Raw genomic sequence first — 55,276 nt, forward strand, 5'->3', positions numbered from 1 at the left:
CCGTTGGTCGGCACGGGGTTGGATATCGATATCTGACAGATGTGCCGACCAACGGTCGGCACCCACCAACAGCCGCATGAAACTGTCAGGGGCGGGGCGGTGTGGGTGGGCAGGACCGCAGGCGCCATGGATGGCGCCTACGAGCCCCCATGGATGGGTTTACGGCGTGTCCTGACCACCCACACCGCCCCGCCATCCCACGGAATGCCGCTTTGGCTTTGGCTTTGGCCGTTGCATTGAGCAGGTGCAGGGCGCAGCCCTGCCGCCGCCTCCGGGAGGTAAACTAGCCGGATGGCTTCCCGTCCCGCGCACGAACTGCTCCAACGCGTCTTTGGTTACGACGATTTCCGTGGTCCCCAGCAGGACATCGTGGAGCACGTGGCTGCCGGTCATGACGCCCTGGTCCTCATGCCCACCGGCGGCGGCAAGTCGCTGTGCTACCAGGTCCCGGCCCTGCTGCGCGATGGCGTCGGCATCGTCATCTCCCCGCTCATCGCGCTCATGCAGGACCAGGTCGAAGCCCTGCGCCAGCTCGGCGTGCGCGCCGAATACCTGAACTCGACCCTGGATGGCGAAACCGCCGCCCGCGTCGAGCGCGAGCTGCTGGCCGGCGAACTGGACATGCTCTATGTCGCCCCCGAGCGCCTGCTGACCGGCCGCTTCCTGTCCCTGCTCTCGCGCAGCCACATCGCCCTGTTCGCCATCGACGAGGCGCACTGCGTGTCGCAGTGGGGCCACGATTTCCGCCCCGAGTACCGCCAGCTGACCGTCCTGCACGAGCGCTGGCCGGATATTCCGCGCATCGCCCTCACCGCCACCGCCGACCCGCCCACCCAGCGCGAGATCGCCGAGCGCCTGGACCTGGCCGAGGCACGGCACTTCGTCAGCTCCTTCGACCGCCCCAACATCCGCTACACCGTGGTGCAGAAGGACAACGCCCGCAAGCAGCTGACCGATTTCCTGCGCGGCCACCGCAGCGAGGCCGGCATCGTCTACTGCATGTCGCGGCGCAAGGTCGAGGAGACCGCCGAATTCCTCTGCAGCCAGGGTTTCAATGCCCTGCCCTACCACGCCGGCCTGCCGCCGGAGGTGCGGGCCAACAACCAGCGCCGCTTCCTGCGCGAAGACGGCATCGTCATGTGCGCCACCATCGCCTTCGGCATGGGCATCGACAAGCCGGACGTGCGCTTTGTGGCGCATACCGACCTGCCCAAGTCGATGGAAGGCTACTACCAGGAAACCGGCCGCGCCGGCCGCGATGGCGAGGCCGCCGAGGCCTGGCTGTGCTACGGCCTGGGCGATGTGGTGCTGCTCAAGCAGATGATCGAGCAGTCCGAGGCCAGCGAGGAACGCAAGCAGCTGGAGCGGTCCAAGCTGGACCACCTGCTGGGCTACTGCGAATCCATGCAGTGCCGCCGCCAGGTGCTGCTGGCCGGCTTCGGCGAAACCTACCCGCAGCCCTGCGGCAACTGCGACAACTGCCTGACCCCGCCGGCCGCCTGGGATGCCACCGTCCCCGCGCAGAAGGCACTGAGCTGTGTCTACCGCAGCGGCCAGCGCTTCGGCGTCGGCCACCTGATCGACATCCTGCGCGGCAGCGAGAACGAGAAGATCAAGCAGCAGGGCCACGACAAGCTGAGCACCTATGCCATCGGCCGCGACCTGGATGCGCGCACGTGGCGCAGCGTGTTCCGCCAGCTGGTGGCGGCCAGCATGCTGGAAGTGGACAGCGAGGGCCATGGCGGCCTGCGCCTGACCGACGCCAGCCGTGACGTGCTGACCGGCCGCCGCCAGATCAGCATGCGCCGCGATGCCGCCAGCACCAGCGGCGGCCGCGAGCGCAGCGCGCAGCGCACCGGCCTGTCGGTGCTGCCGCAGGACCTGGCCCTGTTCAACGCCCTGCGCAGCCTGCGGGGCGAGCTGGCGCGCGAACAGAACGTGCCGGCCTTCGTGATCTTCCACGACAGCACCCTGCGCAACATCGCCGAACAGCGGCCGACCAGCCTGGACGAACTGGCCCGGGTCGGCGGCATCGGCGGCACCAAGCTGAGCCGCTACGGCCCTCGCCTGGTGGAAATCGTGCGCGAGGAAGGGTGACCGTTCTGTCCGGCCGCGCTTCGCGCTGCGTCGCCTACCGTGTTGCATGCCTTTGTAGAGCCGAGCCCACGCTCGGCTGCCGTTGCCGCAGAAGCAGCCGAGCATGGGTTCGGCTCTACATTGGTGCTGCTCCAACCTTGAACGCGCCATTCAGCAAGAAGTGCATCGCGCGCCGCTTGCCGCTAGATTGACGCCCATGTCCCTCGCCTCGACCCTGCTCCGCGTCGTGCTCATGCTCAGCCTGTTGCTCAACGGGCTGAACGCGGCCATGGCCAGCGGGCACGAGCAGATGGGCCAGATGGCGCACGCCATGGCCGCCGCAGACGCGGCCGAGGGCGATTGCCATCACCACGCCGGCATGAAGGGCGAGCCCGCGCCCCAGGCCGAAGCTCCGGCCCACGATGCCCACTGCCAGATCAAGGACTGCGTGCGCAGCTGCGCCCAGCACCCGTTGCTGGCCGTGCAGCCGCAGCCGTTCCTGGCCGGCCCGGCCTTGTCGCTGGCCCCGCAGCCGATGCCCGGCGCTGGCCGCCCGGCACCGCCGCTGCCGCCCATCTCACGCCCTCCCATCGGCTGATTCCACGCGTACCGCTGCCGGCTTCCTGCCGGCGCCTTCCCGTGTCTGGAGTCACCCCATGAATACCCGCATTCCCCCCGGCCCGGGCGGCCTGCCCATGCCGTCGCGCCGCCTGTTCGTACAGGGCCTGGCCGCTGGTGGCGTAGTGGCCGGCGCCACCGCCATCGGCGTGCCGCAGCGAGCGCTTGCCGCGGCCAGCGCCACCCCGCGCCTGGCCGGCGCGCCCGCCGTGCTGACCGATACCCGCATCGAGCTGGCCATCGGCGAGTCGCTGGCCAACTTCACCGGCCGCACCCGCCCGGCCATCACCGTCAACGGCTCGCTGCCCGCGCCCATCCTGCGCTGGCGCGAAGGCCAAACCGTAGACCTGTTCGTGCGCAACACGCTCGACCGCCACCCCACCTCCATCCACTGGCACGGCATCCTGCTGCCGGCCAACATGGACGGCGTGCCCGGCCTCAGCTTCAACGGCATCGGCCCCGGCGAGACCTACCACTACCACTTCCAGCTGAGGCAGTCGGGCACCTACTGGTACCACAGCCATTCGATGTTCCAGGAGCAGGCCGGCCTGTACGGCGCGCTCATCATCGACCCGGCCGAACCGCCGCCCTACCACCACGACCGCGAGCACGTGATCCTGCTCTCGGACTGGACCGACATGGACCCGGGCGCGCTGTTCCGGCGCATGAAGAAGCTGGCCGAGCACGACAACTACTACAAGCGCACCCTGCCCGACTTCGTGCGCGACGTGCGCCGCGATGGCTGGTCGGCCGCCGTGGCAGACCGTGGCATGTGGGGCCGCATGCGGATGACGCCCACCGACATCTCCGACGTCAACGCGCACACCTACACCTACCTGATGAACGGCACGGCGCCGGCCGGCAACTGGACCGGGCTGTTCCGCAGCGGCGAGAAGGTGCTGCTGCGCTTCATCAACGGCGCCTCGATGACCTACTTCGACGTGCGCATCCCCGGCCTGAAGATGACCGTGGTCGCCGCCGACGGCCAGTACATCCACCCGGTCAGCATCGATGAATTCCGCATCGCCCCGGCCGAGACCTATGACGTGCTGGTGGAACCGACCGGGCAGGACGCCTTCACCATTTTCTGCCAGGACATGGGCCGCACCGGCTTCGCCGCAGGCACCCTGGCCGTGCGCCATGGCCTGCAGGCACCGGTGCCGCAGCGCGACCCGCGCCCGCTGCTGACGATGTCCGACATGGGCCATGACATGAGTGGCCACGGCGGCCACGACATGGCCGCCATGAAGGGCATGGAGGGCGGCTGCGGCGCCAGCATGGGCCACGGCGCGCATGGCGGCGACAGCACCAGCAAGGCACCGCAGCACCCGGCCAGCGAACGCAACAACCCGCTGGTGGACATGCAGAGCTCGGCCAGCGAACCCAAGCTGGATGACCCCGGCATCGGCCTGCGCGACAACGGCCGCCAGGTGCTCACCTACGGCGCCATGCACAGCCTGTTCGAAGACCCCGATGGCCGCGAGCCGAGCCGCGAGATCGAGCTGCACCTGACCGGGCACATGGAAAAATTCGCCTGGTCGTTCGACGGCATTCCCTTCGCCAGCGCCGAACCGCTGCGGTTGAACTACGGCGAGCGCATGCGCATCGTGCTGGTCAACGACACGATGATGCAGCACCCGATTCATCTGCACGGCGTGTGGAGCGACGTGGAAAACGCACAGGGTGAATTCCAGGTGCGCAAGCACACCGTGGACATGCCGCCGGGCACCCGCCGCAGCTACCGCGTGCGCGCCGATGCACTCGGCCGCTGGGCCTACCACTGCCACCTGCTGTACCACATGGAAGCAGGCATGATGCGCGAAGTGAGGATCGAAGAATGAGCCGTCACCTCTCCCGCAGCCTGCTGGCCCTGGGCCTGGCCGCTGCCCTGCCTGCGTTCGCGCAGTCGCATGACGCGCATGCCGGCCATGACATGACCACGCCCACATCGGCCCCAGTCGATCACTCGAAGATGGACCACTCGAAGATGGATCATTCGAGCATGGACCATGGCGCGATGGATCATTCGCAGATGGACCATTCGGCAATGGGTCACGACATGCCCATGCCCGCGCCCAGCGAACCCCGCGAGCCCATTCCGGTGCCCACCGATGCCGACCGCGCTGCCGCCTTCCCGCCCATCGACCACGGCGCCATGGAACACGCCCCGGACATCAACAGCCTGCTGCTGATCGATCGCCTGGAACACTGGGACGGCAGGAACGGTGATGGCCAGGCCTGGGAGGCCACCGGCTGGATCGGCGGCAACATCAACCGCCTGTGGCTGCGCAGCGAGGGTGAGCGCAGTGGCAGCCGCACCGAGTCCTCCTCGCTGGAAGCGCTGTACGGCCGCAGCGTGTCGCCGTGGTGGGACGTGCTGGTGGGCGTGCGCCAGGATTTCCGCCCGGCCGATTCGCGCACCTGGGCCGCCATCGGCATCCAGGGCCTGGCGCCGTACAAGTTCGAAAGCTCGGCCACGCTCTACCTGGGCTCCGGCGGGCAGGTGCTGGCCAAGGCCGAAGTGGAGTACGAGGTGCTGCTGACCAACCGGCTGATCCTGCAGCCGCTGGTGGAAGCCACGCTGGCAGCCAAGGACGAACCGGAACATGGCATCGGCCGCGGCCTGAACAAGGTCGAGACCGGCCTGCGCCTGCGCTACGAGTTCAGCCGCCGCTTCGCGCCCTACATCGGCATCAGCCACGAGCGCAGTTTCGGCGATGCTGCCGACCATGCCGGTGACCACGCGCGCGACACGCGCTGGGTGGCCGGTGTGCGCATGTGGTTCTGACCCACTGCACGGCCCCGGCAACTGCCGGGGCCAGCTACACTGCGCCGCGTTCCATTCCACACACCGCCATGTCCCTGCAGATCCGCCGCGCCACCCTGGCCGATGCCGAAGCGCTTTCGGCCATCGCCATTGCCACCTACACCGAAACCTGGGGTGATTCGTACCCGCCGCAGGAGCTGGACGTGTTCCTGCAGGACCACTACGGCATCGCGCCGCAGCGCGAGGAACTGTCCGACCCGCGCAGCGCGGTCTGGCTGCTGCTGGATGGCGAGCGTGTGGTCGGCTACCTGGCCGCCGGTGCCAACACCCTGCCGCATGCCGATGCACGCGAGGGCGACATCGAACTGAAGCGGCTGTACATCCTCGCCACCCACCAGAACGGCGGGCATGGCGCGCGCCTGATGGATGCGTTCATCGCCTGGCTGGACCAGCCCCGGCACCGCACCCTGTGGGTGGGCGTGTGGGAGGAGAACTTCGCCGCGCAGCGCTTCTACGCGCGCTACGGCTGCGAGAGGGCCGGCGAGTACGACTTCATCGTCGGCAGCACGCTGGACCGCGAGTTCATCCTGCGCCGCCCGTAGAGTCGAACTTGCTCGACTGCTGCCGGCAACAGCCAGTCGAGCACGGCTCGACTCTACAGACAGCGTCAGAAGTCGAACAGCTCCGACAGGAAGCTCTCTTTCTTCTTTTTCTTGTAACCGTGGCCGTACTGCCCACGGTGCTCATCCTGGCGCTGGCCAAGATGGCGGGTATCGCGATGCATCACCGGCGGCGGCGCAACCTGCGGCGCGGCCTGCACCGGGGCCGGCGGCGGCACTGCAGCGCCGGCACGCTCGATGATCTTGTCCAGCTCGCCACGATCCAGCCACACGCCACGGCAGCCCGGGCAATAGTCGATCTCGATGCCGTGGCGCTCGGCCATCTGCAGGGTCTGGGTGGTACACACGGGGCACTGCATGGGCGTCGCTCCTGTTGGTCAGCCTTCGACTGTACCTGTGGGTCGATGACTGTCCGGCAACATGACCGATGGCACAGGGACTAACGGCGCGTGCCCGCGCACGGCCGGCCGCACACACTGCGGCTTCATCCCGCAAGGAATGTGTCCATGTCCTCGTCCTCCCGCCTGCCTACCGCCGCTCGCGTGCTGCTGGTGCTTCTCTGCGTCGGCCTCGGCCTGAACCTGCGTGACCTCACTGCCGCCGTGGGCCTGCCCATCCCGGCGTTGCCCATGCCCTATGGCGGCAGCCTGCTCGATAACGCCTTGGCCGTACTGCTGGCAGTGCTGCTTGCCGCCCTGCTGCGCCCCCGTGGCGTGGGTCTGGCGGCAAGCCTCGGCCTGCGCTGGAACGGCGCCAGCGGACCGGTCTGGGTGCTGCTGGCCAGCCTGCCGTGCTGGCTGGGCCTGGCCATGCTGGGGTCGCCCAACACTGCACTGACCACGCTGGACGCCAGCATGCTGGCCGTCCTGTTCCCGTTGGCCGAGGAAGTCCTGTTCCGTGGCCTCGGCTTCGTGCTGCTGGTGAAGATCGTGCGCGGCCCGTGGCCCCTGCTGGCACTGCCGCAGGCGCTGCTGTTCGGCATGGTGCACTGGCTGGGCTTCGGCGGCTTCGAGGGCGGCGGCGTGGCCCTGTTCGTCGGCGCGGTCATCGCCCTGGGCGGATTCATCTTCGCCTGGCTCGACCATCTGGACGGCGACACTCTGTGGTGCGGCCTGGCCCTGCACGTGTCGATGAACCTGGCCTGGAACGTGTTCAGCCTCGACGATGCAGTCGCCCTGGGCTGGCAGGCCACCAGCCTGCGCATCGGCACGGCCGTGCTCGCCGTTGTCGTATTAGGCCAGCATGTACGTCGAAAGCGTGCTGTAACGCCGCCTTAGCCAACCCTGCACGCCGGGATCACCCCACGGTCGAGCATACTTGCGCGCCTTTTCACCAAACGCTGTCCGGAGTTGTCGCGTCATGTTGCTGTCCAAGCGCCACGTAGAGCCCCGCGTCCTGCTGATCGAGGACGCCGAGGAAACCCGCGAGCTGAGCCGCATGGCGCTGGAGAGCCAGGCGTGCCACGTGGTGGGCGTGAGCTCGGCCGAAGCGGCGCTGGGCCTGCTGGCCGCCGGCGAGCGCTTCGACTTGCTGTTCACCGACGTCAACCTTGGCCTGGTGAGCGGCATCGAGGCCGCCAATCACGTGCGTGGGCTGTACCCGCAGCTGCCGATCCTGGTCACCTCGGGCATGGACCAGCACGCCGTGCTGCCGCAGCTGCGCGATGGCATCCATTTCCTACCCAAGCCGTACAACATGAGCGAGCTGCTGGATGCCATCCGGCTGTGCTTCCGCCACGCCGATGCCGGCGTGTTGACCGGGCCGGACGCGCAGGCGGCGTAAGGCCCATTGATCCACGCGTGGCGTGGATCTACCGCAGCGCTTCCAGCAGGACCTCGGGGCGGAGTTCCAGGCCCGCCAGATCAGCATTGAAATTGACACCGGCCAGGGCACCGTCGCGCTGCATGCCCGGCAGCCAGCGCTGCATGAAGGCCTCCAGCGCAATGACGGTGGGCACGTAATCCGCCCACTCGTCCACCGCATGCCGTGCGGCATATGCACGGTCGGACCAGAACACCAGCACGTCCTCGTCACCGTCATTGGAGGGGCAGTACGCCCAGCCGCGCGCCTCGCTGCGCAGGCCCCACACCTCGCCATGCTCGCGCACGCGGCGGATGAAGCGCTCTTTCAGCAGTTCCATGTCGGCCGTCAGGTGCAGGCTCATGGCAGCCACGCGTCCATCATGTCGTACAGCGAGGGGAAGAGCATTTCCACCCCCCCCTCATCGTGCAGGTAAAGCATGATTTCACCTCGGGCAGATATCAGAACAGGATTACCGGCACCATCATCGGAAACAGCCAGCGCAGTGCGCAGGTGATCCGACACGTCGTCGCCGTAACGCTCACGGAACCCCAGGGTCAGCTCGGTCACGGTCTCACGCCCGATCAACGAACCGTTCGCGAACGCATGAATATCCACGCCGCCGAACGAACCGCCGAAGTGCTTGATGAAGGCCACGTACTGCGGCGCAAACACGGTACCGAGTATCTGCTGGGCCGCTTCGATCTCGGCGTCCGTTGCCGGTTGCCCGCGCAGGCTGGGATGCTCAGCCAGCAGGGCTTCCACCCTGGCAACCAGTTCGGGCGGCATTGGCTCGCACCCATGATCCTCAGCCACCGGTGTACGGCCCCTCACCCGGCATCACCTCCAGCAGCGCGCGGGTGATCACCCGCGGGTAGACCGTCAGGTGGTCCTCACCATCGATCACCACGTTGTCCACCTGCAGCTTGCGGCCACCACGCTGCAGCTGGGCAGTGAAGTCCGCGGCCTGCTGCAGCATGTCGTTGCCGGTGGAATAGCGCGGCCCCGGCTTGACCGTTTCGTAGCTGCCCACCGACAGCAGCACGCGGGTCGGCTGTGCCGGAACCACGGCGTTGTCCTGCATGCGCGGCAGCAGCAGTTCGTCGAACCACAGCGAAGGACTCGACAGGATGTAGGTGCTGAACAGGTCCGGCTGGGTGGTGAGCACATAAGCGCCAAACAACGCGCCATAGGAATGGCCGGCAAACGCACGTCGCGCCGGATCGGTGCGGTAGCGCGCGTCGATCATCGGCAGCACCTCTGCGGCCAGGAAGTCGCGGTAATGCTCGGCACCGCCGTAGGTGACGTCATCACTGTAGTAACCGTCAGCCCTCCGCACCGGATTGCTGGGCGTGTAATCACGCGAGCGGCTCTGCTTGGACGTCAGCCCTTCCTGCGGCGGCAGCCCGACCAGGATGAAGTTCTCGATGTTCACGCCCTGCTGCCCCACCAGGTTGCGCACGCTGCGCACCAGCGGAAAGCTGTACAGCGCATCGGTCACGTACAGCACCGGGTAGCGCTTTTCAGGGTGTGCGGCGTAGTCGGCCGGCAGCGCAACCCAGATCGGGTAGTCGCGGCCGACCGGGTCGTGCACGCGCAGCGCTTCGGTATCGGGCAGCACCACGCCAGGCGTAGCGGTGGCTGCTGCCGGATCCTGCTTCGCTGTGTCCTGCGCCGCCGGTGGTGTCACCGACATCGCGCACCCGGCCAGTGCCAGGCACATCAGCGCACTCCATCCACGTCCGTGCTTCATCCGCGTTTCTCCTGTGGCCATCGGCGCGATCAAGGCTGCGCCGGCGGGTGCGCCGGGAACAGCGTGCGCAGCGCCTGCAGCGCCGCCGGGTGGTAGATCGTGCCGTGGGTTTCCTGCGGGAACGGCTGATAGTCGACCTGCAGCGAGGGCGAGACGCCCTGCAACAGCGTCGTCAGTTGCAGCGCAGTCTGCGCCAACTCCGGCTGGCCACTGCTTGCAACGAATACGCGCGGCGTGGCCTTGGCCACCGCCGGCAGCAGCTTCGGTGCCGAGGCCAGCAACGCGCCCTTGTTCCACCACAGGCTCGGGTCCAGCGCGATATAGCTGTTGAACAGGGTCGGCTCCTGCAGCAGCGTTTCCACCACGAACAGGCCGGCCAGCGATTCGCCGATCAGGGCGCGCTCGTCGGTGGTCGGGTAACGCTGGCGCACCTGCGGCATCAGTTCGTCACGCAGGAAGGTGCGGTAGGCCGCCGAGCCGCCAATGCGCGGTGCGATCTTCCTGTCTTCCGGGTCGCTGCTGGGGCCGGTCATGTCGCGGCGGCGCTCGGTGTTCTCGATGCCCACCAGCAGGAACGGGCGCATGCTGTCGTTGCCGCTCAGCACCTGCACCAGGCCGGCCACGTGCAGGAAATCCTCACCGATGCCACCGTCGGGCATGTACAGCACCGGCAGCGGTGTCTTCGGGTCCAGGCCCCAGGGCTGCGGACGGTACACGTTGATGCGGCGGGTTTCGCCCAGCGCCTTCGATTCGAGGGTGAAGGTTTCACCAATCACCAGCGGCGTGGCCGGCGCTGCCTGTGCAGCCGGTGCCGGCTCGGCAGCCCACAGCGGCGTAGCAGCGACGGCGGACAACAGCAGCGACAGCATGATCAAGCGCATGGAACAACCCATCCTGGGAAAGATGCCGAGCATAACGCGCTCTTGGCGGCGATGGCGCTGTGCGATGCTACCCTGCATTGTTTCCTACAAGGAGTTGGAACATGGGTGGATTCAGCATCTGGCATTGGCTCATCCTTCTGGCGGTCATCCTGATCCCGCTCGGGATCGCCGGCGTGATCGCAGCGATTGTCCTCAACCGACGCAAGTAGATCCACGCCATGCGTGGATGCCTTGACCGACGCCAGTAGATCCACGCCATGCGTGGATGCCCCACCACGCGACATCCCCCGGTAGAGCCGAGCCCACGCTCGGCTGCCGTTGGCGCAGCAACAATCGCCGCACCCCTGTCGCATCTGCACTGAAAATCAGCCGCCAGACGCGCTCGCCCGACCGCCTTCGAAAGAAATATTGAAGCCAGCCATACACGAGCAGCTTCACACCGAATGGCCCGCACACTGCGATTTACGCCATTTCTCAGCGCGATCCGCCACGCGTCCCAGCAGATACGTCGCGTCCTGTCGTTTGCTGCGCCAAACGCGCCTGCGACAATACTTGTAAGCGCCTGCACTCGGCGGAGTTTCAGAAAACTCCGATTGAAATCCAGGCGCGGGCGTAACCAACATGCTGTGCCACCGACAACGGGTGGCACCGGGCCTGCAAGCCCGGGGAGACAAATCGCATGTTGTTTGCGCTCACCCGTCGGCACTGTCTCCGGACCGTGCCGGCGGGTGATCCGTCGGCCTTTATGGCGGGCGGTGCGTGGGGGTCTTTGGACCCGCCGGTAAATTGCGATTTGTCTTCCGGGCTTGCAGCCACGTACCGTCCGCCACCCGCACCCGCGCGGTGGCGTTTCCGCCCTAGTGCCGAGGAAAACGAGATGAACCCGCGTCCGCCCCAAGCGTCCCGCTCCATCCACACCGTCGTCAACGAGGCCGCCAATGACGGCAATCCTGCCCCTGACCTGAGCACCTTCTTGGGATGCCTCAAACGCATCCGCGATGGAGACGCCGCCGACGGCCTGTGCTGGCCGGAACCCAAGCTGCTGCCCGGCCGCGCGCAGGACCTCGCGCGTGTCGAGCGCGCCGCCGTCGGCATGCTGACCGTGGCGGAAATGCTGCACGCCGCCGAACGCTGCCGCGTGCTGGCAACGCCTGATCGGCACCTGGATGAGGGCGTGGTGGACGGCATGTTGCTGGCCTGCCGCGGCCTGGCCGAACTGGTGTGCCGGGATATCCGGCCGCAGTAGCCGCATCGCCATCGCACGCCGGCCCCTGCGTGGGCCGGACCGATGTACAGTCAAGTCGTCAATTACAAGGAGGTTCGCATTGTTCAATGCACTGATCATCGCCGCACTGGCCGCAGGCCCGGCCTCATCCTCGCCGTATGCCGATTGCGTACTGGCCAACATCCAGCCCGGCCTGAGTGACCGTGCCGTGCTGCTGGTACAGCATGCCTGTGCCGCGAAGTACCCCGCCAGTTACGCCGACGCGATTGAGCTTGAGCGCCGACAGAGTGTGCAGCGACAGGCACAGTTCGATGCGGATCATGCTGCGGCGGCGCGGTCTGCCAATGCGGCGGCGGCAGCCGCGCAGGCGGCGGCAGATCGCGCCAAGGCAGCAGAAGCAGAGTAGATCGGCGATCGGCCCAGCGATCGAGGTAGAGTCAGCACTCTGCCTGCAAGGAGGTACGTATGTTGAATGCATTCATCATCGCCGCGCTGGCCGCAGGCTCTGCCGCATCCGCGCCGTACGCGGATTGCGTGCTGGCTGACACCCATTCCGGGATGACTGACCGTGCCGTGCTGCTGGTGGAGCAGGCCTGTGCCGCCAAACATCCGGACAGCTTCGCTGCCTCACAGGAGAGCGAGCGCCAGTATCACAACCAACAGCAGCAGGCGCGTCGCGATGCGGTCAACGCCGAACTGGCACAGCTTGCCGAGGCGGTGGCGATTGCAGAGGCGGCGGAAGGGAAGCCGCAGACCGAGACTGCTGGGAGTGCGGCGGCGGCAGCGGAGGCGGCGGCCATTGATGCGGCGGCTGCGGCGGAGGCTGCAATGCAGCCGAAGGTGGATCGAAAGGCCACCGGCGCAGACCCGGCTGCAGGCAACAACGGCAATCGGTAAGGCAAGCCAGGCGCCGGCCCACCATGCAGCCATCCGCATCCGTGACCTTTGAAACCCCGCTCGGCACGCTCATCTGCCGCGTGACCGATCACCTGGGCGAGCCTGTTACAGACGGCGTGTCGATCCGGCTTCTCCCCGTTGAGGGCAACGCGCGCGCGATCGGAACCGAAGCCTGCGAGGTGAAGGCCGCACTTCTCTCGATCTCACCGTCGCGCGACCTCCAGGATCTCGTTTTCTCCTGTGGGTGGGCCACTGAGCCCGATGTTGCGGGCGATGCGGATAGCGGCGAATGGGTCGACGCGCAATGCTGGACGCTGGGCGACAGCGTGCTTGTCATTGGGACTGAAGACGTCGATGTCCTTCGCTGGCGTCTTCCTGCGTGTGGATTCCAGGAAGACCCCTACCCCACGCAGTATCTTCCCAGCGCACTGGAAACCCGGATCCCCCGCGTGCTGTCCGGCACGGCAAGCACGTTCCACTTCGTCATCGCTACCGGCCCCGGCGCGAACGAGGAGGAACAGTTCGCCGTGTGGAATGCCGCGGATATCCGCCACCGGGAAATCCTGGCCATCGCTGCGGACATCAAGCGCTAGCCGAGCACCGGGGAGGCGGATTGCGGAGCAAAAAAAAGACGCCCAAGGGCGTCTTCTCTTTGAATGCATTGGTGGGCCGTGATGGATTCGAACCATCGACCAAAAGATTAAAAGTCTTCTGCTCTACCGACTGAGCTAACGGCCCGTGCACGCCCTGCCTTTCGGCGGGGTCGGCATTTTAACCTACTTTGATGGCTGGGTGGGAAGGCAAAAGCGTGCGAACCAACGGTTCACACCTACCACAGCACACCGGTAGCGCCGGGCCATGCCCGGCGGAGGGCGTGCGAACCAACGGTTCGCACCCACCGGGGGAGCAGTTCGCACCCACTGAAGGGCCGTCAGGCGTACAGCGTCGGGTCGGCTACGCCGGCATCCGTGAAGCCCTGCGCGCGCAGGCGGCAGGCATCGCAGTGGCCGCAGGCGGCGCCATTGGCGTCGGCGTTGTAGCAGGACACGGTCAGGCCGAAATCCACGCCCAGGCGCACGCCTTCAGTGACGATCTGCGCCTTGCTGAGGAACTGCAGCGGTGCGTGCACGGTGATGCCCGCCCCTTCCACGCCCGACTTGGTGGCCAGGTTGGCCAGCGCCTGGAAGGCGGCGATGAACTCGGGGCGGCAATCCGGGTAGCCCGAATAGTCCACGGCGTTGACGCCGCAGAAGATGTCGTTGGCACCCAGCACTTCGGCCCAGCCCAGGGCCAGCGACAGCATGATGGTGTTGCGCGCCGGCACGTAGGTGACCGGGATGCCCTCGCCGCCCGCTTCGGGCACGTCGATGTCATCGGTCAGGGCCGAGCCGCCGATGCTGCGCAGGTCCACGTCCACGGTCTTGTGGGCGATGACGCCCTGGGCCTTGGCCACGCGCACGGCGGCGTCCAGCTCGGAGGTGTGGCGCTGGCCATAGCGCACGCTCAGGGCATGCACGGCAAAGCCCTGTTCCTGGGCCATGGCGATGACGGCGGCTGAATCCATGCCGCCGGAGAGAAGCACGACTGCCTTCTTCATGGGTAAAACATCCGGTTGGGAGGGGAAAGCCAGCACGCTGTCCCGCGCCGGAACTACATCAGGGCACCACGCCCAGGCTCATCGGCCCGGCTCGTCGTTCCACAGAATCTTGTGCAGCTGCATCTGGAAGCGCACCGGCAGCCGGTCTTCGACGATCCAGTCGGCCAGCTGGCGCGCGGTGATCTCGCCCTTGCTGGGCGAGAAGAACACGGTGCAGCGCTTCACCAGGTCGTGCTCGGCCAGCATGCCCTTGGCCCAGTCGTAATCCTCGCGGCTGCAGATGACAAACTTGATCTGGTCGCGGGCGGTCAGCAGCGGCAGGTTTTCCAGGCGGTTGCGCGCGGCTTCGGCCGACCCCGGGGTCTTGATGTCGACCACGCGGGACACGCGCGGGTCGACCGCGCTGACGTCCAGCGCGCCGGAGGTTTCCAGCGAGACGTCCATGCCGGCATCGCACAGCTTCTGCAGCAGCACCAGGCAACGCTTCTGCGCCAGCGGCTCGCCGCCGGTCACGCAGACATGACGCACGCCCTGGGCCAGCACCTCGGCCACGATGTCGTCGATATCCCACCAGGTGCCGCCGTGGAAGGCGTAGGCCGTGTCGCAGTAGTTGCAGCGCAGCGGGCAGCCAGTCAGGCGCACGAACACGGTCGGCCAGCCGGCGGTATCGGCCTCGCCCTGCAGCGAGGTGAAGATCTCGGTGATCTTCAGCCGGGGCAGCGGCGACTGCACGATCTCGCTGGGGGTAGCGACGGCGGCGGACGGGGAAACGGCGGTCATGGCGGGCACTTCTTCATGGGGCGGGCGGCCGGATCAGCAGGCGCCGGAAACGAAAGCAGCCGAGCATGGGCTCGGCTCTACAGGTTACGCATTGTACGCCCGGCAGGCGGCTCAGCGGATCTGCCGACCCAGGCGGATGGACTGCAGGCGGTCCTGGGCGGTGCGCGCGGCGTCCGAGCCCGGGTACTGCGCCACGACGGTTTCCAGGGTCTGCTGGGCCTGGTCGACCTTGCCTTCGCCATACAGCGAGAGGCCAACCTTGAGCAGGCCGCCGGGGGCCTTGTCGTGGGTGGGATAACGCGAGAGCAGTTCGCGGAACTGGGTCTCGGCCATCGGGAAATTGCGGGTGGCGTAGTAGCTCTCACCCAGCCAGTACAGCGCGTTGGGGGTGTAGACGCCGTTCGGGTACAGCTCCAGGAAGCTCAGGAACAGCTGCGCCGAATCATCGTACTTGCCGGCCTTCAGCGCATCGAAGGCGACGTTGTACGAGGTGCGTTCGTCACCGGTGGCCGCCAGGCTGCCCGGGTCGCCATGCACCGAAGGCGGCCGCTCGGAAGTGGCCGCTGCAGTGGGCTGCGCCGGGGCCGCGGGGGCCTTCGACGGGGTTGCCGGAACGGGCGGCAGGGCGGGCGCTGCATTGCCCCCTTCCAACCGGTTCAGGCGGCCGTCCAGATCCAGGTACTGGTCCTGGGAGGACTGCTTGAGCTGGGCGTTTTCGTGCTGGATCTGCTCGAGGGTCGACTGCAGGCTGGTGACCTGCTGGCGCAGCTGGTTGATCTGGTTCAACAGGTCCTGGTTGGCACTGTTGTTGTACATCTGCTGCTCGAGGGAACCGACACGGTCGGCCAGGCTCTGCCGCTGTGCGTGCGCCGGTGCGGCAGCCACGAGGGCTGCCGCAACGACCAGCATCAGTTTGATGCCAATGCGCATGGATTACTGCGCGGTGTAGACGATTTCGACGCGACGGTTCTGCGACCAGCAGGACTCGTTCGACTCGGTGCAGACCGGACGCTCTTCACCGTAGGACACGACGGTCAGCTGCGAAGCCGAGCCACCGTTGGCCTGCAGGGCCGAGTTGACGCCGTTGCCACGACGCTCGCCCAGGGCCTGGTTGTACGCGCGCGAACCGCGCTCGTCGGTGTGGCCCTGCAGGGTGATGCGCGAGGACGGACGGTCACGCAGGTACTTGGCATGGCAAGCCATGATCGCCTGGAATTCCGGCTTCACGTCTTCCTTGTCCAGATCGAAGTAGACAACGCGCTGACGCAGGCAGGCGTCGGTGTCCAGGTCGCCCGGGCCGTACAGGCCGGAGGTGGACGGACCGGTCGGGGCGGTGGTCGAGGTGCCGGTGTCAACCGGGGCTGCCGGCTCTTCCTTCACCTTCTTCGAGCAACCGGCCAGGACGGCCACAGACAGCAGGGAAACAAGCAGAACGCGGGTGGACTTGTTCATGGCAATACCTTTGTGGCTCCTAGGCCGATGAGGGGTCAATACAGCGAAAATATTAACACTCTTTTAGCGCTGGGTACGGTATGGCGACCATGCCGGTTCGCGCACGTCACCATCGGCCAGCACCAGGCGCTGGCGGACACGCCCATCCGCCGAGACGGCATACAGCACGCCACGGCCACCTTCGCGCGCGGCGTACAGCACCATGCTCGCGTTCGGGGCGAAGCTCGGCGACTCGTCCAGCGAGCCCACCGACAGCGTGTTCCAGCGCGCGGAGCCCAGCGAGCTGTCCATCACCGCGATCTTGTAGCTGTTGCCCGAGCCCTGTGCCACGGCGATCTTCTTGCCGTCGTAGGACACCGAGGGCTTGGCGTTGTAGTTGCCCTGGAAGGTCACGCGCTCGGCACTGCCGCCGCCGGCGCCCACCTTGTAGACCTGCGGACGGCCGCCGCGGTCGGAGGTGAAGTACACCGCGCTGCCGTCCGGGGCCCAGGTCGGCTCGGTATCGATGGCGAAGTGGTTGGTCAGCTGGGTCAGCTGCTTGCTGCCCAGGTCCATCACGTAGATTTCCGGGTTGCCCGAACGCGAGAGGGTCAGGGCCAGCTTGCGGCCGTCCGGCGAGAAGGCCGGGGCGCTGTTGATGCCGCGGAAGCTGGTGACCAGCTCACGGGCGCCGGTGGAGATGTTCTGGATGTAGATGGCCGAGTTGCCACGCTCGAAGCTGACGTAGGCCAGCTTGCCGCCATCCGGGCTCCACGACGGCGACAGCAGCGGCTCGGCCGAGCGGACGATGGTCTGCGGGTTGTAGCCATCCGAATCGGCGACCATCAGCGCGTAGCGCATGGCATCGCCCTTGCCGCTGGCGGTGACGTAGGCGATGCGGGTCCAGAAGGCACCGCGCACGCCGGTGATCTTCTCGTAGATGGCGTCGGCCATCTGGTGGGCCACATCACGCATGGCATTGCCGCGCGCGGTCATGGCCAGGCCGAGCAGGCGCTCGCCCTTGGGCACGTCGAACAGTTCGTACTCGACGCGGTAGGCGCCGGCACCGGCGTCCATGACACGGCCGACCACGATGTAGTTCTGCTTCAGCGCGCGCCAGGTCGGGAACTGGATCTCGCCGCCACGGCTCGGCTTTTCCACGATCTGTGCTTCGGGCAGCGTGCGGAACTGGCCCGAACGCTCCAGGTCGGCGCGGACGACGCCGGCCACATCGGTCTGCGGGGCGCCGGCCGAACCCTGGTAGGGCATGGGCACGACGGTGATCGGCAGCGCGGAGGCATTGCCGCCGACGATCTCAAGGTCAAGGCTCCTCTGCTGCGCGAAGGCAGCGAAGGGCAGCAACAGGGCCGCAAACACGGCAAGCCAGCGAGGCATCTTCTTCATGGAGCGCTCAATAGGGGGAAACCGGTACGAGGGATAGCAAACGGCGGGTGAACCGCTTCGCAATCATGAACCAAGGGTACGTGAATTCCGGGTCAGTGCCAGCCTGCGCGGTCACGCGTCGTTGACATCATGGCCCCGCCGCACTGGGCGGACGGGGCTGTCCGACGACCCGCGATCAGTCCTGCGGGGTGAACGTCAGGTTGAGCGTGCGCGCGAACACCGATTCAAAGCCGCGGTACGGCAGCGGCTGCGCATTGAGCACGGCCGCCTCGATCGAGCGCTTGCCGGCTTCGTCGTAGGGACAGTTGGCGCCCACCTTGGCCTGCAGCACCTGTCCACCCGGGATCTGGGTGATGGTGATCTGGCAGCGCTGGCCCAGCGGCACACTGTCCGGACGGGTCCACGAACCACGGATCTTGTTCACCAGGGCTGCAGCGTACTTGGCCGAAAGATCATCGCTGGTGCCGCCCCCGCCGCCCGCCGGCTGGGCCTGGCTGCTGTTGCTGGCCGCGGCGGCGCCGGCTGCATTGCGGGCCGCAGCAACCTGGCGCAGCTTCTGCTCGGCCAGCTTGGCTTCCTTCTCGGCCTGCTCGCGCTTGGCGCGGATGTCGGCGATCTTCTTCTGCCGCTCGGCCTCGGCCTTGTCGGCCGCCGCCTTCTGCTGGTCGGCGATCTTCTTCTTGGCGTCTTCTTCCTGCTGCTTGGCCAGGCGTGCCTTCTGCTCGGCTTCTTCCTGGCGCTTGCGTTCGGTCAGGTCGATCTGTTCCTGGCGGCGCTTGGCCTCCTGCTCCTGCTTGGCCTTCTCCTGCGAGATGGCCAGGGCGTTGGCGGCATCCTGGTCCTTGGTGTCCGGCTGGGCCACGCGCTCCTGCGCCTGTTGCTGCTGCGGCGTGGGCGCGTCCTGCGGGCGCGGCGCCTCGATCGGCTGCGGCGGCGGGATGGTGTCTTCGGGCACGGCGACCGGCACCGGCTCGGGCACCGGCTGCGGCAGGTCTTCCAGCTTTTCGGACTGGCGCAGGGCCTGGCGCGCGGCGGCGGCCTCGGCGGAGGACAGCGCCAGGCTGGCCTCGACCGACGGATCGCCGGCGGCGGCTTCGGTGTTGCGTTCCGGCGACCACAGCCAGGCCACGATGAAGACCAGCGCGACCAGCAGGTGCACCAGCACGGCCAGGCCCAGGGGCAGGCCCCAGCCCGGTTCCTGCTTGTGCGGCGGTGGCAGGGTGTCAGCGTGCATCGGTGGCCAGGCCTACCTTGTCGACTTTGGCGCGCTTGATGACATCCATCGCCGCGATGACCTTTTCATAGGCCACGGCACGGTCGGCGGCGACGATCACGCGCACGCCCTTGTCCTGTGCGGCGATGCCGGCCAGGCGGCCTTCCAGTTCCTCGGCGCTGACCGCGACCGGCTCCTTGGCGTCGGGCAGCTTCAGGCTCAGCTGGCCGTCCTCGCGCACCGAGACGATCACCGGGTCCTGCTTGCTTTCCAGCGCCTTGGCGTTGGACTGCGGCAGGTCGACATCGAAGCTCAGGGTAAGCAGCGGCGCGGTGACCATGAAGATGATCAACAGCACCAGCATGACGTCGATGTAGGGAACGACGTTGATTTCCGATTTCAGCTTGCGGCGCTTGCGGCGACCGATGGCAGCGGACATGGCTTGGACTCCCGGGTCAGTCGCTTACTCGTCGCCAGCGCTCTGGCGCTGCAGGATCGAGCTGAACTCTTCGGCGAAGGTCTCGAACCGCACCGACATGCGCTCCACGCGGGTGGTGAAGCGGTTGTAGGCCCACACCGCCGGGATGGCCACGAACAGGCCGATGGCGGTAGCGAACAGCGCTTCGGAAATGCCCGGCGCGACGGCGGCGATACCGGCCTGGGCGCCGCTGCTGATCATGTCGTGCATGGTGACCATGATGCCGAACACGGTGCCGACCAGGCCCACGTACGGGGCGGTGGAGCCGATGTTGGCCAGCAGTTCGAGGTTGCGCTCGAGCTGGTCCACTTCGCGGGTGTAGGTGGTGCGCATGGCGCGCTGGGCACCTTCCAGCTGCGCACGGCCATCCAGGCGGCGCTTGTCGCGCAGGCGGCTGTATTCGCGGAAGCCGGCTTCGAAGATGGCTTCCAGGCCGCCGACATTGCGGCTGCGGTCGGTGGCCGAGCTGTACAGCTTGCCCAGGTCGGCGCCGGACCAGAAGCGGTTCTCGAACTCGTCGGCTTCGCGGGTGGCCTGCTTGAAGACGCGGGCCTTGCGGAAAATGATCACCCAGCTGACGAACGAGCCGACCAGCAGCAGCAGCACGATGATCTTCACCGGCAGGCTGGCCTTGGCCATCAGTTCGAGGTAGTTGATGCCGCCGCCGGTGGTGGCCTGGGCAAGGGTCTGGGTCGCGGCATTGCTGACATCGGCCGGCAGTGCCTCGGTGACCGTGGCCTGCAGGGCCAGGAGCGTTGCGATCATCCGTTGTTCCTCAAAGTTCGGATTCGGGGTGGAGGTAGGGTTGCAGCGCGGCAAGGACGGGTTCGTCCATGCCACGCGGGCGGAAACTGGCCGCGTCCAGTGCGGCGATGCGGACCTGGGCCGACAGCAGCAGTTCGCCGTCGCGCTCAACCCGCTGGTCGAAGACCATGCTGGCCTTCTTCAGCTGGACCAGGGTGGCGCTCACCTGCAGGGCGTCATCCAGCCGGGCTGGCTTGATGAAGTCCATCTGCATCGAACGCACCGCGAACACCATGCCGTGCTCGCTGCGCATGCGCTCCTGGCCGTAGCCCAGCGCGCGCATCCATTCGGTCCGGGCCCGTTCCATGAAGGCCACGTAGCGGGCGTGGTAGACCACCCCGCCAGCGTCCGTATCTTCCCAGTAAATGCGTGTCGGCCAACTGAATCGGGGCTCAACCGACATCGGGAACCTCCGCGAACAGGTCCTGCGGCGGGTTCTTGGGCTTCAGGCCCATGTGCCGGTAGGCCTTGTGGGTGGCCATGCGGCCGCGCGCGGTGCGCACCAGGAAGCCCTGCTGGATCAGGTAGGGTTCCACCACGTCTTCCAGCGTGCCGCGCTCCTCGGACAGGGCCGCGGCCAGCGATTCGATGCCCACCGGGCCACCGTCGAAGTAGTCGACCATGGTCTTCAGCAGGCGCCGGTCAAGCTCGTCGAAGCCTTCCGGGTCGACCTTGAGCATCTTCATGGCGGCCTGGGCGACGGCTTCGTCGATATGGCCACCGGCCTTGACCTGGGCGTAATCGCGCACGCGGCGCAGCAGGCGGTTGGCGATACGCGGGGTACCGCGCGCGCGGCGGGCGATCTCCCCTGCCCCGTCGGCGGTGCAGTCGATGGCCAGGATGGCCGCCGAACGGCGCACGATGCGGGTCAGTTCTTCGACGCTGTAGAACTCCAGGCGCTGGACGATGCCGAAGCGGTCGCGCAGCGGCGCGGTCAACAGGCCGGCGCGGGTGGTGGCGCCGATCAGGGTGAACGGCGGCAGGTCGATCTTGATCGAGCGGGCCGCGGGGCCCTCGCCGATCATGATGTCGATCTGGAAGTCTTCCATCGCCGGGTACAGCACTTCCTCGACGACCGGCGACAGGCGGTGGATTTCGTCGATGAAGAGCACGTCGTGCGGCTGCAGGTTGGTCAGCAGCGCGGCGAGGTCGCCGGCTTTCTCGATCACCGGGCCGGAGGTCACCCGCAGCGCCACGCCCAGTTCGTTGGCGATGACATGGCTGAGGGTGGTCTTGCCCAGGCCGGGCGGGCCGAAGATCAGCACGTGGTCGAGCGCGTCGCCACGGGCCTTGGCGGCCTGGATGTAGATTTCCATCTGCTCGCGCACCGGCGCCTGGCCGAGGTAATCGGCCAGTCGCTTGGGTCGGATGCTGGCGTCGGCGGCGTCATCCTCGCGGGTGGCGCCGGCGCCGATGATGCGATCGTCGGTCATGCCGTGATTATGCGGCAAAAGTGCGGGTTTCGGCCGGGCTGCGCCCGGCACCCGCAGAGGCCAGAGCAACGTCAAAGGCCGAAGCAGAAGCGGGCATGCCGTGGGATGGCGGGGTGGGTCCGGCTGAGGGGGACGCCGTAAACCCATCCATGGGGGCTTGGTCGCGGCATCCATGCCGCTCACACCCCCTCAACCGGACCCACCCCGCCTTCGACAGTTTGCTGCGGTCTGCCGGAACCTGCTGCTGATGGTGGGTGCCGACCGTTGGTCGGCACGGCGTCGGATCTGGTAGGTGTCGACCTTGCTCTACCCGGTAGATCCACGCCACGCGTGGATGGAACAAGGAGCAGAGGGGCTCAGCTTCAGGCGCGCGGCATCTCCGCAAGTGGAGCCCCCTTGTTGTTCAAGGGGGCGCGCCGACAGGCGGGGGGATAAGGTGGAATGCGCGCGGGGCCCGCGGTTTGCGTAGCAAATCGTGGGGCGTAGCGCAGGTGGAGATTAAATCTCCACCTGCGCACCCAGTTCGACGAGGCGGTTGCCCGGGATGCGGAAGAAGCCGGTGGCCGGTGCCGCATTCCTGTGCATCAGCGCGAACAGCTTGTCGCGCCAGATCGGCATGCCGCGGTTGGCGGTGGCGACGATGGTCTCGCGGCTGGCGAAGAACGTGGTGTCCATCGGGTCGAAGTAGATGCCGCCGTGGTCGCACGAGCGCATCAGCGCCAGCGGCACGTCCGGGGTTTCCATGAAGCCGAAGCGCACATAGACCCGGTAGAACTCGTCGCCCACCGATTCGATCTTCAACCGTTGCCCTTCCATCGCATAGGGGATGGGCAGGGTTTCCACGTGCAGGAACACGTTGCGCTCGTGCAGCACCTTGTTGTGCTTGAGGTTGTGCATCAGCGCATGCGGGGCCACGGTCGGGTCGGCGGTGAGGAACACCGCGGTGCCCGGCACGCGCACCGGCGGCGCCAGCATCAGGCCCGGCAGGAAGGTGTCGATGCGGATGCCGTCCTTGCGGATCTCATCGCGCAGCAGCTCGCGGCCACGGCGCCAGGTGCGCATCATGGTGAACAGGAAGATGCCCAGCACCACCGGGAACCACGCGCCCTGCAGCAGCTTGGCGCCGTTGGCGATGACGAAGCCCAGGTCGATGATGAAGAACACCACGCACAGCGGCAGGATCCAGTTGCGCGCCTTCGGCCACAGCGAGCGGGCCACCAGGGCCAGCAGCAGGGTGTCGATGAGCATGGTGGCCGACACCGAGATGCCATAGGCCACGGCCAGGTTGGACGAGCTGCGGAATGCCAGCACCAGGCCGATGACCATGACGGCGATGCCCCAGTTGATGCCGGGGATGTAGATCTGGCCGATGGTGTCGTGCGAGGTGTGCTTGATGCGCATGCGCGGGATGTAGCCCAGCTGCATGGCCTGGCGGGACACCGAGAATGCGCCGGTGATGACCGACTGCGAGGCGATCACCGCGGCCATGGTGGCCAGGATGATCATCGGGTACAGCGCCCAGTCCGGCACGGCTTCGAAGAACGGGTTCTTCAGTGCCTCGGGGTGGTTGAGCACCAGTGCGCCCTGCCCCAGGTAGTTCAGCACCAGGCACGGCAGCACGAAGAAGTACCAGGCATGGCGGATCGGCTTGGCACCGAAGTGGCCCATGTCGGCGTACAGCGCTTCACCGCCGGTCACCGCCAGCACCACCGCGCCGAGGATGAAGATGCCGTGCCAGCCATGTTCCATGAAGAAGCGGATGGCCCACCACGGGTTGAAGGCTTTCAGCACTTCCGGCGAATCGACGATGTTGTAGATGCCGATGGCGGCCAGCGAGAGGAACCAGATCGTGGTGATCGGCCCGAACAGCTTGCCGATCCGTTCGGTGCCGAAGCGCTGGACCGCGAACACGGCCATCAGCACGACCACCGTGATAGGCACGATGAAGGCATGCAGGCCCGGGGCGGCCACCTCCAGGCCTTCCACCGCGCCCAGCACGGAAATGGCCGGGGTGATCACGCCGTCGCCGAAGAACAGCGACGCACCGAAGATGCCGAGGATGCCGACCACGTACGCCGAGCGTGACCCGTTGCGCAGCGTGCGCTGGGTCAGCGCCATCAGCGCCATGATGCCGCCCTCGCCGTCATTGTCGGCGCGCATGATGATGGTCACGTACTTCAGCGTGACCACGATGTTGAGCGCCCAGAACGCCAGTGACAGCACGCCGAGCACGGTGTCGTGGTCGCTGTTGAGCCCGTAGTGCGGCGAGAACGCCTCCTTCAGGGTGTACAGCGGGCTGGTGCCGATATCGCCGAAGACCACGCCGATCGCACCGATGATCAGCGCCATTCCCCCGGCCGGGGGGGCGTGACCATGGCCGCCGGGGGCGGCTGCGTGCGGGGTTTGACTGCTGGACATGGCTCTCCTGGCGAAGCTCAGGCGGTTGTGGGGTGGGAGGCGGCGCGCTTCAGCGCAGCGCCGACTGCAGGGCCTTGCGGATGACGGTGGCCACTTCGTCGCCTTCATTGAAGGCTTCGCGGGCCATGCGCGCCGCTTCGGCCGGCTTGTAGCCCAGCTGCTGCAGGGCCACGGTGGCGTCGGACAGCGGATCGGCCGGGGCCGGGCCGCTGCCGGTCGGCAATGCGCCGCCTGCACCGAACTGGGCGGCGCGGTCGCGCAGCTCCAGCACCATGCGCTCGGCGGTCTTCTTGCCGATGCCGGGGATGCGGGTCAGCGCGGTGATGTCGCCGGCCTGCACCATGCGCGCGAACTCTTCGACGGTGACACCGGACAGCACGGCCAGCGCGATCTTCGCGCCGATGCCACTGACCTTCTGCACATCGCGGAACAGGCGGCGCTCACCCTCGCGCAGGAAGCCGTACAGCGAGACGCTGTCTTCCTTCTGCGAGTAATGGGTGTACAGGGTGACCTCGCGGCCGAGTTCGGGCAGGTCGTAGAAGGTGCTCATCGGCGCCTCCAGTTCGTAGCCCACCCCGTTCACATCCACCACCAGCCACGGCGGTGCCTTGTAGGCGACGATGCCGCGCAGTCGACCGATCATTGCGTGCAGCTCCTCATTTGCGGCCCCAGGCCTGGCGGGCACTGAGCCCCAGGCGGTTGGCCGTCGCCCTTACGTGGGCATGGGTGATCGCCACGGCCAACGCGTCGGCCGCGTCGGCCTGCAGCTTGGTTTTCAGGTTGAGCATGAGCCCGACCATGTGTTGAACCTGTTGCTTTTCGGCGCCACCGCGCCCGACCACGGCCAGCTTGATCTCGCTGGCGGCGTATTCGTGCACCGGCAGATCGCGCAGCACCACCGCCGAGATCGCCGCGCCACGGGCCTGGCCCAGCTTCAGCGCCGAATCGGGGTTGCGGGCCATGAAGACCTTTTCGATGGCCACTTCGTCCGGCTGGTATTCCCGGCACAGGTCGGCCAGGCCCAGCACCAGCAGCTTCATGCGCTGGGGGAAATCGTCGGCGCCCAGCAGCACCAGCGGCTGGTGGTGCACGTGGCTGACCTTGCCGGCGGCGTCGACATCAATGATGCCGACCCCGGTCCGCTGGGAACCGGGGTCGATGCCGAGGATGCGGGTCATGTGGCACTCCTGGCCGGGTGGAACGGGAAACGCTGGCAGGGCAATGGGCTCATGACTGTCCGCGGTGACCGTTCAACGGCCCGCGCCCAGGCCGTCGAAGACGGCTCAGGCGTAGGCGTCGGCGCCGAGATCGGCGTTGGAATACACGTCCTGCACGTCGTCCAGGTCTTCCAGCATGTCCAGCAGCTTCTTGACCTGCAGGGCGACATCGCCCTCGACCTTGATGTCGTTGTCGGCGCGGAAGGTGATCTCGGCGTGGTCGGCGACATGGCCGGCCGCAGCCATTGCATCCTTGACCGCGTTGAACGCGTCCGGGCTGGTGACCACGTCGATCGCGCCGTCTTCCGGGTAGACCACGATGTCGTCGGCGCCGGCTTCGATGGCCGCTTCGGTGATTGCTTCTTCATCGGCACCGGCGGCGAAGTGCAGCACGCCCAGGCGCTTGAACATGAAGGCGACCGAGCCTTCGGTGCCCATGTTGCCGCCGCACTTGCTGAACGCGTGGCGGACATCGGCCACGGTGCGGACGCGGTTGTCGGTCAGGCAGTCGACGATGACGGCCACGCCACCGGGGGCGTAGCCCTCGTAGCGGATTTCCTCGTAATCGACGCCTTCCAGTTCACCGGTGGCCTTCTTGATGGCGCGTTCGATCACGTCCTTGGACATGTTCACGCTCAGGCCCTTGTCCATGGCAACACGCAGGCGCGGGTTGTTGTTGGGGTCGCCTCCACCGCCGCGCGCGGCAACGCCGATCTCGCGGATGATCTTGGTGAAAATCTTGCCGCGCTTCGCGTCAGACGCGTTTTTGCGGTTTTCGATCGAGGGACCTCTTCCCATGGGTGTTACCGTCTGGCTGCTTCAGGATCAAGGCGCGGATTCTACCTGATCGGCGGCCGCAACCGTGTCTAGGGCGGTAGATGCCGCCGGGCATGGCCCGGCGAAGAGCGTGCGAACCAACGGTTCGCACCCACCAATGCCGGCCGGTCGCACCCACCAGTGCAGGTCGGTCGCGCCCACCAATGCCGGCCGGTCGCACCTACCAACCTACGCGGCGGCGGCGTCGCGGCTGTGGTCGAACTGGCCGTGGCGCAGGAAGTGCGCGGTCTGCCGTGCGGCATCAGGCGATACCACCAGGCCGCTGTGGCTGGTGCGCACCACGCAGTGGTCGGCCAGGCCCGGCAGGCGGGTCTCGGCCAGGGCCACGGTGCCGTCGGATACGTCATCCAGCGCGCCCAGCAGGCTGCCCAGGCCATGCGGCACCGATCCGGCAATCAGCCCGACCTTCGCCCTGCCCTGCCAGTCCGGCAGGCCATCGAGCAGCAGTTCGCTGCTGCGGCCCAGGGCCAGGCCCCAGCCGTGCTCGGACAGCGACCGCGCCGTGCCACTGCCACGCAGCGGCGACCCCAGGCAGACCACGCGCTGCACATCCAGCTGCGGCTGGCGGCGCAGGGCCTCCAGCGCCAGCAGGCCGCCCAGGCTGTGGCCGACCAGCGACAGCGGCCCGGCATCGGCCAGGCGCTCAAGAAGCTGCGGCACGGCGACATCGGGGCCACCGAATACCGAGGAGTAACCGAAGGCATGCACCTGGAAACCACGCGCGCGCAGGCGCCAGGCCAATGGCCCGACCCAGGCGCGGGCATTCCAGATGCCATGCAGAAGCAGTACGGGGGGAGTCATGCGTTGCAGCCTGGCGTTCGGCGGGGCGGGACGTACGGTGATTGAACAGAATCGACCGGCAAGCGCCGGTGAACGGCCTCATGCCGGACGCGGCACCCGGCGCAGGATGAATTCCAGGTCGTTGGTTTCGCCAACCGGGAACAGGTACTCGCCGGCCTTCTCGAAGCCGTAACGGGCATAGAAACGCTGGGCACCGAAGTTTTCCGACCACACCCCCAGCCACAGGGTGCGCGGGCCGTCCTGTTCCAGCCAGGCCAGTGCGGTTTCCAGCAGGCGGCTGCCCCAGCCACAGCTCTGCTGGGTCTTGATGAGGTACAGGCGCTTGAGCTCGCCATCACCCGGCTTCACGTCCGGGTGCGGCAGCCCGCAGGGGCCGGCGGCGGCATGGCCGACCGCCTCCCCGTCCAGCTCCAGCAGCCACACCGCGTAATCGGGGTGGGCCAGGATGGTGCGCTGCCGCTCCACCGTGTAGGACTCCTCGAGGAAATCCTGCAGGTGCTGCGGCGGGTACAGATGGCCGAAGGTCTCGGTGAACGTGCGGGCAGCCAGCGCCGACAGGGTCGGCGCATCGTCCACGGTGGCGCGGCGGATGGAATACATGGGTCGAGTTGACGCCAGGGCGACGGTCGGGGTCAAGCCCGTTCCGGCGACTCGGTTTCGTCTTCTTCTTCCTCGTCCTCTTCCTCGTATTCCTCTTCGTCCTCGTCCTCGCCTTCTTCCTCGTCCTCGTCGAACTCTTCCTCTTCCTCTTCGTCGTCCTCGTAATCCTCGACGCCGAAGTCTTCACCGTCCCAACGGCCTTCGCCGTCAGCGACGAAGGTCAGGGCCATCGCCGCCGGGTTGGTACCGACGCGGACCAGCCAACCACCGAAGACACGTGCACGCTCGGTGACCAGGTTGGCCTCGGAGCCTTCATTGCCCAGCTTTTCCCACTCCAGCGAAAACGCAAACTCGGTCATTGCCTGGATCTCCTGATCAGTTGGTCTTGGGGCGAACCTGGATGTGCACTTCGGCCAGCTGCGTGTCGACGATCGGCGACGGCGCATCGGTCATCAGATCCTGCGCACCGGTGGTCTTCGGGAACGGGATGACGTCGCGGATCGACTCGGTGCCGGCCATCAGGGCGGCGATGCGGTCGATGCCGAAGGCGATGCCGCCGTGCGGCGGTGCGCCGTAGTTCAGCGCGTCGAGCAGGAAGCCGAACTTGGCAAGGGCCTCTTCGGCACCGATGCCCAGCAGCTCGAACACCGCGCTCTGCATGTCCGGGCGGTGGATACGGATCGAGCCGCCGCCGATTTCATTGCCGTTGAGCACCATGTCGTAGCCGCGCGAAACGGCGGTACGGGCGTTGGCGCGCAGGTCGGCGATGTCATCCACGGCCGGCGCGGTGAAGGGGTGATGCAGGGCGACGTAGCGCTGGTCTTCCTCGTCCCATTCGAACATCGGGAAGTCGGTGACCCACAGCGGGGCCCAGCCGTCGGCAACCAGGCCGAAGTCCTTGCCGGCCTTCAGGCGCAGGGCGCCCATGAAGTCGGACACCTTGTTGTAGCCACCGGCACCGAAGAACACGATGTCGCCGTTGCCGGCGCCGACGTGGGCGACCAGGGCGGCGAAGGATGCCTCGCTGAAGAACTTCTGGATCGGCGAGCTGACTTCGCCGTTCTCGGCGATCTTGATGTAGGCCAGGCCCTTGGCGCCGTACTTGGCGGCATGCGCGGCGTATTCGTCGATCTGCTTGCGCGACAGGGTGGCACCGCCCGGGATGCGCAGCGCGGCCACGCGGCCTTCGGCGTCATTGGCCGGGCCGGTGAACACGGCAAATTCGCTGTCCTTGACCAGCTCGGCCACGTCCACCAGTTCCAGCGCGATGCGCAGGTCCGGCTTGTCCGAACCGTAGCGACGCATCGCCTCGGCCCAGGTCATGCGCGGGAAGGTGGCGGCCAGCTCGACGTCGACCACTTCCTTGAAGATGGCGCGGATCATCGACTCGACGAAGTCCTGCACGTCCTGCTCGCGGACGAAGGCGAATTCCATGTCCAGCTGGGTGAATTCCAGCTGGCGGTCGGCACGCAGGGCCTCGTCGCGGAAGCAGCGCGCGATCTGGTAGTAGCGGTCGAAGCCGGCCACCATCAGGATCTGCTTGAACAGCTGCGGGCTCTGCGGCAGGGCGTAGAACTCGCCCGGGTGCATGCGCGCCGGCACCAGGAAGTCGCGGGCGCCTTCCGGGGTGGCCTTGGTCAGGATCGGGGTTTCGATGTCCTGGAAACCGCGCTCGTCCAGGTGACGGCGCAGGGCCTGCACCAGCTTGATGCGGGTGCGCTGCATGCGCTGCATTTCCGGGCGGCGCAGGTCCAGGTAACGGTACTTCAGGCGGGTGTCTTCGCCCGGGTTCTCATGCGCGTGGAACGGCAGCGGGGCGGCCTTGTTCAGCACGGTGATGGCCGTGGCGATCACTTCCACCTTGCCGGTGGCCATCTTGTCGTTCACCGCGTGGCGGGCGCGCACCACGCCTTCGACCTGCAGCACGTCCTCATAGCCCAGCGAAGCGGCCACGGCGAACACTTCGGCGTTGTCGACCTCGACGGTCACCTGCACGATGCCTTCATGATCGCGGAGATCGATGAAGCAGACGCCGCCCTGGTTACGGGCCACGTCGGTCCAGCCGGCGAGGGTGACAGTCTGGCCAATCAGGGTCTCATCGACCAGGCCGCAGAAGTGGGTACGCATGGGGGAAAGCTCCGCTGGAGAACGCCGGCACCCGACGGGGGCCGGAAAGCCCCGTATTCTGCGGCCGAGGCCCCGGCCGGGGCAAATGCGGACAGTCACACGGGCTTTATCCGGCCCGTCCTTATAGTCGCGCACCACACACCGTATGGGGATTGCCCATGAAACCGCTGTCCCTGGCCAGCCTGGCCCTGACCTTGTCTGTGGGCGGCCTTGCCGGCCTCGCCCTGCCCGTCGCCCCCGCCGCTGCGCAGAACGGCGTCGTCCGCTGCGAAAGCCAGAACAACCGCGAGCGGGTCTGCAACACCGGCTGGCGCAATGCGCAGATGGTGCGCCAGCTGTCCGGTTCGTCCTGCGTGGAGGGCCGTACTTGGGGCAGCCGCAACGGCAGCATCTGGGTCACCAATGGCTGCCGCGCCGAGTTCGTGGAGGGCCGCGGTGGCTGGGGCGGCGGCAATGGCGGCAACTGGGGCGGTGGCAGCGGCGGCACCATCCGCTGCGAAAGCCAGGACAACCGCGAGCGCACCTGCCCGACCAACTGGCGCGGCGCGTCGCTGGTCCGGCAGATTTCCGGCTCGTCCTGCGTGGAAGGCCAGACCTGGGGCATGCGCAACGGCTCGATCTGGGTCAACCGCGGCTGCCGCGGCGAATTCGCCGAGTCGCGTGGCGGCTGGGGCGGCGGCCACGGCGGTGGCTGGGGCGGCGGCAACAGCAACTATTCCGTCACCTGCAGCAGCAACAACAATCGCACCCAGAACTGCGACTGGGATGAACGCCAGGGCCGCCCGGTGCTGCAGCAGCAGTTGTCGGGCAGTGCCTGCCAGGAAGGACGCAGCTGGGGCTATTCGCGCGGGCAGGTGTGGGTGAGCAACGGCTGCCGGGCGCGCTTCGGCACGCGGTGAGGGGTAGCGCCGGGCCATGCCCGGCGAGCGCAGCGGCGCGGTCAACCACAGGTAAGCCGCCGGGCATGGCCCGGCGCTGCCCGGGTGGCTGAGGGAAGGGTCAGGGTGCCGGCGGGGCCTCGTCGCCCCACGGCGCCGGCGGCAGCGCCACCGGCTTGCTGAGATCGAATTCGACGCGGAAGCGGCGTCCTTCCGGCCGGGTCAGCTCATAGACGAACCGCTGGTCCGGCTCGACCTCCATCGCCCAGGTGTTGTGGGTCGAGGCCAGCATGCCGGCACGGCGGAACATCGCCACCGAATCGCCATCGGCCGGAAACTGCTGGCGCTCGGCGGTGCCCGGCGGCTTGCTGTCGCCGCCATACAGGGTGATCGCATCCGGGCTGCCATCGGCATGGCGGTGGTCGTGCTTGAGCTTCAGGCCGTTTTCGGTACGGGTGATGATCCAGGTCCGCGAATGGTCATCGCCGACATGGAACGGGATGCGCAGCTCATGCCCCGGGTCGGCGCAGCCGCGCACGTGCATCACCAAGCGCTGGCCGGCGAAGGGATCCTCGCCGGTCGGGGCCGGGGTGTCCTCGACAACCCTGCCCGCAAAGGCCTGGCCGCAGTGGGCGGCGATGGCCGCCATGAACGCATCGGCCGGGGCCGTGGACAGATCGTGGTTGATCGCTGGCGTCTGCTGCGAACAGGCAGCCAGGCTGCACAGCGCGGCGACGGAAAGCAGGGGGGCACGTACATTCATGCCCCAACCCTAACGGCCATGCCGGGCAGGCGCAAACCGCAGCGCCCTGCCCCGCACGGCTCAGGGGATCATTGCATCGGCCAGCGCACCGACCCGCGCCAGCACGGCCGCACGCTGGTCATCATCCACCGATGCGCCCTGCAGGTAGGCGGTCACCACCCACGGCGCGCCACCGGCACGCGGCCACAGCACGGCGATGTCGTTGCGGGTGTCCTCGCCATTGCTGCCGGTCTTGTCGCCCACCCGCCAGCGCTTGCCGAGCCCGGCGCGCAGGCAGGCATCGCCGGTCTGGTTGTCGATCAGCCAATCGGCGAACTGCAGCCGGGAGGCCGCCGACAGGCCATTGCCCACCGCGAAACGGGCCAGGCTGGCGGCCATCGCCGCCGGGCTGGTGGTGTCGCGCGGGTCACCCTTCTCGAACCGGTTCATCTCCGGCTCGTAGCGGTCGTTGCGGGTGACCGCGTCGCCCTGCGCGCGCAGGAACGCCGTCAGCGCGGGCGGGCCACCGTTGACGCCCAGCAGCAGGTTGGCGGCGGTGTTGTCACTGGTGGTCAGCGTGCCCCGGCACAGGTCGCGCACGCTCAGGTCCTTGCCGACGTGGCGGCGGGCCACCGGGGCGTAGGACAGCAGGTCCTTTTCGGCGATCGGCACGCGGGTGTCCAGCGAGATGCGACCCGCATCGGCCAGGCTCAGCACGTGGGCCACCAGCATCGACTTGAACGTGCTGCACATCGGGAAGCGCTCGTCCTGGCGATGCCCGGCGATGCGACGATCGCTGCCGGTGTCCAGCACGGTTACGCCCAGGCGGCCGCCGCTGGCCTTCTCCAGCGCGGCGAAATCGGCGGCATTGGCAATGGCGGCCGGCACGGCGGCGGCAGCGCGCGCCAGTGCGGGCGCAAGCAGGGAGGATGCGAGGGCGGCACCACTGAACTGCAGGAATCGGCGGCGGGCGTGCATGGGCGGGCTCCGGTGGACGAGCACCGATTATCGGGAGCTGCGACGCGATGCCACCAGCGGGAATTTTCAGGGGCAGGCATGAGCTGAATTCATGCCTGTCGCAAATGAACCCATGCCATGGCGAGGGTGCGACCTGTCGCGCTAGGATCAGCCATCACCCCACCTCACACCTGGCCATGCTGCACCCGACCCTGCCGCTGAATGCCCTGCGCGCCTTCGAGGCCGCCGCCCGGCACCAGAACTTCACCCGTGCGGCGCTGGAGCTGTGCGTCAGCCAGGCCGCGCTCAGCCACCAGATCCGTGGCCTGGAGGACCGGCTGGGCATCCGCCTGTTCCACCGCCTGCCGCGTGGGGTGGCACTGACCGACGAGGGCGCCGCGCTGTTCCCGGTGCTCAATGAATCCTTCGAGCGCATCTCGGCCAGCATCGCCCGTTACACCGGCGGCCCGGCGCGGGAAGTACTGACGCTGGGCGTGGTGGGCACCTTTGCCACCGGCTGGCTGCTGCCGCGGTTGGCCGCGTTCGAAGCCGCGCACCCGGATATCGAGCTGCGCCTGCAGACCCACAACAACCGCATCGACCTGGCCGGCGAAGGCCTCGACCTGGCGATCCGCTTCGGCGATGGCGACTGGCAGGGCCAGGCCTGCACGGCGATCCTGGAGGCGCCGTTCGCGCCACTGTGCGCGCCGGCGCTGGCGCGGCGCCTGAAGCAGCCGCGCGACCTGGGCACAGTGCCGCTGCTGCGGTCCTACCGCAGCGATGAATGGCCGCGCTGGCTGCAGACGGCCGGGGTGAGTGGCGTGGAAGCGCGCGGGCCGGTGTTTGATTCGTCGTTGACCGTGGCGATGGCCGCGGCCGGTGGCGCCGGCGTGGCCCTGCTGCCGCTGCGCATGTTCGAGCAGGAGCTGGCCGAAGGCCGCCTGCTGCAGCCGTTTGCGACCACGCTGGAACTGGGCCGCTACTGGCTGACGCGGCTGCGCTCGCGTGCCGAGCGCGAGCCGGCCCGGCGCTTCCGCGAATGGCTGCAGGCGCAGGGCGGGTAGCTCCGCCGGGCATGGCCCGGCGCTACCGGGTAGTGCCGGCCGCTGGCCGGCAACCCGTTGATCTTCCGGGCGCATCGGAATGCCGGCCAGCGGCCGGCACTACCCATTACCCTTCCAGCAGCTCCATCCACGCGGCTTCGGCCTTTTCCAGCTGGGCAGCGGTGGTTTCGCGGTCGCGGCCAAGCACGGCCATGCGGGTGGCATCGGCGTAGTTGGCCGGGTCGGCCAGCTGGCGGTCCAGCTCGGCCAGGCTGTTTTCCAGCTCGGACACCTTGGCTTCGGCCGAGGCCAGCTTGTGCGGGTTGGCCGGCTTCTTCTGCACCACCTGCGCCACCGGGGCGGTCTTGACCACCACCGGCTCCTCCACCTGCTCCATGCGGGCCTTGGTGCCCTGCGCCTGCGGGCGGGTACGCAGCCAGGCGGCGTAGGCGTCGAGGTCGCCGTCGAACGGCTCGACCACGCCATCGGCCACGCGCCAGAAGGTGTCGCAGACCAGGCCGATGAGGTGGCGGTCATGCGAGACCATCACGATCGCGCCATCGAAATCGGCCAGCGCTTCGGCCAGCGCTTCGCGCATTTCCAGGTCAAGGTGGTTGGTCGGTTCGTCGAGCAGCAGCACGTTCGGCTGCTGCCAGGCAATCAGCGCCAGCGCCAGGCGGGCGCGCTCGCCACCGGAGAAGCCATCGACCGGTTCGAACGCGCGGTCACCGGGGAAATTCCACTTGCCCAGGAAATCGCGGAACGACTGGTTCGGCGCATCCGGGGCGATCTCGCGGAAATGCTCCATCGGCGACTGCCCTTCGTGCAGCGATTCCACCGTGTGCTGGGCGAAGTAGCCGATCTTCAGGTCCGGGTGCGCCGAGCGCTCGCCGTCGATCGGCATCAGCTCGCCCACCAGGGTCTTCACCAGGGTGGTCTTGCCGGCGCCGTTGGGGCCGAGCAGGCCGATGCGCTGGCCCGCTTCCAGGCCGAAGCCGACGTTGTGCAGGATCACCGCGTCCTTGCCGTACCCCGCCTCGACATGGTTCAGGCGGATCAGCGAGAACGGCAGCTTGGCCGGCGGTGCGAATTCGATGCGGAATTCGCGCTCGGCACGCACCGCTTCGGTACCGGCCAGCTTGGCCAGGCGCTTCATGCGGCTCTGCGCCTGCGCGGCCTTGCTGGCCTGCGCCTTGAAGCGGTCGATGAAGCTCTGCAGGTGGGCGCGCTCGGCCTGTTCCTTCTCGTGCGCGATCTGCTGCTGGCGCAGCTGTTCGGCGCGCTGGCGCTCGAAATCGGTGTAACCACCCGGGTAGAGCTTGGCGCCGCCACCGTGCAGGTGCAGGGTGTGGGTGGCCACGTTGTCGAGGAACTCGCGGTCATGCGAGATCAGCAGCAGGGTGCCCGGGTACTTCAGCAGCCACTGTTCCAGCCAGTACACCGCATCCAGGTCGAGGTGGTTGGTCGGTTCGTCCAGCAGCAGCAGGTCGCTGGGCATCATCAGCGCGCGGGCCAGGTTCAGGCGCACGCGCCAGCCGCCGGAGAACGAGGACACCGCGCGGTGGTGGGTCTCGGCCGGGAAACCCAGGCCATGCAGCAGCTTGCCGGCGCGCGCTTCGGCGTCATAGGCGTTCAGCTCGGCCATGCGCGTATGCGCCTCGGCCACGGCTTCCCAGTCCTCGCGGGCGGTGGCGTCGGCTTCAGCGGCCAGCACCGCGGCCACTTCGATATCGCCGCCCAGCACGAAGCTCAGCGCGGGGTCGGGCAGCGACGGGGTTTCCTGGGCGACGCTGGCGATGCGCACCTTGCCGGGCAGGTCGACGTCGCCCTTGTCCGCCTCCAGCTCGCCCTTCACCGCCGCGAACAGGCTGGACTTGCCAGCACCATTGCGGCCGACCACACCCACCCGGTAACCGGCATGCAGGGTCAGGTCGACATTGGACAACAGCAGCCGCTCGCCGCGGCGCAAGGCGAAATTACGAAGCGAAATCATGGGGGAAGGCGTCCATATAACCGAATGGAATGTGCTGGTAAGCACTGTTCCTGCGACGCAATTCTAGCGTTAACGAATACTTGACGCGCCCCGGGAAGCGACGCGGTCGCTCCACTTCTCTCCCTCGTCGAGTCCGCGCGCCTCCCGGGCCCCTGCCCCGCCAATGCCCGCCAGCGCTAAATGCTTGCTTTTGCAACGTTTTTTCACATGACGCGCATTTGACAGCTGTTTAAATTCCCGTTAATTGCTGTATTGCGCACCGCAACAACCGTCGTCCGCCTCACCCCCGTGATGTCGATTCCGGTGCCAGTTCCCGCCAACCGGAGCCCCACCCCGATGACCCGCAAGACCAGCCTGATCGCCGCCGCCGTCGCTGTCGCACTCGGTGGCTCTTCGTTCGCCGCTGCTGCCCAGCAGGCCGGCAGCGCCGCCAACACCCTCGATACGGTGATCGTCACCGGTACCCGCGTGGCCGACCGTACGGTCGCCGAGTCGCAGTCGCCGATCGACATCATCACCCCGGAAATCCTGCAGTCCACCGGTACCGGCGAACTGGCCACCGCGCTGTCGCGCGCCCTGCCCTCGCTGAACTTCCCGCGCCCGGCCCTGACCGACGGCACCAGCGGCGTGCGCCCCGCGCAGCTGCGCGGCCTGTCGCCGGACCAGGTGCTGGTGCTGGTGAACGGCAAGCGCCAGCACACCTCGGCGATGATCAACGTCAACGGCAGCATCGGCCGCGGCGCCTCGGCGGTGGACATCAACGCGATCCCGATCGCCGCCATCGAACGCGTGGAAGTGCTGCGCGACGGCGCCTCGGCGCAGTACGGCTCGGACGCCATCGCCGGCGTCATCAACATCGTGCTCAAGGGCAGCGGCAGCGGCGGCAGCCTGGCCGTGGACTATGGCCAGTATTCGGCTGGCGACGGCAACAAGTACCAGCTCTCCGGCGACACCGGCGTGGAGTTCGCCAACGGCCGTGGCCGCGTGCACGTGGCCGGGCAGATCAGCCAGCAGGATGAAAGCAACCGCGCCGGCCCGTACCGTGGCACCACGCCGAACACCGGCAATTTCCCGGCCATCGGTGAAACCACCTTCATCGTCGGCGACCCGCGCGTGGATGCCACCGCGGCCTCGCTCAACGGCAGCTTCGACTTCAGCGACCACGTGACCGGCTACGCCAGCGCGCTGCTCAGCAACCGCGACATCACCTCGTTCGCGTTCTACCGCTCGCCCAACCACAGCAGCCAGACCGCGCTGCTGTCGCAGATCTACCCGGACGGCTACGTGCCGGAGATCAACCAGTATTCCAAGGACCGCTCGCTGGTGGCCGGCGTCAAGGGCAACACCGAGAGCGGCTGGACCTGGGACCTCAGCCTGAACCACGGCGAGAACACCCTGGACTTCAACACCCGCAACAGCATCAATTACAGCCTGGGCGCCACCAGCCCGCGCTCGTTCTACGACGGCACGCTGAAGTACCAGCAGGACATCTTCAACGCCGACGTGACCAAGTCGCTGGACTGGGGCCTGGCCTACCCGGTCACCCTGTCCTTCGGTGGTGAATACCGCAAGGAAAAGTGGGACCAGAACCCGGGCGAACTGAATTCCTACACCGGCACCGGTGCGCAGGGCTTCGCCGGCTTCACCCCCACCAATGAAGTGCATGCCGACCGCCACAACTACGCGGTCTATGCCGGCCTGGAAGCCGACCTGACCGAGAAGTTCTCCGCCGGCATCACCGGCCGCTACGAGGATTACTCGGACTTCGGTGACCGCTTCTCCGGCAAGCTGTCGGCGCGCTATGCATTCACCGACAAGGTCGCGCTGCGTGCCACCGCCTCCAGCGGTTTCCGCGCCCCGTCGCTGGCCCAGCAGGGCTACCAGGCGGTGACCAGCCAGTTCACCAACGGCGTGTTCGTCGAACGCGGCACCTTCCCCACCACCAGCGCGGCCGCACAGGCGCTGGGGGCTTCGCCGCTGAAGGCTGAAACCTCCACCTCCTACAGCCTGGGCCTGGTGCTGCAGCCGGTGGACCGCCTGTACATCACGGTCGATGCCTACCAGATCGACATCGATGACCGCATCGCGCTGTCGTCCAGCATCACCACCAACGCCGCCAGCAGCGCGCTGCTGACCAGCCTGGGGCTGCCGCAGGTGACCGCGTTCTCGTACTTCACCAATGGCCTGGACACCCGCACCCGCGGTGTTGATTTCGTCTCCAGCTACACCGTGCCGTTCGCGGCCAGCAGCCTGGAACTGACCGCGGCATACAGCTACAACGACACCAAGGTGCAGCGCGTGGGCGGCACCCCGGCCGTGTTCAGCACCCTGGGCCTGACCCAGTCGCTGATCGGCCGTGATGAGATCGGCCGCATCGAGGACAGCTACCCGCGCGACAAGACCGTGCTGAGCGGCACCTGGCGTTCGGACCACTGGGAGCTGGGCCTGGCGGCCACCCGCTACGGTGAGTTCACCGTGCGCAACTCGGCCACCGCCCTGCGCGACCAGACCTACGGCGACAAGTGGGTGCTGGACGCATCGGTGAGCTACAAGCCGAGCAGCAACTGGACCCTCACCCTGGGCGCCGACAACCTGCTGGACGAGTACCCGGACCGCACCGAAGACCTGCAGAACTCGACGTTCGGCATGCTGCCCTACAGCAACTACTCGCCGTTCGGCTTCAATGGCGCGTACGTCTACGGCCGCATCAAGTACAACTGGTAAGCGGTAACGGGCACCTCGCTGGTGGTGCCGGCCGCTGGCCGGCAGACCCTTGCCGCATCTGGAGGAGAGCCCCTTCTTGTTGAAGGGGCGCGCCGAAGGCGGGGGTAGAGGTGAAATGCGTGGGCAAACCCGCCGGCTGCGGCACGTGGCCGGCGGGTTTGCCGTATCTGGCCCCATCGGTGAAAATCGGGACATCCCCCCGACTTCTGCGAGTGCCGATGCACCATGACACCGACCTGATCAACATCGTGGCCGTTGGCCTGGGGCTCGCCTTCATCTTCGGCGCGCTGGCCAACAAGCTGCGCTTGTCTCCTCTGGTCGGGTACCTGGTGGCTGGCATCTGCGTCGGCCCGTTCACCCCCGGCTTCGTCGCCGACCAGGCGCTGGCCAACCAGCTGGCCGAACTGGGCGTGATGCTGCTGATGTTCGGCGTCGGCCTGCATTTCTCGCTGAAGGACCTGATGGCGGTGAAGGCCATCGCCATCCCCGGCGCCATCGGCCAGATCGCCGTGGCCACCCTGCTCGGCTGGGGCGTGGCCTGGCTGATGGGCTGGCCGGCCCTGCACGGGGTCATCTTCGGTTTCTCCCTGGCGACGGCCAGTACCGTGGTGCTGCTGCGGGCGATGGAAGAGCGCCGCCTGCTGGAAACCCTGCGCGGCAAGATCGCCGTGGGCTGGCTGATCGTCGAGGACCTGGCCTGCGTCCTGGCACTGGTGATGATGCCGGTGCTGGCCGGCGTGTTCGGCCCCGACGCCTCCAAGGAAACCCACAGCATCGGCAGCGTGCTGGCCGACATCGGCTGGACCTTCGTGCAGCTGGGCCTGTTCGTGGCGGTGATGCTGGTGGTCGGCCGCCGGGTCATCCCGTGGATCCTGGAACGCATCGCCGGCACCGGTTCGCGCGAGCTGTTCACCCTGTCGGTGCTGGCCATCGCGCTGGGCGTGGCGTTCGGCTCGGCCATGCTGTTCGGCGTGTCGTTCGCGCTGGGCGCGTTCTTCGCCGGCATGCTGCTCAACGAATCCGAACTGAGCCACAAGGCGGCGCATGACTCGCTGCCGCTGCGCGATGCGTTCGCGGTGCTGTTCTTCGTGTCGGTGGGCATGCTGTTCGACCCCAACATCATCGTGCAGCACCCGTGGCAGGTGCTGGCGACGGTGGCCATCATCATGTTCGGCAAGTCGGCGGCGGCGTTCTTCATCGTGCGCGCCTTCGGCCACCCCACCAGCACCGCGCTGACCATTTCGGCCAGCCTGGCGCAGATCGGCGAGTTCGCCTTCATCATCGCCGGCCTCGGCGTGGCGCTGCAGATCCTGCCCAAGGAAGGCCAGTCGCTGGTGCTGGCCGGTGCGCTGGTATCGATCATGCTGAACCCGCTGGTGTTCGGCCTGCTGGACCGCTGGCAGGCCAAGCAGGAGCAGTCGCCGCAGGCGGCCGAGCCCGAAGAGGCCACCGGCCCGTCGCGCGACCTGCATGACCACGCCATCGTGATCGGTTATGGCCGCGTTGGCAGCGAGCTGGCCCAGGTGCTGCGCGACCGTGGCGTGCCGGTGCTGGTGATCGATGACAACAAGGAACACGTCGAGCAGGCGCACGCCAGGGGCCTGGCGGCGATCCGCGGCAGCGCTGCTGCCGACCGGGTATTGGCCGAGGCCCACCCGGAGCGCGCGAAGATCGCGGTGCTGGCCATTCCGCAGCCGCTGGAAGCGGGTGAGGCGCTGGCCAAGCTGCGGGCGATCAACCCGGACCTGACCCTGCTGGCGCGGGCGCACAGCGATGCGGAAGTGAAGCATCTGCTGGAACACGGTGCCGATGGCACGGTGATGGCCGAGCGCGAGCTGGCGTATTCGCTGGCGGAGATGATCATGTCGACGCCGCCGTACCGGAACCTGGGGCAGCACAGCATTCCGGTGGTGTGAGGGGTGTGCGGGCGGCAGGGCTTGCCGCCCTGCACCTGCTGAATCAACGTCAACGTCAAAAGCCTGCATCCCGAGGGATGGCGGGGTGGGTCCGGTGGCAGGGGACGCCGTAAACCCGTCCATGGGGGCTTGGTCGCGGCATCCATGCCGCTCACACCCCTGCCACCGGACCCACCCCGCCTTCGACAGGTTCCCGCTGCTGTTGGAACTGCTGTTGGAACTGCTGCTGTTGGAACTGCTGCTGTTGGAACTGCTGTTGGGAATGCTGCTGGAACTGCTGCTAGAACTGCTGCTGGAACTGCTGCTGGAACTGCTGCTGTTGGAACTGCTGCTGTTGGGAATGCTGCTGCTGGGAATGCTGCTGCTGGGAATGCTGCTGCTGGGAATGCTGCTGCTGGAACTGCTGCTGTTGGAACTGCTGCTGGGAATGCTGCTGCTGGGGATGCTGCTGTTGGTGGGTGCCGACCGTTGGTCGGCACGGGGGCGGATCCCGTTACTGTGCGCAACGGGATCGATCTGGTCCCGCTCTGGTAGGTGTCGACCTTGGTCGACACGGTAGGTCCACGCCATGCGTGGATGCTCTTCGATGGCCATCCATCCACGCATGGCGTGGATCTACCTTTAAAAAAATCCCCGGCGGGCCCGCACCCGTCGGGGATCTGTACTGCTGGGGATTACCAGTTCTGCCACGCCTTGGAGAGGCAGTTCCACCGTACCCCATTCTGCGCGGCGTGGTGATCGCCGCTGGCGATGACGACCAAGCCGGTGGCTATCAGTCCGACAATGGCAGGCAGACATCAGCGCGCAGGCGTTCAGGCCGCACCTGCTCGGGATCATCCAGGAAATGGAAGTACAGCGGGCCATCCCCCAAGTGGTGATCGCTGTCCGCCCACCAGTCGCGGAGGAGTGCATCGCCGACGGCCTGCAGGTGCTCATAGGGCCCGACATGGTGCACCACGGCGTATCGCCCCAAGCCCAGGGTCTGCTGCTGGAAATGCGATGGGATGGCTGGCAGCGGCACCGCAAACCCCATGCCGCAGTCGAAGCGGTGCTCACGCGCAGGCACGTCGCGATGATCATCGATCGCGATGCCCACCAGGTGCAGCAGTTCGTCTGCCATCCCCTGCTGCTGGGCCCAATCGAACAACTGACCGAAGCTGGCATCCAGGTCTGCAAATGCCCCCTGCGCGCGCAGTAGTACCACTTCGAACGGCTGCAGCGCCTTCACCTGCACTTTCAGGGGAGCGGCCGCCGGCATGGCGGCGTCGCCAGCAGGCTGCGCCAGAGCCTGCTGCCAACGCTCACGCAGCGTCGGGTCTGCGCGCAGCCGGCTCGGCGTTGCCTGCAGACGTTGCCGGCAACGCCGGGCCAATGCCTGCGCGCTTTCGTAGCCCGCGGCCAAAGCTGCGTCCGTAACACTTGCACCGGGGTGCTGCAGGGCTTGCAGGGCCTGCAGCAGGCGCAGCCGATCCAGCGTCTGCCCCGGGCTCTCGCCAGTCAGCGCGCGGTACAGGCGCTGGAAGTGGAACGGTGATTGATGTGCAATCGCCGCCAACGCCACCACGTCGGGCAACGCCTGCCGCTCACGCAGGCAGGTCTGCAGCTGCTCGATCACCCGTTCGATGCCATGCGTCCGGCGCAGGGCCGCAAGTCGGTTCATGACCATTTCCTGTCGAGGACATGGTTGCGATCCTGCCTGATCCGGCCGCCCCCCGCGTAACCGATCCTGCGCGATCGGGCAGTTCGCCTCAGGCCGCCGCCAGGGCCTGTTCCAGATCTGCGCGCAGGTCTTCGATGTGTTCGATGCCGATCGACAGGCGCACGGTGTCCTCGCTGACACCGGCACGGGCCAGTTCGGCGGCGTCGAGCTGGCGGTGCGTGGTCGAGGCCGGGTGCGTGGCCAGGGATTTCGCGTCGCCCAGGTTCACCAGCCGGGTGAACAACTTCAGTGCATCCAGGAAGCGCGCGCCCGCATCGCGCCCACCGGGCAGGCCGAAGGTCAGCACGCCGGAGCCGTGCCCGCCCAGGTAGCGCTGCGCGGCGGCATGTTCGGGGTCGTCGGCCAGGCCGGCATAGCGCACCCAGGCCACCTTCGCGTGCGCCTGCAGGTACTGCGCCACCGCCAGCGCGTTGGCGTTGATGCGCTCCATGCGCAGGGCCAGGGTTTCAATGCCCTGCAGGATCAGGAAGGCGTTGAACGGCGACAGCGCGGCGCCGGTGTTGCGCAGCGGTACCACCCGTGCGCGGCCGATGTACGCCGCCGGCCCGAGCGCTTCGGTATAGACCACGCCGTGATAGCTGGGGTCGGGTTCATTCAGGCGGGCGAAGCGTGCGCGCTGTGCGGCCCAGTCGAAGCGGCCCGAGTCGATGATCGCCCCGCCCAGGCTGGTGCCGTGGCCGCCGAGATACTTGGTCAGCGAGTGCACCACGATGTCGGCGCCGTGCTCGAACGGGCGCAGCAGGAACGGCGTGGCCACGGTGTTGTCGACGATCAGCGGCACGCCAGCGGCGTGGGCGACCTCGGCGATCGCGGCGATGTCGGTCACATTCCCGCGCGGGTTGCCGATGGATTCGACGAATACGGCTTTGGTGCGTTCGTCGATGAGCGCAGCGAAGGCGGCCGGGTCCGCCGGGTCGGCGAATCGGGCCTGGATGCCGTACTGCGGCAGGGTGTGCGCCAGCAGGTTGAGGCTGCCGCCATACAGCGCGCTGGCCGCCACGATGTTGTCGCCGGCCTCGGCGATGGTCTGGATGGCATAGGTGATGGCCGCCTGCCCCGAGGCCAGCGCCAGTGCACCGATGCCGCCTTCCAGCGCCGCCAGGCGCTGTTCCAGCACGTCGGTGGTGGGGTTCATGATGCGGGTGTAGATGTTGCCCTGCACCTTCAGGTCGAACAGGTCCGCGCCGTGCTGGGTGTCATCGAAGGCGTACGCCACGGTCTGGTAGATCGGCACCGCCACCGCGCGCGTGGTCGGGTCGGGACGGTAGCCGCCATGCACGGCCAGGGTTTCCAGTTGCCACTGCGGGTCACTCATCGCACCTGACTCCATCCGGGAAACGGCCACCATAGGGCAGCCGTTGCGCACGGGTCAGATCAGCTCGGCATATCGCCCTTACCTGCCGTTATCAACGCACAAAAAAGGCGCCGCGCGATGACCGCGCGGCGCCCCGTTCTGCATTACACCCGCATCAGGCCTTGGCGAACACCAGGTGGCCGCCATCGTTGCCGACCTCGATGGTGTCGCCGTTGACGAAGGCCCCCGAGAGGATCTTCTGCGCCAACGGGTTTTCCAGCTGTGCCTGGATCGCGCGCTTCAGCGGGCGCGCGCCATACACCGGATCGAAGCCCACATTGCCGAGCAGGTCGAACGCTGCATCGGACACCACCAGCTTCAAGCCACGCTCGGCCAGGCGCCGCTCCAGGCCACGCATCTGGATGCGGGCGATCTGCTTGATCTGCTGCTTGTCCAGCGGGTGGAACACCACGATGTCGTCCAGGCGGTTGATGAACTCCGGGCGGAAGTGCGCCTGCACCACGCCCATCACCGCGGCCTTCATCTGCGTGTAGGCCTCCGGGCTGTCATCGCTGCCCATGTCCTGGATCTGGTGCGAGCCCAGGTTGGAGGTCATCACGATGACGGTGTTGCGGAAGTCCACGGTGCGGCCCTGGCCATCGGTCAGGCGGCCATCATCCAGCACCTGCAGCAGGATGTTGAACACATCCGGATGCGCCTTCTCCACCTCGTCCAGCAGGATCAGCGAGTACGGGCGACGGCGCACGGCTTCGGTCAGGTAGCCGCCTTCCTCGTAGCCCACGTAGCCCGGGGGCGCACCGATCAGGCGGGCCACGCTGTGCTTCTCCATGAACTCGCTCATGTCGATGCGGATCATCGCGTCGGCACTGTCGAACAGGAACTCGGCCAGCGACTTGCACAGCTCGGTCTTGCCCACGCCGGTCGGGCCGAGGAACAGGAACGAGCCACCCGGACGATTCGGATCGGACAGGCCGGCGCGCGAACGACGCACGGCATCGGAGACGACCCTGATCGCTTCTTCCTGGCCGACCACGCGGTTGTGCAGCACCTCTTCCATGCGCAGCAGCTTGTCGCGCTCGCCCTCGAGCATCTTGTTGACCGGGATGCCGGTCCAGCGCGACACGACCTCGGCGATCTCCTCGTCAGTGACCTTGTCCTGCACCAGCTTGAAGTCGTTGGCATCCAGTTCCTGCGCAGCAGCCAACTGCTTTTCCAGCTGCGGCAGCAGGCCGTACTGGATCTCGCTCATGCGGGCGAAATCCTGGCGGCGCTGTGCGGCTTCCAGGTCCAGCTTGGCCTGCTCCACCTTTTCCTTGATCTTCGTGGCGCCCTGCAGCGCAGCCTTCTCCGACTTCCAGATTTCATTGAGGTCGGAGAACTCGCGCTCCAGGCCGTCGATGTCATTCTCAAGATCGGCCAGGCGCTGCCGCGAGGCGTCGTCCTTCTCCTTCTTCAGCATCTCGCGCTGGATCTTCAGCTGGATCACCCGGCGTTCCAGGCGATCCAGCTCCTCCGGCTTGGAGTCGATCTCCATGCGCAGGCGCGAAGCGGCCTCGTCCATCAGGTCGATGGCCTTGTCCGGCAGCTGGCGGTCGGTGATGTAGCGGTTGGACAGCGTGGCGGCGGCAACGATGGCCGGATCGGTGATCTCGACCCCGTGGTGCACCGCGTACTTTTCCTTCAGGCCACGCAGGATGGCGATGGTGTCCTCCACCGACGGCTCACCCACGAAGACCTTCTGGAAGCGGCGCTCCAGCGCGGCATCCTTTTCGATGTACTTGCGGTACTCGTCCAGCGTGGTGGCACCCACGCAGTGCAGCTCGCCACGGGCCAGCGCCGGCTTGAGCATGTTGCCCGCATCCATCGCGCCATCAGCCTTGCCCGCACCCACCATGGTGTGCAGCTCGTCGATGAAGAGGATGATCTGCCCTTCGCTCTTGGCCAGGTCGTTGAGCACGCCCTTCAGGCGCTCCTCGAATTCGCCGCGGAACTTGGCACCGGCGATCAGCGCGCCCATGTCCAGCGACAGCACGCGCTTGCCACGCAGGCCCTCGGGCACTTCGTCGTTGATGATGCGCTGGGCCAGGCCTTCCACGATCGCGGTCTTGCCCACGCCGGGTTCGCCGATCAGCACCGGGTTGTTCTTGGTGCGGCGCTGCAGGACCTGGATGGTGCGACGGATTTCCTCATCGCGGCCAATGACCGGGTCGAGCTTGCCACTCTCGGCGCGCGCGGTCAGGTCGATGGTGTACTTCTCCAGCGCCTGCCGCTGTTCTTCGGCGTTTTCCGACTGCACGTTCTCGCCGCCACGCAGCTTGTCGATGGCGGCCTGCAGGCGCGCCTTGTCGGCGCCGGCGGCGCGCAGCGCCATGCCCAGCGTGCCGCTGTCTTCCAGCGCGGCCAGCACGAACCACTCGCTGGCGATGAAGGCATCGCCGTTCTGCTGGGCCAGCTTGTCGGTGTGGTTGAGCAGGCGCCCGAGGTCATTGCCCATCGAAACGTTGCCGGCCTGGCCGGACACCTTCGGCAGCGCATCCAGCGCCTCGGCCAGGCGCTCGCGCAGCACCGGTACGTTGACGCCGGCCTGGGCCAGCAACGGACGCGTGCTGCCGCCCTGCTGGTCCAGCAGCGCGCTGAACAGGTGTGCCGGTTCGATGATGCTGTTGTCGCGGCCCACGGCCAGCGACTGCGCGTCGGCCAGCGCCTGCTGGAAACGCGAGGTGAGCTTGTCCATCCGCATTGCGAATCCTCATCGGTCATCAGTGCCGGCCCGCGCCGGCGATGCAGGGAAGATGCGGTTGCCCCACCCGGTTTCAAGGGTGGCTGCGACTGCACCATCGGGTTGGTCAGCCTGTGGCAAGCATGCGCCCGGGCGCGTAGGCAGCGCGTTGATCCAGCGCAAGGCGCGCGCCAGGGCTGGCATGGCGGGCTCGCCAATGCCATACTTGCGAATCATTCTCATTTCGATCCATGCGCGACCGCGCCTTCCGCATGCACGCACACCACGAGCAACTGGGCACGCTGTACCGCGACCACCACCGGTGGCTGCAGGGCTGGCTGAGCGGCCGCGTGGGCAATCGCGATGTGGCCGACGACCTCACCCAGGACACCTTCGCGCGGCTGCTGCAGGGCCGCGATCTGGCCGCGCTGCGCGAGCCGCGGGCGTTCCTCACCACCGTCGCGCGCGGGCTGGCGGCCAACTGGTTCCGCCGCCAGGCGCTGGAACGCGCCTACCTGGAGTACCTGGCGCAGTTTCCGGAACCGGTGCTGCCGTCGCTGGAAGAACAGGCGCTGGTGCGCGAGGCGCTGCAGCAGATCGACGCGATGCTGGACGGCCTGCCGCCGATGGCGCGCAGGGTGTTCCTGCTCGCGCAGTTCGATGGACTGCGCTACGAGGCCATCAGCGAGCAGCTGGGGCTGTCGCTGTCCACGGTGAAGCGGCACATGAAGCGCGCCCTGATGGGCTGCCTGGCGCACGCCTGCTGACGATGGGCGTGGAGGCTGCAGGCGAACGGGCGTTGTCGCCCCGTGTGCTGGAACAGGCGGCCGACTGGCTGATGCGCCTGCACGAGGACGGCAATGCCATGCAGCGTGCGCAGTGGCAGCGCTGGCACGATGCCGATCCCGAGCACGCATGCGCCTGGCAGCGTGCGGAGCGGCTGCTGGCGCTGAGTGGCCAGGTGCCACCCGCCCTCGCCCATGGCGCGCTGCAGCGCCCTGCATCGCCCGGCCGACGCGCCGTGCTGCGCAGCGTTGCCGCGCTGCTGGTGGCGCCGCTGGGCGGCTGGCTGGCCTGGCGCCTGTACGACGATGCGGCCTGGGACGCCAGCGTGCGCACCGCCGTGGGCGAACGCCTGCGCCGCGTGCTGGACGACGGCAGCGTGCTGCACCTGGCCACGGCCAGCGCCGTCGATATCGCCTTCGATGGCCAGCAGCGTCTGCTGCGGCTGCGGCGCGGCGAGATCCATATCGACACCGCGCCCGATCCACACCGCCCCGCACGGCCTCTGCGGGTGGCCACCCCGCAGGGAATGCTGCAGGCGCTGGGCACCCGCTTCAACGTGCGCCTGTTCGACGATGCCACCCTGCTGGTGGTGCAGCAAGGCGCGGTGCAGGTGACCACCGCCGCCGGTGCCACGCAGCGCGTTGCAGCCGGCCAGCAACTGCGCTGGGGGGACGCCGGCTTGGCCGCACCGCAGGCCGCTGCGCCCGGCAGCGACGCGTGGCTGCACGGCATGCTGGTGGCCGACAGCCTGCCGCTGCAGGCGCTGCTGCATGAACTGGGCCGCTACCACCGGCGCTGGCTGCGGGTGGATGACACTGTGGCGGCCTTGCCGGTGTCCGGCGCATTCCCGCTGGACGACCTGCCGCGCAGCCTGTCGATGCTGGCCGCCACCTATCCGCTGCGCATCGATCAGGGCCTGACAGTGCGCGTGCGCGCGGCCGCCGCGCCGCAATGACACTTTTTTCGATCCTGCGTGGCAGAGGAAGTGAATCCTTCTTCTGCCGGCTCTCTCCATGCCTGTGATCCCACCCCGTTTCCGCTACAGCCTGCTGGCCATCGCCCTGGCTGCCACACCCGCCTTCGCCCAGACCGCGCCCGCCGGGCAGCCCGCCAATGCACCGGCCACGGCATCGCTGGGCAGTGCGCTGAGCGCCTTTGCCGCCCAGCATGGCGTCGCACTCTCCTTCGATCCGGCGCTGACCCAGGGCCGCACCGCGCCGCCAGTCGATGAGGCAGCGGGCGTGGACGAAGGCTTCAGCACGCTGCTGCAGGGCACGGGCCTGCGTGCAGTGCGCCGGGCCGATGGCAGCTACACCCTGCAGGGCGCGAAGACCACGCGGCAGACGCAGCCGCTGCGCGTGGGGGCGTCCGATGGCAAGGTGGCGCTGCCGCAGGCGCTGCCCTTCGGCCAGGGCGTCACCCTGGATGCCGATGCCCTGGATGCGCAGGTGAAAGGCAACGGGGACATCGCCACGGCTCTGCGCAGCAACCCGGCGGTGCAGTTCAGCGATACCAACCGCAGCAGCCGCAACATGGGCGAAATCCGCCCCGATGATTTCAGCATCAATGGCGCGCCGTACTACCAGAACCTGTTCCTGCTCGATGGCGCCACGATCAACAACGATCTCGATCCGGCCGATACGCCCGACAACGGCAACCCCGCACACAACTTCGATGTGCCCGGCGGCGCGCAGGGCATCGCCGTGGATGTGGACCTGCTGGAATCGCTGACCGTCTACGACGCCAACGTGCCGGCCTCGTTCGGCCACTTCCTGGGCGGCGTCGTGGACGCGCGCAGCCGTTCTGCAACCGACGGCCTGCATGGCAAGGTCTGGTTCCGCATGGCCCGCTCGGCCTGGGACAGCATCATCGCCAACGACGCGCAGCAGGAGAACTTCGAGGAATCCGATACGTACAAGTACCAGCCGCAGTACGACAAGTACCGCGTCGGCGCGCGGCTGGAAGGACGCACGCGCGGCGGCCTGGGCATCATCGGCACCTTCACCCGCACGCGCTCGGAGATCCCCCTGCGCGCCTACGCCGGCGGCCGTGAAACCACCGGCGCGGACGTCAACACCCGCACCCAGACGCGTGAGAACACCAGCGCCACGGTGGCCCTGGACTGGAGCAATGGCGAAGGCCTGCAGCTCGGTGCCAACCTGTCCTACGCGCCCGCCGACGATGTCTACTTCATCTCCAACTCGCGCGATTCGTACTTCAGCATCAAGTCCGGCGGGCCCACTGCCAGCCTGCGCGCGAACTGGACCGGCACGGCCTGGACCCTGCGCAACACCCTGAACTACAGCGAGGTGGAAACCAGCCGCCGCGGCGACCTGGACTACATGCGCAACTGGCTGATCTCCGATGACTTCGACTGGGGCGTGTCCGGCATCAGCACCGAGGGCAGCTGGGGCAACATCGACCAGCACGACCGCCGTATCGGCTACCGTTTCGTGGCCGACCGCGAACCGCTGCAGCTGGGCAGCAGTGAACACACCCTGCAGTTCGGTGCCGGCGTGCAGCACCGCGATGGCGACTACCAGCGCCTGAACGACCACCGGGTACTGCTGAGCACCGCCACCACTCGCAGCTGCACGCTGTCCGACGGCAGCGTGGATGATTTCAGCTGCTCACTGTCGCCGACCAGAAGCGGCGGCACCGGCCAGTACTTCAAGCGCATGTTCCTGTTCCATGCCGGCCAGTTCGAGGTGAGCGGCGAAGAGTACGAAGCCTGGCTGCAGGACGACATCCGCATCGGCAACTGGAACCTCCGTCCCGGCCTGCGCCTGGACCGCAACAACCTGTGGAAGCAGACCAACGTGTCACCGCGCCTGGCCGCGTCGTGGGATGTGCTGGGTGACCAGCGTACGGTCATCAACGCCGGCGTGAACCGCTACTACGGGCGCAGCTTCTACAGCTACCTGCTGCGCGATGGCCGCGAGCGCCTGCGCGACACGCTGGACCGCACCAGCGCAAGCACCCGCTGGGAAGATGCGAAGAGCACCAGGAACGTGGCCACCAACCGCCTGAGCGATGTCGATTCGCCCTACACCGACGAATGGACCCTGGGCGTGGACCAGCAGGCATTCGGCCTGCAGTTCCACCTGAAGTACGTGGACCGCAGCAGCCGCAAGGACATCCTGCGCCGCAAGGTCGACAGCCCGGACCGCGACCTCTACAACCTCAATACCTTCGAATACACCAATGAAGGCCGCAGCGATTCGCAGACATGGACGCTGTCGGTCAGCCCGCAGCGCTCGTGGGAATTTGCCGGCACCCGCAACAGCTTCCAGCTTTCGGCCGACCACACCGATGTGAACCGCAACTACAACAGCTACGAAGACAGCCCTGACCTGTTCGAGCGCGTGCGCCTGGATGGCAAGCTGATGTACCGCCATGAACTGCCCGCCACCCAGTACCTGCGGCCCTGGAGCGCACGCCTGAGCACCCGCACCGACATTCCAGCCTGGGGCCTGAGCTGGAACAACTTCTTCCGCTACCGCGCAGGCTTCGAAGGCACCACCGAGGGCGCGCTGGAAGTCATCGACGGCGAAAGCGTACGCAACCTGACCACGCGCCGCTTCTCCGGCAGCTGGACCTGGGATGCCAACCTGGAATACCGCCGGGCCCTGCCGCGCGGGCAGGAAGCCTATGTGCGGGTGGAAGTGCAGAACGTGCTCAACCGCAGCAACCTGACCACGGCCAGCGGTGCTGCCGCCGGCACCATGTACTTCGAATCCGGGCGCAGCTTCTGGCTGGAAATGGGCTATTCGTTCTGAGCCGGCGGCCCGGCAGGCATCTGCCGGGCCATTGTCGATGAAGCGCCTGCACCCACTGCGCCTGGCCCTGCCCGTCGCTGCCCTGTTGCTGGGCAGCGCGGGCGGGCCTGCGCCTGCGCGCGACACGCCCTGCCCCGAGGTGCTTCCCGCACGCCCGGACGGTGCCTGCCTGCGCGCGCTCTACAGCAGCCCCAGCACGCGCTGGCCCGCGCCGGAGGTCGACCCCGGTGTTGCCTGGCAGGAACTCGCGCCGCTGCCGGCACCGGTCGATCCTGCAGGCAATCCATCCACCCCGGCCAAGGTCGCGCTGGGGCGCCGGTTGTTCTTCGACCCGGTCCTGTCGAAATCACGGCAACTGGCCTGTGCCAGCTGCCACGATCCCGATCTGGGCTGGGCCGATGGCCGCCGCATATCATTCGGCCACGACCGCCAAGCCGGCCGCCGCAACGCACCCAGCGTTGCCATCAGCGCACACGCATCACCGCTGTTCTGGGATGGGCGCGCCGCGACGCTGGAAGACCAGGCCCTGCACCCCATCTCCGATCCCATGGAAATGGGGTTCAGCGCGCAGGGCGCCGTGCGCCGCCTGCGCCGCGACGCGTCCTATCGCCGTGCGTTCAACGAGGTGTTCGCGCAACCGCGCATCGATGCCGCCCAGCTCGGCCAGGCCATCGCGGCCTTCGAGCGCAGCCTGTCGCCACGCAACAGCCGCTTTGATCGCTTCCTGCGTGGCAATGCAGATGCACTGGGGGATGCCCAGCTGCGCGGCCTGCACCTGTTCCGCACGCAGGCCGGCTGCATGAACTGCCACAGCGGGGCCGCGCTCACCGACAACGGCTTCCACAACCTGGGCCTGCACTTCCACGGCCGCACACGCCAGGACCTGGGCCGCTACGAAGTCACTGGCGATCCCGCCGACAGCGGCCGCTTCCGCACGCCCTCGTTGCGTGGCGTGGCCAGCACCGCGCCGTACATGCACAACGGTCTGATCCCGCGCCTGTCGGGCGTACTGGCGTTCTACAACGTCGGCGGCGCGCGCCCGCGCGCACCGGCCTCGCCTGCGGCCGATGCGGCGCCCTTCCCTGCGCCAGATCCACTGCTGCGGCCGCGCGGGCTCAGCCGCCAGGACCTGCAGGACATCGAGGCGTTCCTGCAGACCCTGTAGCTGCGATCAGCCGCCGGCGGGTGGCGCGGCAGCCGGCTTCGGTGGCAGCAGCGGCGGCGCGGCAGCAATGGCAACCGGGCAGCCATAGGTGCCGGCAACGTCCATGTACAGGCTGTAGCGCTGGGTCGCGGCGAAACCCACCCGCCAGTCCGGGTTGAACAGGGGGTCAGGCCCCGGTGCCAGGCCGATGTCCACCGGCAGGTTCAGTACTTCCTCGCCGATCATCACCGGCGTGGTCGCCTCTACGTACTGGATGTCTTCGCTGCCCGCAGTGGTGATCACGTTCTTGCGCCGGATCGCAGACGCGGGAGGCGCTGCCGGCAGCGTCCCACGGGCCTGGAAGGCGCCATTGAAGCCGGTATCCACCTTGACCAGCACGTTCTGCTTGCCGGCGCGGATCGGATAACGGACGTCATATGCATCCCCCCACAGCGTCGACAGCGTGGCCATCCGCCGCGTGCACGGCACCGGGGTGGCAGTGGCCTGGATCACCAGCGCATCCTTGTTGATGCGCACCCGGCCCAGCGCGCGCAGCACGTCCAGGCCGATGCGTGGCAGGTCGTCCTGGCCCAGCACTGCGAAGGACACGCCGCGTACCGACAGACCGCCGATCTCGAGATCGGCCGGCGCCGCCAGCGCATACAACTGCCCGGGCTTGCCATCGGCCACCATGAAACCCTCGGTCAGCGCCAGCCCGAGTTCGGCCGCCAACGTGCGCCCGATGCGCGAATGCGCCGCGCCGCTGTCCAGATGCACGCGCACCTCGCGTTCCCCTGTGGCGGTACGGACCTTCAGGGCGAGCGTCGGCAGTTCATTGTTCATCTGCAGGGGAACGCTGACATCGCTGGCAGGTGCCGGCACTGCCAGCGCATTGCGCGGCCAGGCGGTGAAGCGCTCGAAATGCGGCTCACTGATGCCGGCAAGATGGATGTCGCCCACCTGGCGTTTCAACAACGGCCGGATATCACGCTCCAGCAGCGTGCGGACCTGCAGCATCTGCGTTGCCCATCCGGCGATATCGCCCTGCAGCAGCAGATTGCCGGCCAGGGTGGCCGAGCACAGGTACTCGACTCCCTTCACGCTGTCGGCCGGTTCAGTGGCCACGGCCTGCAGGCATTTCTGGGCGGCTTTGCTGGAGCGTTCCAGCTCCCCGCGCACCCGGTAGAAGCCTGCCTGGCCCAGCAGTCCCTTTGCCCCCTGGGTCTTGCCCAGCGCCTGCAGCCTGCCCAGCTCGGCAAGGCGCACGCTGCGGGTGTAGCGATAGGGATCGCTCAGTTCGGCGTCCGCTGTGTCCACGGTGGCAGCCGAAGCCACCGCCGTGGCGAACAACGCACTCACTCCCAACCACATTGCATGCATCGAGGTTACTCCTGTCTACCCGACGCCGACCGTATCACGGTGGTGATGACATCTGCCGCTGCAGCCTTCAGCCGCGTGTGATTGAACTGCGGATCGCGCGCAGCTGCTGTTTCACCGCACGCTCCTGCGTGGCATCCATGCGCAGCAGCGCCTTCTGCCCCACCGAGCGCGACTGCAGATCGGGATCGGCAAAGCGATAGCGGCCCCGCTCATCACGCACCACCGCCACCGGCCGCGCCGGCTCCGGGGTTTCCAGCAGATGATCGATCACCGCCACCAGGCGGTCGTTGAAGTAGCCCTGCGGCCGCCCGAGGTCGACGTAGGCCTGCTGGATCAGCGGATAGAAGCGTTTGTACGCCGTGCCCGCTGCCGCAGGATCGAGCGCGGTGAATGCCTGCACGTAGGGCGCATAGCGCGCCGCGTTGCCTGCGGCAATCTGCTCGCCGTTCTCGCCGGCCTCCACCTGCAGGCCGCCGGGCAGCGGCCGCGTGGCCAGCGCAGACGGTGGCACGCTGGTCTTGTCCAGGTTGTCCACGTGGGTGACCAGGCGCTGGATCAGGTGATCCCGCAGCAGCAGCGCCAGCCCGCCTTCCCCCTGGAACAGGCCGCTCAGCGCGGTCCATGCAGCAGTATCGCTGTCTTCCATCTTTGGCAGCGCCGGATCGGCAGCAACGTCGGTGTCCAGCGGATGCTGGATGGCCGGTGCCGAGGGTGCGGCCTCCGTGGCCGGTGCCGCAGGGGGTGCCGCAGTCGAAGGCGGTGCCGTCTGGGCAGGTACCTCCACGCGATCGGCCAGACCCTGCCACTGGTCGCGGAACAACCACGCGCCCGCACCGCCAACCACCACCACGCCCAACACCCAGGGCCACACTGCTTTTCCACTCTTCTGCATGATGCGCAACCTCGCTCTGCAAACTGCTTGGACTACGTCAGACCGGCCCGCGTTTGCAGGGTTCCCCGCCGCACTCGACCGTGTACTGGCGCGTTTGCACTGCATCTTCGCGCAGGCCGCATGAATGCCCGCTTCGCCCACTCTGGAGTTCCAATGAAACACACCGCGGCACTACGCCTGTTCCAGCCCGGCATCGTGCTGTTTGATCCGCAGGTGCTGGATGCATTCCTGCGGCAGCACCTTGCACCGGGCGAAGCACCTTTCAGCAGGTTCGTTGATGACCCGGCGGTCGGTGATGCGGCCACGCGGGCCGGCGCGGTGTTCCCGATGTACCCCATCGAAGAAGACGACTACGCGGTTTTCATTGAGCCCGCATTCGCCGACACCAGCGCTCCTTCCGACGGCGCCACGCGCTGCTTCAGCCATCCCGGCGCCCCGCTGCGGGTGGACAGCGGCATGTTGATCGCCGCCGACCTGCACGCGTTGATGGCGTGGGATGCGGACTTCTTCCTGCACTACCGCCAGCGCCTGCAGGAGCGCCTGCCAAACAGTGACTATCTGGACGTGGTTCCAGGTTGTTACGACGTCGCCATCCATGGGTACACCGGCCCGCCGCAGCCGCACCCTCCACAGGGCTATGGGCTGCAGCTGCGGGCCGTGACCGCACTGCCTGCGATATGGGCAGATGACGATTTCGACTTTGCCCTGCCCATCGCGCCACCGCGGGCCTGAAGCCAGATACTGACGTCGCCCACGCCCGGCGCTCACGCCTGCTTTGCGTCCATGCAGCGACTCTGGGGGCGGGTTCGTTGCGAGGGAACAGGCCATGCACTACGCGCTGTATTACTGGACCGGCATCCAGGGCCGTGGCGAGTTCGTGCGGCTGGCACTGGAAGATGCCGGCGCCGGGTACGTGGACATGGCACGCGTCCATGGTGATGCGGTCATGGAGCCGTTCCTGCAGGGCCAGGCCGAGGGCGGGCAGCCGTTCGCACCGCCATTCCTGAAGGCCGGGCGGCAGGTGATCGCACAGGTTGCGGCGATCCTGGACTTCCTCGGCCCCACGCTGGACCTGGTACCGCAGGCGGCATCGCGGCGGATGCAGGCGCTGCAGCTGCAGTTGACCATCGCCGATCTGGTGGCCGAAGTGCACGACACCCATCATCCGATTGCCGCCTCGCAGTACTACGAGGAGCAGAAGGCCGAGGCCAAGGCGCGCGCGGCAACGATGCGCGGCGAGCGCCTGCCGAAGTTCCTCGGCTACTTCGAACAGGTGATCGAGGCCAACGGCGGTCGCCACCCGCTGCGCGAGCACTCCTACGTGGACCTCTCGCTGTTCCAGCTGCTGAGCGGCCTGGACTACATGTTCCCGAAGCGGATGCAGGCCCTGGCGCCCACCCTGCCCCTGTTGCGGGCACTACAGGAGCGGGTGGCGAAACGGCCGAACATCGCCGCGTACCTGGACTCGGAGCGGCGGCTGGCGTTCAACACCAACGGCATCTTCCGCCATT

Annotated in this window: 53 protein-coding genes and 1 tRNA gene (1 of these 54 cut by a window edge); 22 read left to right on the forward strand and 32 right to left on the reverse strand. The window is 67.5% G+C overall.

Annotation, left to right across the window (positions count from 1 at the left end):
• Positions 1 to 291: 291 nt before the first annotated feature.
• The 5 genes from recQ (at position 292) to AC3WL7_RS17575 (ending at position 6,063) form a co-directional block, all read left to right on the forward strand.
• On the forward strand, positions 292 to 2,097 hold the full coding sequence (gene recQ, locus AC3WL7_RS17555; protein ID WP_492752045.1) for a DNA helicase RecQ: 1,806 nt from the start codon (positions 292 to 294) through the stop codon (positions 2,095 to 2,097).
• A 196-nt stretch (positions 2,098 to 2,293) separates the two neighbouring features.
• Complete coding sequence (locus AC3WL7_RS17560) at positions 2,294 to 2,674, forward strand: CopL family metal-binding regulatory protein (protein WP_492752047.1); 381 nt, start codon at positions 2,294 to 2,296, stop codon at positions 2,672 to 2,674.
• Between the two features lie 58 nt (positions 2,675 to 2,732).
• Positions 2,733 to 4,535 (forward strand): copper resistance system multicopper oxidase, encoded by a 1,803-nt coding sequence (locus AC3WL7_RS17565; RefSeq protein WP_492752049.1) that lies wholly within the window; start codon positions 2,733 to 2,735, stop codon positions 4,533 to 4,535.
• Positions 4,532 to 5,482 carry a copper resistance protein B gene (locus AC3WL7_RS17570; protein WP_492752051.1) on the forward strand — a complete coding sequence of 317 codons (951 nt, stop codon included), beginning with the start codon at positions 4,532 to 4,534 and terminating at the stop codon, positions 5,480 to 5,482. The genes AC3WL7_RS17565 and AC3WL7_RS17570 overlap by 4 nt, the downstream gene beginning before the upstream one ends.
• A 68-nt stretch (positions 5,483 to 5,550) precedes the next feature.
• On the forward strand, positions 5,551 to 6,063 hold the full coding sequence (locus AC3WL7_RS17575) for a GNAT family N-acetyltransferase (RefSeq protein WP_492752053.1): 513 nt from the start codon (positions 5,551 to 5,553) through the stop codon (positions 6,061 to 6,063).
• A 65-nt stretch (positions 6,064 to 6,128) separates the two neighbouring features.
• Here AC3WL7_RS17575 and AC3WL7_RS17580 read toward each other — a convergent pair whose 3' ends face one another.
• Positions 6,129 to 6,440, reverse strand: coding sequence for a TFIIB-type zinc ribbon-containing protein (locus AC3WL7_RS17580; RefSeq protein ID WP_108760537.1), 312 nt, complete (start codon positions 6,438 to 6,440; stop codon positions 6,129 to 6,131).
• 147 nt (positions 6,441 to 6,587) lie between these two features.
• On the opposite strand from AC3WL7_RS17580, the gene AC3WL7_RS17585 reads away from it, so the two are divergent.
• Together AC3WL7_RS17585 and AC3WL7_RS17590 are read left to right on the forward strand one after the other, a co-directional pair.
• A complete protein-coding gene (locus tag AC3WL7_RS17585) occupies positions 6,588 to 7,358 on the forward strand; it encodes a CPBP family glutamic-type intramembrane protease (RefSeq protein WP_492752057.1) in 771 nt (256 codons plus the stop codon).
• 82 nt (positions 7,359 to 7,440) lie between these two features.
• Positions 7,441 to 7,863: a response regulator gene (locus tag AC3WL7_RS17590; protein ID WP_108747225.1), complete on the forward strand. Its 423-nt coding sequence runs from the start codon at positions 7,441 to 7,443 to the stop codon at positions 7,861 to 7,863.
• Positions 7,864 to 7,891: 28 nt separating this feature from the next.
• Here the strand turns inward: AC3WL7_RS17590 and AC3WL7_RS17595 are convergent, their stop codons facing one another.
• Genes AC3WL7_RS17595 through AC3WL7_RS17610 form a run of 4 tightly spaced genes read right to left on the reverse strand, consistent with a single transcriptional unit; the run spans position 7,892 to position 10,515 of the window.
• On the reverse strand, positions 7,892 to 8,245 hold the full coding sequence (locus AC3WL7_RS17595) for a DUF2750 domain-containing protein (protein ID WP_079222883.1): 354 nt from the start codon (positions 8,243 to 8,245) through the stop codon (positions 7,892 to 7,894).
• Positions 8,242 to 8,670 carry an SMI1/KNR4 family protein gene (locus AC3WL7_RS17600; RefSeq protein ID WP_492752066.1) on the reverse strand — a complete coding sequence of 143 codons (429 nt, stop codon included), beginning with the start codon at positions 8,668 to 8,670 and terminating at the stop codon, positions 8,242 to 8,244. Before AC3WL7_RS17600 ends, AC3WL7_RS17595 begins: the two co-directional genes overlap by 4 nt.
• 19 nt (positions 8,671 to 8,689) lie before the next feature.
• Positions 8,690 to 9,634 (reverse strand): alpha/beta hydrolase, encoded by a 945-nt coding sequence (locus AC3WL7_RS17605; RefSeq protein ID WP_492752069.1) that lies wholly within the window; start codon positions 9,632 to 9,634, stop codon positions 8,690 to 8,692.
• A gap of 29 nt (positions 9,635 to 9,663) precedes the next feature.
• The gene (locus AC3WL7_RS17610; protein ID WP_492752071.1) at positions 9,664 to 10,515 is read right to left on the reverse strand and encodes an alpha/beta hydrolase; all 852 of its coding nucleotides are present in this window, start codon (positions 10,513 to 10,515) and stop codon (positions 9,664 to 9,666) included.
• Between the two features lie 877 nt (positions 10,516 to 11,392).
• Between AC3WL7_RS17610 and AC3WL7_RS17615 the strand changes: the two genes are divergently transcribed.
• From AC3WL7_RS17615 to AC3WL7_RS17630, 4 genes are all read left to right on the forward strand, one after another.
• Positions 11,393 to 11,761 carry a hypothetical protein gene (locus tag AC3WL7_RS17615; RefSeq protein WP_492752074.1) on the forward strand — a complete coding sequence of 123 codons (369 nt, stop codon included), beginning with the start codon at positions 11,393 to 11,395 and terminating at the stop codon, positions 11,759 to 11,761.
• Positions 11,762 to 11,840: 79 nt separating this feature from the next.
• Positions 11,841 to 12,146, forward strand: a complete 306-nt coding sequence (locus AC3WL7_RS17620) for a hypothetical protein (RefSeq protein ID WP_492752076.1) — start codon at positions 11,841 to 11,843, stop codon at positions 12,144 to 12,146.
• A gap of 59 nt (positions 12,147 to 12,205) precedes the next feature.
• Complete coding sequence (locus AC3WL7_RS17625) at positions 12,206 to 12,637, forward strand: hypothetical protein (protein WP_492752078.1); 432 nt, start codon at positions 12,206 to 12,208, stop codon at positions 12,635 to 12,637.
• A 41-nt stretch (positions 12,638 to 12,678) separates the two neighbouring features.
• Positions 12,679 to 13,230 carry a hypothetical protein gene (locus tag AC3WL7_RS17630; RefSeq protein ID WP_492752080.1) on the forward strand — a complete coding sequence of 184 codons (552 nt, stop codon included), beginning with the start codon at positions 12,679 to 12,681 and terminating at the stop codon, positions 13,228 to 13,230.
• A 69-nt stretch (positions 13,231 to 13,299) separates the two neighbouring features.
• On the opposite strand, the gene AC3WL7_RS17635 is transcribed toward AC3WL7_RS17630, so the two are convergent.
• The 19 genes from AC3WL7_RS17635 to aspS form a co-directional block, all read right to left on the reverse strand.
• Positions 13,300 to 13,375 (reverse strand) — tRNA-Lys (locus AC3WL7_RS17635).
• 193 nt (positions 13,376 to 13,568) lie between these two features.
• On the reverse strand, positions 13,569 to 14,234 hold the full coding sequence (queC, locus tag AC3WL7_RS17640) for a 7-cyano-7-deazaguanine synthase QueC (protein WP_079222889.1): 666 nt from the start codon (positions 14,232 to 14,234) through the stop codon (positions 13,569 to 13,571).
• Between the two features lie 78 nt (positions 14,235 to 14,312).
• Positions 14,313 to 15,014 carry a 7-carboxy-7-deazaguanine synthase QueE gene (gene queE / locus AC3WL7_RS17645; protein WP_108760530.1) on the reverse strand — a complete coding sequence of 234 codons (702 nt, stop codon included), beginning with the start codon at positions 15,012 to 15,014 and terminating at the stop codon, positions 14,313 to 14,315.
• Between the two features lie 111 nt (positions 15,015 to 15,125).
• The gene (ybgF, locus tag AC3WL7_RS17650; RefSeq protein WP_079222891.1) at positions 15,126 to 15,944 is read right to left on the reverse strand and encodes a tol-pal system protein YbgF; all 819 of its coding nucleotides are present in this window, start codon (positions 15,942 to 15,944) and stop codon (positions 15,126 to 15,128) included.
• Between the two features lie 3 nt (positions 15,945 to 15,947).
• Positions 15,948 to 16,466: a peptidoglycan-associated lipoprotein Pal gene (gene pal / locus AC3WL7_RS17655; protein ID WP_079222892.1), complete on the reverse strand. Its 519-nt coding sequence runs from the start codon at positions 16,464 to 16,466 to the stop codon at positions 15,948 to 15,950.
• 63 nt (positions 16,467 to 16,529) lie between these two features.
• A complete protein-coding gene (tolB, locus tag AC3WL7_RS17660; protein WP_492752085.1) occupies positions 16,530 to 17,849 on the reverse strand; it encodes a Tol-Pal system beta propeller repeat protein TolB in 1,320 nt (439 codons plus the stop codon).
• 175 nt (positions 17,850 to 18,024) lie between these two features.
• Positions 18,025 to 19,083: a cell envelope integrity protein TolA gene (gene tolA / locus AC3WL7_RS17665; protein WP_492752087.1), complete on the reverse strand. Its 1,059-nt coding sequence runs from the start codon at positions 19,081 to 19,083 to the stop codon at positions 18,025 to 18,027.
• Positions 19,073 to 19,501 carry a protein TolR gene (tolR, locus tag AC3WL7_RS17670; RefSeq protein ID WP_079222895.1) on the reverse strand — a complete coding sequence of 143 codons (429 nt, stop codon included), beginning with the start codon at positions 19,499 to 19,501 and terminating at the stop codon, positions 19,073 to 19,075. Before tolR ends, tolA begins: the two co-directional genes overlap by 11 nt.
• A 24-nt stretch (positions 19,502 to 19,525) precedes the next feature.
• On the reverse strand, positions 19,526 to 20,305 hold the full coding sequence (gene tolQ, locus AC3WL7_RS17675; protein ID WP_079222896.1) for a protein TolQ: 780 nt from the start codon (positions 20,303 to 20,305) through the stop codon (positions 19,526 to 19,528).
• A gap of 10 nt (positions 20,306 to 20,315) precedes the next feature.
• A complete protein-coding gene (gene ybgC, locus AC3WL7_RS17680; RefSeq protein ID WP_079222897.1) occupies positions 20,316 to 20,747 on the reverse strand; it encodes a tol-pal system-associated acyl-CoA thioesterase in 432 nt (143 codons plus the stop codon).
• Entirely contained in the window at positions 20,737 to 21,777 is a 1,041-nt protein-coding gene (gene ruvB, locus AC3WL7_RS17685) for a Holliday junction branch migration DNA helicase RuvB (protein ID WP_079222898.1), read from the reverse strand. Before ruvB ends, ybgC begins: the two co-directional genes overlap by 11 nt.
• Positions 21,778 to 22,275: 498 nt before the next feature.
• On the reverse strand, positions 22,276 to 24,195 hold the full coding sequence (locus AC3WL7_RS17690; protein ID WP_079222899.1) for a potassium transporter Kup: 1,920 nt from the start codon (positions 24,193 to 24,195) through the stop codon (positions 22,276 to 22,278).
• A gap of 49 nt (positions 24,196 to 24,244) precedes the next feature.
• Positions 24,245 to 24,838: a Holliday junction branch migration protein RuvA gene (gene ruvA / locus AC3WL7_RS17695; protein WP_006386266.1), complete on the reverse strand. Its 594-nt coding sequence runs from the start codon at positions 24,836 to 24,838 to the stop codon at positions 24,245 to 24,247.
• Between the two features lie 13 nt (positions 24,839 to 24,851).
• A complete protein-coding gene (gene ruvC / locus AC3WL7_RS17700; RefSeq protein WP_079222900.1) occupies positions 24,852 to 25,373 on the reverse strand; it encodes a crossover junction endodeoxyribonuclease RuvC in 522 nt (173 codons plus the stop codon).
• Between the two features lie 105 nt (positions 25,374 to 25,478).
• The gene (locus AC3WL7_RS17705) at positions 25,479 to 26,210 is read right to left on the reverse strand and encodes a YebC/PmpR family DNA-binding transcriptional regulator (RefSeq protein ID WP_200733580.1); all 732 of its coding nucleotides are present in this window, start codon (positions 26,208 to 26,210) and stop codon (positions 25,479 to 25,481) included.
• 207 nt (positions 26,211 to 26,417) lie between these two features.
• Positions 26,418 to 27,050, reverse strand: coding sequence for an esterase/lipase family protein (locus AC3WL7_RS17710; protein ID WP_108760523.1), 633 nt, complete (start codon positions 27,048 to 27,050; stop codon positions 26,418 to 26,420).
• 78 nt (positions 27,051 to 27,128) lie between these two features.
• Positions 27,129 to 27,650, reverse strand: coding sequence for a GNAT family N-acetyltransferase (locus tag AC3WL7_RS17715; RefSeq protein ID WP_079222903.1), 522 nt, complete (start codon positions 27,648 to 27,650; stop codon positions 27,129 to 27,131).
• Positions 27,651 to 27,682: 32 nt separating this feature from the next.
• On the reverse strand, positions 27,683 to 28,009 hold the full coding sequence (locus tag AC3WL7_RS17720; protein WP_108760522.1) for a DNA primase: 327 nt from the start codon (positions 28,007 to 28,009) through the stop codon (positions 27,683 to 27,685).
• Between the two features lie 16 nt (positions 28,010 to 28,025).
• The gene (aspS, locus tag AC3WL7_RS17725) at positions 28,026 to 29,777 is read right to left on the reverse strand and encodes an aspartate--tRNA ligase (protein ID WP_492752100.1); all 1,752 of its coding nucleotides are present in this window, start codon (positions 29,775 to 29,777) and stop codon (positions 28,026 to 28,028) included.
• A 158-nt stretch (positions 29,778 to 29,935) separates the two neighbouring features.
• On the opposite strand from aspS, the gene AC3WL7_RS17730 reads away from it, so the two are divergent.
• On the forward strand, positions 29,936 to 30,676 hold the full coding sequence (locus AC3WL7_RS17730; protein WP_079222906.1) for a DUF3011 domain-containing protein: 741 nt from the start codon (positions 29,936 to 29,938) through the stop codon (positions 30,674 to 30,676).
• Between the two features lie 100 nt (positions 30,677 to 30,776).
• Here AC3WL7_RS17730 and AC3WL7_RS17735 read toward each other — a convergent pair whose 3' ends face one another.
• Complete coding sequence (locus AC3WL7_RS17735) at positions 30,777 to 31,418, reverse strand: hypothetical protein (RefSeq protein ID WP_295517426.1); 642 nt, start codon at positions 31,416 to 31,418, stop codon at positions 30,777 to 30,779.
• A 60-nt stretch (positions 31,419 to 31,478) separates the two neighbouring features.
• Entirely contained in the window at positions 31,479 to 32,375 is an 897-nt protein-coding gene (gene blaL2 / locus AC3WL7_RS17740) for a L2 family extended-spectrum class A beta-lactamase (protein ID WP_492752103.1), read from the reverse strand.
• Positions 32,376 to 32,551: 176 nt separating this feature from the next.
• Between blaL2 and ampR the strand changes: the two genes are divergently transcribed.
• The gene (gene ampR / locus AC3WL7_RS17745) at positions 32,552 to 33,418 is read left to right on the forward strand and encodes a LysR family transcriptional regulator AmpR (protein ID WP_079222909.1); all 867 of its coding nucleotides are present in this window, start codon (positions 32,552 to 32,554) and stop codon (positions 33,416 to 33,418) included.
• Positions 33,419 to 33,524: 106 nt separating this feature from the next.
• Here the strand turns inward: ampR and abc-f are convergent, their stop codons facing one another.
• Positions 33,525 to 35,390 carry a ribosomal protection-like ABC-F family protein gene (abc-f, locus tag AC3WL7_RS17750; protein WP_079222910.1) on the reverse strand — a complete coding sequence of 622 codons (1,866 nt, stop codon included), beginning with the start codon at positions 35,388 to 35,390 and terminating at the stop codon, positions 33,525 to 33,527.
• A 336-nt stretch (positions 35,391 to 35,726) separates the two neighbouring features.
• Here abc-f and AC3WL7_RS17755 point away from each other — a divergent pair, with 336 nt between their 5' ends.
• The 3 genes from AC3WL7_RS17755 (at position 35,727) to AC3WL7_RS17765 (ending at position 40,589) form a co-directional block, all read left to right on the forward strand.
• Positions 35,727 to 38,114 carry a TonB-dependent receptor plug domain-containing protein gene (locus AC3WL7_RS17755; protein ID WP_492752108.1) on the forward strand — a complete coding sequence of 796 codons (2,388 nt, stop codon included), beginning with the start codon at positions 35,727 to 35,729 and terminating at the stop codon, positions 38,112 to 38,114.
• A gap of 218 nt (positions 38,115 to 38,332) precedes the next feature.
• The gene (gene ybaL, locus AC3WL7_RS17760) at positions 38,333 to 40,030 is read left to right on the forward strand and encodes a YbaL family putative K(+) efflux transporter (protein ID WP_079222912.1); all 1,698 of its coding nucleotides are present in this window, start codon (positions 38,333 to 38,335) and stop codon (positions 40,028 to 40,030) included.
• 202 nt (positions 40,031 to 40,232) lie between these two features.
• Positions 40,233 to 40,589 (forward strand): hypothetical protein, encoded by a 357-nt coding sequence (locus tag AC3WL7_RS17765; protein WP_492752110.1) that lies wholly within the window; start codon positions 40,233 to 40,235, stop codon positions 40,587 to 40,589.
• Positions 40,590 to 40,802: 213 nt separating this feature from the next.
• On the opposite strand, the gene AC3WL7_RS17770 is transcribed toward AC3WL7_RS17765, so the two are convergent.
• The 3 genes from AC3WL7_RS17770 to clpB all read right to left on the reverse strand — a co-directional run bounded on the left by AC3WL7_RS17770 (position 40,803) and on the right by clpB (position 45,805).
• Complete coding sequence (locus AC3WL7_RS17770; RefSeq protein WP_492752113.1) at positions 40,803 to 41,690, reverse strand: AraC family transcriptional regulator; 888 nt, start codon at positions 41,688 to 41,690, stop codon at positions 40,803 to 40,805.
• Between the two features lie 88 nt (positions 41,691 to 41,778).
• A complete protein-coding gene (locus AC3WL7_RS17775) occupies positions 41,779 to 43,065 on the reverse strand; it encodes an O-acetylhomoserine aminocarboxypropyltransferase/cysteine synthase family protein (RefSeq protein WP_492752115.1) in 1,287 nt (428 codons plus the stop codon).
• Between the two features lie 154 nt (positions 43,066 to 43,219).
• Positions 43,220 to 45,805 carry an ATP-dependent chaperone ClpB gene (clpB, locus tag AC3WL7_RS17780; protein WP_492752118.1) on the reverse strand — a complete coding sequence of 862 codons (2,586 nt, stop codon included), beginning with the start codon at positions 45,803 to 45,805 and terminating at the stop codon, positions 43,220 to 43,222.
• A gap of 230 nt (positions 45,806 to 46,035) precedes the next feature.
• Between clpB and AC3WL7_RS17785 the strand changes: the two genes are divergently transcribed.
• From AC3WL7_RS17785 to AC3WL7_RS17800, 4 genes are read left to right on the forward strand one after another with little or no spacing between them, the layout of a single operon-like run.
• Positions 46,036 to 46,551 carry a sigma-70 family RNA polymerase sigma factor gene (locus tag AC3WL7_RS17785; protein ID WP_313418935.1) on the forward strand — a complete coding sequence of 172 codons (516 nt, stop codon included), beginning with the start codon at positions 46,036 to 46,038 and terminating at the stop codon, positions 46,549 to 46,551.
• A gap of 32 nt (positions 46,552 to 46,583) precedes the next feature.
• Positions 46,584 to 47,525 (forward strand): FecR domain-containing protein, encoded by a 942-nt coding sequence (locus AC3WL7_RS17790; RefSeq protein WP_492752122.1) that lies wholly within the window; start codon positions 46,584 to 46,586, stop codon positions 47,523 to 47,525.
• A gap of 58 nt (positions 47,526 to 47,583) precedes the next feature.
• Positions 47,584 to 50,349: a secretin and TonB N-terminal domain-containing protein gene (locus AC3WL7_RS17795; protein ID WP_492752124.1), complete on the forward strand. Its 2,766-nt coding sequence runs from the start codon at positions 47,584 to 47,586 to the stop codon at positions 50,347 to 50,349.
• A gap of 37 nt (positions 50,350 to 50,386) precedes the next feature.
• The gene (locus tag AC3WL7_RS17800) at positions 50,387 to 51,514 is read left to right on the forward strand and encodes a cytochrome-c peroxidase (protein WP_492752126.1); all 1,128 of its coding nucleotides are present in this window, start codon (positions 50,387 to 50,389) and stop codon (positions 51,512 to 51,514) included.
• 6 nt (positions 51,515 to 51,520) lie between these two features.
• Here AC3WL7_RS17800 and AC3WL7_RS17805 read toward each other — a convergent pair whose 3' ends face one another.
• Both AC3WL7_RS17805 and AC3WL7_RS17810 read right to left on the reverse strand, forming a co-directional pair.
• Positions 51,521 to 52,864, reverse strand: coding sequence for an aspartyl protease family protein (locus AC3WL7_RS17805; protein WP_492752129.1), 1,344 nt, complete (start codon positions 52,862 to 52,864; stop codon positions 51,521 to 51,523).
• Positions 52,865 to 52,940: 76 nt separating this feature from the next.
• A complete protein-coding gene (locus tag AC3WL7_RS17810) occupies positions 52,941 to 53,765 on the reverse strand; it encodes a DUF3014 domain-containing protein (RefSeq protein ID WP_313418928.1) in 825 nt (274 codons plus the stop codon).
• A gap of 153 nt (positions 53,766 to 53,918) precedes the next feature.
• On the opposite strand from AC3WL7_RS17810, the gene AC3WL7_RS17815 reads away from it, so the two are divergent.
• Both AC3WL7_RS17815 and AC3WL7_RS17820 read left to right on the forward strand, forming a co-directional pair.
• Entirely contained in the window at positions 53,919 to 54,497 is a 579-nt protein-coding gene (locus tag AC3WL7_RS17815; RefSeq protein ID WP_492752133.1) for a hypothetical protein, read from the forward strand.
• A 94-nt stretch (positions 54,498 to 54,591) separates the two neighbouring features.
• A protein-coding gene (locus AC3WL7_RS17820; RefSeq protein ID WP_492752135.1) for a glutathione S-transferase crosses the window boundary here: on the forward strand, positions 54,592 to 55,276 show its 5' portion. The gene runs 26 nt beyond the window's last position; only the first 685 of its 711 coding nucleotides appear in the window; it begins with the start codon at positions 54,592 to 54,594; its stop codon lies beyond the right edge, outside the window.

The organism is Stenotrophomonas sp. FW305-3-2-15-E-LB1 (assembly GCF_058787375.1).

What these genes read in the sequence shown, in the direction of transcription:
- AC3WL7_RS17625 (WP_492752078.1), top strand. Translation starts at nt 12,206, where the DNA reads ATGTTGAATGCATTCATCATCGCCGCGCTGGCCGCAGGCTCTGCCGCA.
- queC (WP_079222889.1), bottom strand. Translation starts at nt 14,234, where the DNA reads ATGAAGAAGGCAGTCGTGCTTCTCTCCGGCGGCATGGATTCAGCCGCC.
- AC3WL7_RS17615 (WP_492752074.1), top strand. Translation starts at nt 11,393, where the DNA reads ATGAACCCGCGTCCGCCCCAAGCGTCCCGCTCCATCCACACCGTCGTC.
- ruvA (WP_006386266.1), bottom strand. Translation starts at nt 24,838, where the DNA reads ATGATCGGTCGACTGCGCGGCATCGTCGCCTACAAGGCACCGCCGTGG.
- abc-f (WP_079222910.1), bottom strand. Translation starts at nt 35,390, where the DNA reads ATGATTTCGCTTCGTAATTTCGCCTTGCGCCGCGGCGAGCGGCTGCTG.
- AC3WL7_RS17715 (WP_079222903.1), bottom strand. Translation starts at nt 27,650, where the DNA reads ATGTATTCCATCCGCCGCGCCACCGTGGACGATGCGCCGACCCTGTCG.
- AC3WL7_RS17705 (WP_200733580.1), bottom strand. Translation starts at nt 26,210, where the DNA reads ATGGGAAGAGGTCCCTCGATCGAAAACCGCAAAAACGCGTCTGACGCG.
- tolR (WP_079222895.1), bottom strand. Translation starts at nt 19,501, where the DNA reads ATGTCCGCTGCCATCGGTCGCCGCAAGCGCCGCAAGCTGAAATCGGAA.
- AC3WL7_RS17580 (WP_108760537.1), bottom strand. Translation starts at nt 6,440, where the DNA reads ATGCAGTGCCCCGTGTGTACCACCCAGACCCTGCAGATGGCCGAGCGC.
- clpB (WP_492752118.1), bottom strand. Translation starts at nt 45,805, where the DNA reads ATGCGGATGGACAAGCTCACCTCGCGTTTCCAGCAGGCGCTGGCCGAC.
- pal (WP_079222892.1), bottom strand. Translation starts at nt 16,466, where the DNA reads ATGAACAAGTCCACCCGCGTTCTGCTTGTTTCCCTGCTGTCTGTGGCC.
- AC3WL7_RS17565 (WP_492752049.1), top strand. Translation starts at nt 2,733, where the DNA reads ATGAATACCCGCATTCCCCCCGGCCCGGGCGGCCTGCCCATGCCGTCG.
- queE (WP_108760530.1), bottom strand. Translation starts at nt 15,014, where the DNA reads ATGACCGCCGTTTCCCCGTCCGCCGCCGTCGCTACCCCCAGCGAGATC.
- blaL2 (WP_492752103.1), bottom strand. Translation starts at nt 32,375, where the DNA reads ATGCACGCCCGCCGCCGATTCCTGCAGTTCAGTGGTGCCGCCCTCGCA.
- AC3WL7_RS17800 (WP_492752126.1), top strand. Translation starts at nt 50,387, where the DNA reads ATGAAGCGCCTGCACCCACTGCGCCTGGCCCTGCCCGTCGCTGCCCTG.
- AC3WL7_RS17610 (WP_492752071.1), bottom strand. Translation starts at nt 10,515, where the DNA reads ATGCGCTTGATCATGCTGTCGCTGCTGTTGTCCGCCGTCGCTGCTACG.
- AC3WL7_RS17575 (WP_492752053.1), top strand. Translation starts at nt 5,551, where the DNA reads ATGTCCCTGCAGATCCGCCGCGCCACCCTGGCCGATGCCGAAGCGCTT.
- AC3WL7_RS17815 (WP_492752133.1), top strand. Translation starts at nt 53,919, where the DNA reads ATGAAACACACCGCGGCACTACGCCTGTTCCAGCCCGGCATCGTGCTG.
- AC3WL7_RS17730 (WP_079222906.1), top strand. Translation starts at nt 29,936, where the DNA reads ATGAAACCGCTGTCCCTGGCCAGCCTGGCCCTGACCTTGTCTGTGGGC.
- ybaL (WP_079222912.1), top strand. Translation starts at nt 38,333, where the DNA reads ATGCACCATGACACCGACCTGATCAACATCGTGGCCGTTGGCCTGGGG.
- AC3WL7_RS17690 (WP_079222899.1), bottom strand. Translation starts at nt 24,195, where the DNA reads ATGTCCAGCAGTCAAACCCCGCACGCAGCCGCCCCCGGCGGCCATGGT.
- AC3WL7_RS17805 (WP_492752129.1), bottom strand. Translation starts at nt 52,864, where the DNA reads ATGTGGTTGGGAGTGAGTGCGTTGTTCGCCACGGCGGTGGCTTCGGCT.
- AC3WL7_RS17735 (WP_295517426.1), bottom strand. Translation starts at nt 31,418, where the DNA reads ATGAATGTACGTGCCCCCCTGCTTTCCGTCGCCGCGCTGTGCAGCCTG.
- tolA (WP_492752087.1), bottom strand. Translation starts at nt 19,083, where the DNA reads ATGCACGCTGACACCCTGCCACCGCCGCACAAGCAGGAACCGGGCTGG.
- ruvB (WP_079222898.1), bottom strand. Translation starts at nt 21,777, where the DNA reads ATGACCGACGATCGCATCATCGGCGCCGGCGCCACCCGCGAGGATGAC.
- ybgF (WP_079222891.1), bottom strand. Translation starts at nt 15,944, where the DNA reads ATGCGCATTGGCATCAAACTGATGCTGGTCGTTGCGGCAGCCCTCGTG.
- ampR (WP_079222909.1), top strand. Translation starts at nt 32,552, where the DNA reads ATGCTGCACCCGACCCTGCCGCTGAATGCCCTGCGCGCCTTCGAGGCC.
- AC3WL7_RS17770 (WP_492752113.1), bottom strand. Translation starts at nt 41,690, where the DNA reads ATGAACCGACTTGCGGCCCTGCGCCGGACGCATGGCATCGAACGGGTG.
- AC3WL7_RS17605 (WP_492752069.1), bottom strand. Translation starts at nt 9,634, where the DNA reads ATGAAGCACGGACGTGGATGGAGTGCGCTGATGTGCCTGGCACTGGCC.
- aspS (WP_492752100.1), bottom strand. Translation starts at nt 29,777, where the DNA reads ATGCGTACCCACTTCTGCGGCCTGGTCGATGAGACCCTGATTGGCCAG.
- AC3WL7_RS17590 (WP_108747225.1), top strand. Translation starts at nt 7,441, where the DNA reads ATGTTGCTGTCCAAGCGCCACGTAGAGCCCCGCGTCCTGCTGATCGAG.
- AC3WL7_RS17570 (WP_492752051.1), top strand. Translation starts at nt 4,532, where the DNA reads ATGAGCCGTCACCTCTCCCGCAGCCTGCTGGCCCTGGGCCTGGCCGCT.
- AC3WL7_RS17775 (WP_492752115.1), bottom strand. Translation starts at nt 43,065, where the DNA reads ATGAGTGACCCGCAGTGGCAACTGGAAACCCTGGCCGTGCATGGCGGC.
- AC3WL7_RS17600 (WP_492752066.1), bottom strand. Translation starts at nt 8,670, where the DNA reads ATGCCGCCCGAACTGGTTGCCAGGGTGGAAGCCCTGCTGGCTGAGCAT.
- recQ (WP_492752045.1), top strand. Translation starts at nt 292, where the DNA reads ATGGCTTCCCGTCCCGCGCACGAACTGCTCCAACGCGTCTTTGGTTAC.
- AC3WL7_RS17710 (WP_108760523.1), bottom strand. Translation starts at nt 27,050, where the DNA reads ATGACTCCCCCCGTACTGCTTCTGCATGGCATCTGGAATGCCCGCGCC.
- AC3WL7_RS17720 (WP_108760522.1), bottom strand. Translation starts at nt 28,009, where the DNA reads ATGACCGAGTTTGCGTTTTCGCTGGAGTGGGAAAAGCTGGGCAATGAA.
- AC3WL7_RS17785 (WP_313418935.1), top strand. Translation starts at nt 46,036, where the DNA reads ATGCGCGACCGCGCCTTCCGCATGCACGCACACCACGAGCAACTGGGC.
- tolB (WP_492752085.1), bottom strand. Translation starts at nt 17,849, where the DNA reads ATGAAGAAGATGCCTCGCTGGCTTGCCGTGTTTGCGGCCCTGTTGCTG.
- tolQ (WP_079222896.1), bottom strand. Translation starts at nt 20,305, where the DNA reads ATGATCGCAACGCTCCTGGCCCTGCAGGCCACGGTCACCGAGGCACTG.
- AC3WL7_RS17585 (WP_492752057.1), top strand. Translation starts at nt 6,588, where the DNA reads ATGTCCTCGTCCTCCCGCCTGCCTACCGCCGCTCGCGTGCTGCTGGTG.
- AC3WL7_RS17595 (WP_079222883.1), bottom strand. Translation starts at nt 8,245, where the DNA reads ATGAGCCTGCACCTGACGGCCGACATGGAACTGCTGAAAGAGCGCTTC.
- ybgC (WP_079222897.1), bottom strand. Translation starts at nt 20,747, where the DNA reads ATGTCGGTTGAGCCCCGATTCAGTTGGCCGACACGCATTTACTGGGAA.
- ruvC (WP_079222900.1), bottom strand. Translation starts at nt 25,373, where the DNA reads ATGACCCGCATCCTCGGCATCGACCCCGGTTCCCAGCGGACCGGGGTC.
- AC3WL7_RS17755 (WP_492752108.1), top strand. Translation starts at nt 35,727, where the DNA reads ATGACCCGCAAGACCAGCCTGATCGCCGCCGCCGTCGCTGTCGCACTC.
- AC3WL7_RS17560 (WP_492752047.1), top strand. Translation starts at nt 2,294, where the DNA reads ATGTCCCTCGCCTCGACCCTGCTCCGCGTCGTGCTCATGCTCAGCCTG.
- AC3WL7_RS17810 (WP_313418928.1), bottom strand. Translation starts at nt 53,765, where the DNA reads ATGCAGAAGAGTGGAAAAGCAGTGTGGCCCTGGGTGTTGGGCGTGGTG.
- AC3WL7_RS17795 (WP_492752124.1), top strand. Translation starts at nt 47,584, where the DNA reads ATGCCTGTGATCCCACCCCGTTTCCGCTACAGCCTGCTGGCCATCGCC.